49 protein-coding genes and 1 pseudogene (1 of these 50 running past the window's edge) are annotated in these 57,515 nt (G+C 72.0%); 13 read left to right on the forward strand and 37 right to left on the reverse strand.

The annotated features are described in order from the left end of the window. Both ACVWWH_RS16695 and ACVWWH_RS16700 read left to right on the forward strand, forming a co-directional pair. Positions 1-249 (forward strand): annotated as a pseudogene (locus ACVWWH_RS16695) (lipoyl synthase); the annotation flags it as partial. Positions 250-373: 124 nt separating this feature from the next. Then, entirely contained in the window at positions 374-1,114 is a 741-nt protein-coding gene (locus tag ACVWWH_RS16700; RefSeq protein ID WP_457317317.1) for a DUF4191 domain-containing protein, read from the forward strand. Positions 1,115-1,212: 98 nt separating this feature from the next. On the opposite strand, the gene ACVWWH_RS16705 is transcribed toward ACVWWH_RS16700, so the two are convergent. Further along, complete coding sequence (locus tag ACVWWH_RS16705) at positions 1,213-1,647, reverse strand: RDD family protein (RefSeq protein WP_457317318.1); 435 nt, start codon at positions 1,645-1,647, stop codon at positions 1,213-1,215. Between the two features lie 256 nt (positions 1,648-1,903). On the opposite strand from ACVWWH_RS16705, the gene glnA (ACVWWH_RS16710) reads away from it, so the two are divergent. Continuing rightward, on the forward strand, positions 1,904-3,328 hold the full coding sequence (gene glnA, locus ACVWWH_RS16710) for a type I glutamate--ammonia ligase (protein ID WP_066497455.1): 1,425 nt from the start codon (positions 1,904-1,906) through the stop codon (positions 3,326-3,328). Between the two features lie 126 nt (positions 3,329-3,454). On the opposite strand, the gene ACVWWH_RS16715 is transcribed toward glnA (ACVWWH_RS16710), so the two are convergent. The 3 genes from ACVWWH_RS16715 to glnA (ACVWWH_RS16725) are packed head-to-tail and all read right to left on the reverse strand — an operon-like array spanning position 3,455 to position 8,218. Next, the gene (locus ACVWWH_RS16715; protein WP_457317319.1) at positions 3,455-3,781 is read right to left on the reverse strand and encodes a cupin; all 327 of its coding nucleotides are present in this window, start codon (positions 3,779-3,781) and stop codon (positions 3,455-3,457) included. A 42-nt stretch (positions 3,782-3,823) separates the two neighbouring features. Next, complete coding sequence (locus ACVWWH_RS16720) at positions 3,824-6,868, reverse strand: bifunctional [glutamine synthetase] adenylyltransferase/[glutamine synthetase]-adenylyl-L-tyrosine phosphorylase (RefSeq protein WP_457317320.1); 3,045 nt, start codon at positions 6,866-6,868, stop codon at positions 3,824-3,826. A gap of 9 nt (positions 6,869-6,877) precedes the next feature. After that, positions 6,878-8,218 carry a type I glutamate--ammonia ligase gene (gene glnA / locus ACVWWH_RS16725; RefSeq protein ID WP_141305431.1) on the reverse strand — a complete coding sequence of 447 codons (1,341 nt, stop codon included), beginning with the start codon at positions 8,216-8,218 and terminating at the stop codon, positions 6,878-6,880. A gap of 77 nt (positions 8,219-8,295) precedes the next feature. Here glnA (ACVWWH_RS16725) and panB point away from each other — a divergent pair, with 77 nt between their 5' ends. Beyond that, entirely contained in the window at positions 8,296-9,180 is an 885-nt protein-coding gene (gene panB / locus ACVWWH_RS16730) for a 3-methyl-2-oxobutanoate hydroxymethyltransferase (protein ID WP_066497451.1), read from the forward strand. Positions 9,181-9,183: 3 nt separating this feature from the next. Here the strand turns inward: panB and ACVWWH_RS16735 are convergent, their stop codons facing one another. Next, on the reverse strand, positions 9,184-9,372 hold the full coding sequence (locus ACVWWH_RS16735) for an SPOR domain-containing protein (RefSeq protein WP_066497450.1): 189 nt from the start codon (positions 9,370-9,372) through the stop codon (positions 9,184-9,186). Positions 9,373-9,438: 66 nt separating this feature from the next. On the opposite strand from ACVWWH_RS16735, the gene map reads away from it, so the two are divergent. Both map and ppgK read left to right on the forward strand, forming a co-directional pair. Further along, positions 9,439-10,317 (forward strand): type I methionyl aminopeptidase, encoded by an 879-nt coding sequence (map, locus tag ACVWWH_RS16740; RefSeq protein ID WP_457317321.1) that lies wholly within the window; start codon positions 9,439-9,441, stop codon positions 10,315-10,317. Between the two features lie 42 nt (positions 10,318-10,359). Beyond that, positions 10,360-11,163: a polyphosphate--glucose phosphotransferase gene (gene ppgK / locus ACVWWH_RS16745; RefSeq protein WP_066497447.1), complete on the forward strand. Its 804-nt coding sequence runs from the start codon at positions 10,360-10,362 to the stop codon at positions 11,161-11,163. 88 nt (positions 11,164-11,251) lie between these two features. Here the strand turns inward: ppgK and nrdR are convergent, their stop codons facing one another. From nrdR to dinB, 26 genes are all read right to left on the reverse strand, one after another. Beyond that, the gene (nrdR, locus tag ACVWWH_RS16750) at positions 11,252-11,725 is read right to left on the reverse strand and encodes a transcriptional regulator NrdR (protein WP_066497446.1); all 474 of its coding nucleotides are present in this window, start codon (positions 11,723-11,725) and stop codon (positions 11,252-11,254) included. An 82-nt stretch (positions 11,726-11,807) separates the two neighbouring features. Beyond that, positions 11,808-13,190, reverse strand: a complete 1,383-nt coding sequence (gene hisD, locus ACVWWH_RS16755; protein WP_066497444.1) for a histidinol dehydrogenase — start codon at positions 13,188-13,190, stop codon at positions 11,808-11,810. Between the two features lie 42 nt (positions 13,191-13,232). Beyond that, positions 13,233-13,796, reverse strand: coding sequence for a hypothetical protein (locus ACVWWH_RS16760; RefSeq protein WP_457317322.1), 564 nt, complete (start codon positions 13,794-13,796; stop codon positions 13,233-13,235). 10 nt (positions 13,797-13,806) lie between these two features. After that, a complete protein-coding gene (gene dnaE, locus ACVWWH_RS16765; RefSeq protein WP_457317323.1) occupies positions 13,807-17,340 on the reverse strand; it encodes a DNA polymerase III subunit alpha in 3,534 nt (1,177 codons plus the stop codon). Positions 17,341-17,435: 95 nt separating this feature from the next. Beyond that, entirely contained in the window at positions 17,436-18,362 is a 927-nt protein-coding gene (locus tag ACVWWH_RS16770) for an RluA family pseudouridine synthase (protein ID WP_457317324.1), read from the reverse strand. Continuing rightward, a complete protein-coding gene (gene lspA / locus ACVWWH_RS16775) occupies positions 18,355-18,948 on the reverse strand; it encodes a signal peptidase II (protein ID WP_457317325.1) in 594 nt (197 codons plus the stop codon). The genes ACVWWH_RS16770 and lspA overlap by 8 nt, the downstream gene beginning before the upstream one ends. Positions 18,949-19,022: 74 nt before the next feature. After that, positions 19,023-19,673, reverse strand: coding sequence for a DivIVA domain-containing protein (locus tag ACVWWH_RS16780; RefSeq protein ID WP_447418738.1), 651 nt, complete (start codon positions 19,671-19,673; stop codon positions 19,023-19,025). A 133-nt stretch (positions 19,674-19,806) separates the two neighbouring features. Further along, positions 19,807-20,094: a YggT family protein gene (locus ACVWWH_RS16785; RefSeq protein ID WP_066497434.1), complete on the reverse strand. Its 288-nt coding sequence runs from the start codon at positions 20,092-20,094 to the stop codon at positions 19,807-19,809. A gap of 13 nt (positions 20,095-20,107) precedes the next feature. Then, positions 20,108-20,623 carry a cell division protein SepF gene (locus ACVWWH_RS16790; protein ID WP_066497432.1) on the reverse strand — a complete coding sequence of 172 codons (516 nt, stop codon included), beginning with the start codon at positions 20,621-20,623 and terminating at the stop codon, positions 20,108-20,110. Between the two features lie 83 nt (positions 20,624-20,706). Next, a complete protein-coding gene (locus ACVWWH_RS16795) occupies positions 20,707-21,417 on the reverse strand; it encodes a YggS family pyridoxal phosphate-dependent enzyme (RefSeq protein WP_457317326.1) in 711 nt (236 codons plus the stop codon). Next, on the reverse strand, positions 21,410-22,135 hold the full coding sequence (locus ACVWWH_RS16800) for a polyphenol oxidase family protein (RefSeq protein WP_457317327.1): 726 nt from the start codon (positions 22,133-22,135) through the stop codon (positions 21,410-21,412). The genes ACVWWH_RS16795 and ACVWWH_RS16800 overlap by 8 nt, the downstream gene beginning before the upstream one ends. Then, on the reverse strand, positions 22,132-23,364 hold the full coding sequence (gene ftsZ / locus ACVWWH_RS16805) for a cell division protein FtsZ (protein ID WP_457317328.1): 1,233 nt from the start codon (positions 23,362-23,364) through the stop codon (positions 22,132-22,134). The genes ACVWWH_RS16800 and ftsZ overlap by 4 nt, the downstream gene beginning before the upstream one ends. Before the next feature lie 237 nt (positions 23,365-23,601). Beyond that, on the reverse strand, positions 23,602-24,744 hold the full coding sequence (locus ACVWWH_RS16810; RefSeq protein ID WP_457317329.1) for a cell division protein FtsQ/DivIB: 1,143 nt from the start codon (positions 24,742-24,744) through the stop codon (positions 23,602-23,604). Then, positions 24,734-26,155: a UDP-N-acetylmuramate--L-alanine ligase gene (gene murC, locus ACVWWH_RS16815; protein ID WP_457317330.1), complete on the reverse strand. Its 1,422-nt coding sequence runs from the start codon at positions 26,153-26,155 to the stop codon at positions 24,734-24,736. The genes ACVWWH_RS16810 and murC overlap by 11 nt, the downstream gene beginning before the upstream one ends. Then, positions 26,152-27,303 carry an undecaprenyldiphospho-muramoylpentapeptide beta-N-acetylglucosaminyltransferase gene (gene murG / locus ACVWWH_RS16820; RefSeq protein ID WP_457317331.1) on the reverse strand — a complete coding sequence of 384 codons (1,152 nt, stop codon included), beginning with the start codon at positions 27,301-27,303 and terminating at the stop codon, positions 26,152-26,154. The genes murC and murG overlap by 4 nt, the downstream gene beginning before the upstream one ends. A gap of 2 nt (positions 27,304-27,305) precedes the next feature. After that, positions 27,306-28,715 carry a putative lipid II flippase FtsW gene (gene ftsW / locus ACVWWH_RS16825; RefSeq protein WP_457317332.1) on the reverse strand — a complete coding sequence of 470 codons (1,410 nt, stop codon included), beginning with the start codon at positions 28,713-28,715 and terminating at the stop codon, positions 27,306-27,308. Positions 28,716-28,718: 3 nt separating this feature from the next. Further along, positions 28,719-30,299, reverse strand: a complete 1,581-nt coding sequence (gene murD, locus ACVWWH_RS16830; RefSeq protein WP_457317333.1) for a UDP-N-acetylmuramoyl-L-alanine--D-glutamate ligase — start codon at positions 30,297-30,299, stop codon at positions 28,719-28,721. Then, on the reverse strand, positions 30,296-31,405 hold the full coding sequence (gene mraY / locus ACVWWH_RS16835; RefSeq protein WP_066497420.1) for a phospho-N-acetylmuramoyl-pentapeptide-transferase: 1,110 nt from the start codon (positions 31,403-31,405) through the stop codon (positions 30,296-30,298). The genes murD and mraY overlap by 4 nt, the downstream gene beginning before the upstream one ends. A 1-nt stretch (position 31,406) precedes the next feature. After that, entirely contained in the window at positions 31,407-32,906 is a 1,500-nt protein-coding gene (locus ACVWWH_RS16840) for a UDP-N-acetylmuramoyl-tripeptide--D-alanyl-D-alanine ligase (RefSeq protein ID WP_457317334.1), read from the reverse strand. Then, positions 32,903-34,591, reverse strand: a complete 1,689-nt coding sequence (locus ACVWWH_RS16845; protein ID WP_457317357.1) for a UDP-N-acetylmuramoyl-L-alanyl-D-glutamate--2,6-diaminopimelate ligase — start codon at positions 34,589-34,591, stop codon at positions 32,903-32,905. Before ACVWWH_RS16845 ends, ACVWWH_RS16840 begins: the two co-directional genes overlap by 4 nt. 106 nt (positions 34,592-34,697) lie before the next feature. Then, positions 34,698-36,452 carry a peptidoglycan D,D-transpeptidase FtsI family protein gene (locus ACVWWH_RS16850; protein WP_457317358.1) on the reverse strand — a complete coding sequence of 585 codons (1,755 nt, stop codon included), beginning with the start codon at positions 36,450-36,452 and terminating at the stop codon, positions 34,698-34,700. A gap of 186 nt (positions 36,453-36,638) precedes the next feature. Further along, complete coding sequence (locus ACVWWH_RS16855; RefSeq protein WP_066497418.1) at positions 36,639-37,244, reverse strand: hypothetical protein; 606 nt, start codon at positions 37,242-37,244, stop codon at positions 36,639-36,641. Next, the gene (gene rsmH, locus ACVWWH_RS16860) at positions 37,241-38,242 is read right to left on the reverse strand and encodes a 16S rRNA (cytosine(1402)-N(4))-methyltransferase RsmH (protein ID WP_457317335.1); all 1,002 of its coding nucleotides are present in this window, start codon (positions 38,240-38,242) and stop codon (positions 37,241-37,243) included. Before rsmH ends, ACVWWH_RS16855 begins: the two co-directional genes overlap by 4 nt. 159 nt (positions 38,243-38,401) lie before the next feature. Beyond that, on the reverse strand, positions 38,402-38,833 hold the full coding sequence (mraZ, locus tag ACVWWH_RS16865) for a division/cell wall cluster transcriptional repressor MraZ (RefSeq protein ID WP_066502272.1): 432 nt from the start codon (positions 38,831-38,833) through the stop codon (positions 38,402-38,404). Between the two features lie 489 nt (positions 38,834-39,322). Beyond that, positions 39,323-39,682 (reverse strand): DUF3040 domain-containing protein, encoded by a 360-nt coding sequence (locus ACVWWH_RS16870; protein ID WP_447418728.1) that lies wholly within the window; start codon positions 39,680-39,682, stop codon positions 39,323-39,325. 214 nt (positions 39,683-39,896) lie between these two features. Beyond that, positions 39,897-41,150 (reverse strand): DNA polymerase IV, encoded by a 1,254-nt coding sequence (dinB, locus tag ACVWWH_RS16875; RefSeq protein WP_457317336.1) that lies wholly within the window; start codon positions 41,148-41,150, stop codon positions 39,897-39,899. Between the two features lie 87 nt (positions 41,151-41,237). On the opposite strand from dinB, the gene ACVWWH_RS16880 reads away from it, so the two are divergent. Next, on the forward strand, positions 41,238-41,816 hold the full coding sequence (locus ACVWWH_RS16880; protein ID WP_457317337.1) for a hypothetical protein: 579 nt from the start codon (positions 41,238-41,240) through the stop codon (positions 41,814-41,816). A 19-nt stretch (positions 41,817-41,835) separates the two neighbouring features. Then, a complete protein-coding gene (locus ACVWWH_RS16885) occupies positions 41,836-42,945 on the forward strand; it encodes a polyprenyl synthetase family protein (protein WP_457317338.1) in 1,110 nt (369 codons plus the stop codon). Positions 42,946-43,027: 82 nt separating this feature from the next. Here the strand turns inward: ACVWWH_RS16885 and ACVWWH_RS16890 are convergent, their stop codons facing one another. Then, positions 43,028-43,381 (reverse strand): Rv2175c family DNA-binding protein, encoded by a 354-nt coding sequence (locus tag ACVWWH_RS16890; protein WP_066497409.1) that lies wholly within the window; start codon positions 43,379-43,381, stop codon positions 43,028-43,030. A 222-nt stretch (positions 43,382-43,603) separates the two neighbouring features. On the opposite strand from ACVWWH_RS16890, the gene ACVWWH_RS16895 reads away from it, so the two are divergent. After that, on the forward strand, positions 43,604-44,761 hold the full coding sequence (locus ACVWWH_RS16895) for a LysM peptidoglycan-binding domain-containing protein (protein WP_457317339.1): 1,158 nt from the start codon (positions 43,604-43,606) through the stop codon (positions 44,759-44,761). A gap of 76 nt (positions 44,762-44,837) precedes the next feature. Then, positions 44,838-46,814, forward strand: a complete 1,977-nt coding sequence (gene pknB / locus ACVWWH_RS16900) for a Stk1 family PASTA domain-containing Ser/Thr kinase (RefSeq protein WP_457317340.1) — start codon at positions 44,838-44,840, stop codon at positions 46,812-46,814. 51 nt (positions 46,815-46,865) lie between these two features. Here the strand turns inward: pknB and ACVWWH_RS16905 are convergent, their stop codons facing one another. Both ACVWWH_RS16905 and ACVWWH_RS16910 read right to left on the reverse strand, forming a co-directional pair. Continuing rightward, positions 46,866-48,263: a class II 3-deoxy-7-phosphoheptulonate synthase gene (locus ACVWWH_RS16905; protein ID WP_066497406.1), complete on the reverse strand. Its 1,398-nt coding sequence runs from the start codon at positions 48,261-48,263 to the stop codon at positions 46,866-46,868. A 31-nt stretch (positions 48,264-48,294) separates the two neighbouring features. Further along, entirely contained in the window at positions 48,295-49,017 is a 723-nt protein-coding gene (locus ACVWWH_RS16910) for a lysophospholipid acyltransferase family protein (RefSeq protein ID WP_066497405.1), read from the reverse strand. A 100-nt stretch (positions 49,018-49,117) separates the two neighbouring features. On the opposite strand from ACVWWH_RS16910, the gene ACVWWH_RS16915 reads away from it, so the two are divergent. Together ACVWWH_RS16915 and ACVWWH_RS16920 are read left to right on the forward strand one after the other, a co-directional pair. Then, positions 49,118-49,879 carry an alpha/beta hydrolase gene (locus ACVWWH_RS16915; RefSeq protein ID WP_066497404.1) on the forward strand — a complete coding sequence of 254 codons (762 nt, stop codon included), beginning with the start codon at positions 49,118-49,120 and terminating at the stop codon, positions 49,877-49,879. After that, complete coding sequence (locus tag ACVWWH_RS16920) at positions 49,876-50,439, forward strand: hypothetical protein (RefSeq protein WP_066497403.1); 564 nt, start codon at positions 49,876-49,878, stop codon at positions 50,437-50,439. The genes ACVWWH_RS16915 and ACVWWH_RS16920 overlap by 4 nt, the downstream gene beginning before the upstream one ends. A 10-nt stretch (positions 50,440-50,449) precedes the next feature. Here the strand turns inward: ACVWWH_RS16920 and ACVWWH_RS16925 are convergent, their stop codons facing one another. Beyond that, positions 50,450-51,484: an ROK family glucokinase gene (locus tag ACVWWH_RS16925; protein ID WP_066497402.1), complete on the reverse strand. Its 1,035-nt coding sequence runs from the start codon at positions 51,482-51,484 to the stop codon at positions 50,450-50,452. A gap of 140 nt (positions 51,485-51,624) precedes the next feature. On the opposite strand from ACVWWH_RS16925, the gene ACVWWH_RS16930 reads away from it, so the two are divergent. Next, positions 51,625-53,445 carry an AMP-dependent synthetase/ligase gene (locus tag ACVWWH_RS16930; protein ID WP_457317341.1) on the forward strand — a complete coding sequence of 607 codons (1,821 nt, stop codon included), beginning with the start codon at positions 51,625-51,627 and terminating at the stop codon, positions 53,443-53,445. An 81-nt stretch (positions 53,446-53,526) separates the two neighbouring features. On the opposite strand, the gene ACVWWH_RS16935 is transcribed toward ACVWWH_RS16930, so the two are convergent. Together ACVWWH_RS16935 and ACVWWH_RS16940 are read right to left on the reverse strand one after the other, a co-directional pair. Next, positions 53,527-54,876, reverse strand: a complete 1,350-nt coding sequence (locus ACVWWH_RS16935) for a nucleotide-binding protein (protein WP_457317342.1) — start codon at positions 54,874-54,876, stop codon at positions 53,527-53,529. Between the two features lie 153 nt (positions 54,877-55,029). Then, positions 55,030-57,515, reverse strand: partial view of a pyruvate carboxylase gene (locus tag ACVWWH_RS16940; protein WP_457317343.1) — the 3' portion only. Its footprint extends 916 nt past the window's final position; only the last 2,486 of its 3,402 coding nucleotides appear in the window; the start codon falls outside the window, past its right edge; it ends in the stop codon at positions 55,030-55,032.

A 57,515-nucleotide genomic window follows, 5' to 3' on the forward strand; every position in this document is an offset into this window, starting at 1 on the left:
CGCCACCACCCCGTGGAGCGCTGGGTCAAGCCCGAGGAGTTCGTCGAGCTGTCCCAGGAGGCCGAGGAGATCGGCTTCCTCGGCGTCATGAGCGGGCCCCTCGTGCGCTCCTCCTACCGCGCCGGCCGCCTCTGGGCCACCGCCATGCGCAAGAAGGGGCGTGAGATCCCTCCCGCCCTGGCCCACATCGAGTCCTCCGGCACCACCCGGCAGGAGGCCGCCACCCTCCTCGCAGCCCGGCAGGGCTGATCGCCGCAGCGCCCGGGGCGTCCACTCACTGCAGTGGGCGCCCCGCGGCGTCCCCACGCCCGAAGTCCGGTGGACGAACCGCGCGCGGTCATCCCGGCGTGCCGTGACTTAGAATTGAGGCACTATGGCGAAGCGCACCGACACCTCCAGCACGCCCTCGGACAAGTCCCCTCAGGGAGGATCTCCGAAGAAGGCGAAGAAGCCCAATGGCTTCCAGCAGTTCCTCCAGGTCTTCCAGATGACCCGGAAGGCCGACCCGAACGCCGTGTGGCTCATGCTGCTCGTGTTCCTCGGGGTGACGGCCGTGGGCCTGCTCATCGGGTTCCTGCTCGACAACTGGATCACCGGTCTCATCATCGGCATCCTCCTCGGCGTCCTCGGCGCCGTGTTCATCCTCAGCCGCCGGGCCGAGCGCGCCGCCTACGCCCAGATCGAGGGCCAGCCCGGTGCCGCGGGCGCGGCGCTGAACTCCCTCCGCCGCGGCTGGATCGTCGAGGAGCAGCCCGTCGCCGTGAACCCCCGCACCCAGGACGTGGTGTTCCGCGCCATCGGTCGCCCGGGCGTGGTCCTCGTCTCCGAGGGGCCGAGTGCGCGCGTCCGCGTGCTCGTCGACGGCGAGCGCAAGCGCCTGGCCCGCATCCTCCCGAACGTGCCGGTGCACGTCATCGAGACCGGGCGCGAGGAGGGCCAGACTCCGCTGCGCAACGTGGCCGGGAAGATGAACAAGCTCAAGCCGCAGCTGACCAAGACCGAAGTGGCTGCCGTGAGCAAGCGCATCGCCTCGCTCGGCACGCGCCTGCCCATCCCCAAGGGGATCGATCCCACCCGTATGCGCCCTGACCGGCGCGCGATGCGCGGCCGCTGAGCCGCACCGCATCACGGCGAAGGCCCCGGCAGCACTGCCGGGGCCTTCGCGCTGTCCGCGCCGGTCGCACCCGTTCGGGCTTGCGCCGGCGGGGCGGGTCAGAGGCGGACGACGACGGTCCCTGCCGCCTTGTCATGCACGCCGCGCTGGTCGGGGTCGAAGACCACGGCCGGGATCACCAGGCACAGCAGGAGGGTGCGCAGGGCCGCGCGCGGGACGCCGACCGGGCCCCCATCGAGCCGGCGGACCGTCAGGCCGGCCAGGCGGTGGCCGAGCCCGTGGCCCACCAGGCCGACGAGGAGCACCTGCTCCACGGCGAAGACGGCGAGGATGGTGAGCTGGCTTCCGCCCAGGAACGCGGCCGCAATGGCGTACGAGGCGGCCCAGTCGATGCACAGTCCGAGCACCCGCCGGCCGGCACGTCCCACCGAGCCCGGCCCGGTGCGGGGCATTCCGAGGCGGCGTCCGGGGAAGTCGCCCTCGGCGAGCTGGGGCCCGCTGATCCAGGATCCGAGGTCTCTGCGGTCGATCACCCGTCCATTCTAGGCTGGTGCACGGGTGCCCCGCCCGGGGCCCGTCGGCGCGGGGTCTGGCCGGGCGCCGCCGCTGCGGCTAGCGTTTACACGGGACAAGGCCCTGTAACCTCGCCGAAACAATACCGACACGGACGGGAAATCCCCCGTTCGTACTGTGGGTGCCAGTTGCGTACGAGGCGCACGGCGGACGCGCAGTGACTGCGTGCCCCGACCGCGCCGGCCCGACTGCCCCCACCCTGCCAAAGGAGTACAGATGTTCAAGTCTGCGGACGAAGTCCTCGCATTCATCAAGGACGAAGACGTCAAGTTCGTCGATATCCGCTTCACCGACCTGCCCGGCGTCCAGCAGCACTTCAACATCCCGGCCAAGACGGTCGACGCCGACTTCTTCGAGAACGGCCAGCTCTTCGACGGCTCCTCGATCCGCGGCTTCCAGGGCATCGCCGAATCGGACATGCAGCTCATCCCCGACGTGACCACCGCCTTCGTGGACCCGTTCCGCGTCGAGAAGACCCTGGCCCTGAGCTTCTCGATCGTCAACCCCCGCACCGGCGAGCCCTACCACCGCGACCCGCGCGGCGTGGCCGAGCGCGCCGAGGCCTACCTCGCCTCGACGGGCATCGCGGACACCGCGTTCTTCGCGCCCGAGGCCGAGTTCTACGTCTTCGACAACGTCCAGTTCGAGTCCTCGCCGCAGGGCTCCTTCTACAAGGTCGACTCGATCGAGGCGCCGTGGAACAACGGCCGCGAGGAAGAGGGCGGCAACCTCGGCAACAAGACCCCGTTCAAGGGCGGCTACTTCCCCGTTGCGCCGGTGGACCACCAGGCCGACCTGCGCGACGCCATGTGCCTCGCCCTCGACGCGGCCGGCCTCGAGGTCGAGCGCTCGCACCACGAGGTCGGCGCCGCAGGCCAGGCGGAGATCAACTACCGCTTCAACACCCTCGTCCGCGCGGCCGACGACCTGCAGAAGTTCAAGTACATCATCAAGAACACGGCGCTCGAGTGGGGCAAGTCGGTCACGTTCATGCCGAAGCCGATCTTCGGCGACAACGGCTCGGGCATGCACTGCCACCAGTCGCTGTGGAACGGCGGCGAGCCGCTCTTCTACGACGAGAAGGGCTACGCCAACCTCTCCGACCTTGCCCGCTGGTACATCGGCGGCCTGCTCAAGCACGCCTCCGCGGTCCTGGCCTTCACGAACCCCACCGTGAACTCCTACAAGCGCCTCGTGAAGGGCTTCGAGGCCCCGGTCAACATGGTGTACTCGCAGGGCAACCGCTCCGCCGGGATCCGCATCCCGATCACGGGCTCGAACCCGAAGGCCAAGCGCATCGAGTTCCGCGCCCCGGATCCCTCCTCCAACCCGTACCTCGCGTTCGCGGCCCAGCTCATGGCGGGCATCGACGGCATCCGCAACCGGATCGAGCCGCCCGCCCCGATCGACAAGGACCTCTACGAGCTCCCCGTCGAGGAGGCCCGCGACATCCCCAAGGCGCCGGGCTCGCTCGAGGAGGCCCTCGAGGCCCTCGAGGCGGACAACGAGTTCCTCCAGGCAGGCGGGGTCTTCACCCAGGACCTCATCGACACCTGGATCGCGTACAAGCGCGAGAAGGAGATCGCCCCGCTGTCGCTGCGCCCGAACCCCTACGAGTTCGAGCTCTACTACGGCGTCTGATCGCCCCTTCGCGGGCCTTCCCGCGCACGACGGCGCCCCTCGCCTCCCGCTGGTAGCCAGCGGCAGGCGGGGGGCGCCGTCGTCCGTTCCGCCGCCGGCTCAGACGCCGGTCCGACCTCCGGGGCGTCAGCCCGCGACGGTGGTGAGGATGCCGGCGGCGTCGCCCTCCGCGGTCACGTCGTGCCGAGGGCCGGGCAGGACGGCGAGCTGGCCTGGGCCGAGGCGCAGTTCGGCCTCTCCGGAGTGCACCACGAAGGTGCCGGAGAGGACGTGGAGCGTGGCCGCCGCGGGCTTGGCGTGGTCACCGAGGACCTGCCCGTCCAGGATGGCCAGGAGGGTGTGCCGCAGTGCCCCGTCATGGAGCAGGGCGCGGGCGCTGCGCCCGTGCGGGCTCGTGCGGGCCCGTTCGAGCTCCTCGGCTGCGGCGGCGGGGATGTCGACGAGAGTGTGCATCATCTCTTCCTTTCCTCGGTGCCCGGCACGCGCGGGCCGCGGTCAGTGTTCGGGGGCGTAGAACCGCCGCTCGAAGACCTGCCGGGCCCGGCGCGTGACGTTGAGGTAGTGCTGCTCGAGCGCGGTGGCCTGCCCGGGAGGGTACCCGCACCATCGGGCCACCGCCTCGAGGTCCCGGCGCGACGTCGGCAGCAGATCCGAGGCACGCCCGCTCCAGGCGACGTTCGCGCTGCGGACCCGGCTGGCCAGCCGCCAGGCCTCCGCGAGGAGCTCGGCCTCCCCCGGCGGGATCAGGCCGAGGTCCGAGGCAGCCGTGAGCGCCTCCATCGTGCCCGTGGTGCGCAGCTGCGGGTGGCGGCGCGCGTGCTGGAGCTGGAGCAGCTGCACGAGCCACTCGACGTCGCTGAGGCCCCCGCGCCCCAGCTTGACGTGCCGGGACGGGTCGGCGCCGCGGGGAAGCCTCTCCGCCTCGACCCGTGCCTTGATGCGCCTGATCTCGCGGACATCGGCGGCCGAGAGCTGCTCGGGGTAGCGCACCGAGTCGGCGAGCTCCATGAAGTCGGCGGCCAGGGCGTCATCGCCCGCGAGCGGGCGGGCCCGCAAGAGGGCCTGCGCCTCCCAGACGAGGGCCCAGCGGCGGTAGTACTCGGCGAACGAGTCGAGCGAGCGCACGAGGGGGCCGTTCTTCCCCTCGGGCCTGAGCTCGGCGTCCAGGGCGAGCATGCGCTCGGCGAGGACCGGCGGCTTGAGCGGCTGGGTCAGAAGGGCCGAGACGCTTCCGACGATGGCGAGCGCCTGGCGCTGCGCGGCGTCGGGGTCCGCGCCGGGGACGGGCCGGTGGACGTACATGACGTCCGCGTCGGAGCCGTAGCCGATCTCGCGGCCGCCCTGGCGCCCCATGGCGACGACGAGCACCCGGGTGAGCAGCCCGCCGTCGGCCGCCTCCGCCGCCCCCTCGGCGACCCGCAGCGCGCCGAGCACCGCCGCCTGGTCCGCGTCGGAGAGGGCGTGGCCCACCGCCTCGGTGTCGAGGATCCCGGCGCGGTCCGCGAGTGCCACGCGCAGGATCTCGCGGCGCCGGATGAGCCGCACGAGCCGCATGGCGGCGGCCGGTTCGGCGTGCCGGGAGATCTTGGACTGGATCTCCTGCCACTGCGCCTCGAGGGGAAGCGGTTCGAGGTCGGAATCGTCGCCGAGCCACTTGACGGACTCGGGCGAGACCTCGAGCAGGTCGGCGATGAGCCGGGAGTCGGCCAGGACGTGGGAGAGCCGCTCCGCCGCGGCCGCCGAGTCGCGCAGGAGGCCCAGGTACCAGTGGGTGGTGCCCAGCGCCTCGCTGACGCGGCGGAAGGCGAGCAGGCCGCCGTCGGGGTCGACGCCCTCGGCGATCCAGCCGAGCAGGACGGGGAGCAGCTGCCGCTGCAGGGCGGCCCGGCGGCTCACGCCTGCCGTGAGCGCCTCGATGTGTCGCATGGCGCCCTGCGGGTCGCGGTAGCCCAGGGCTGCCAGGCGCGCCTGGGCCGCCTCCGGAGTCAGGCGTGCCTCCTCCGCGCTCATGTGGGCCACGGTGTTGAGCAGGGGTCGGTAGAAGATCCGCTCGTGGAGCTCGCGGACGCTGCGCTTGGTGCGGTGCCACGTCTCCAGGAGCTGCTCCGGGGAGGCGCGGCCGAGGTCGAGCACGCCCTGGGTGGAGCGGGCGAGCGCGCGCAGGGCGTCCTCGGACACGGGCATGAGGTGCGTGCGGCGCAGCTTGGCCAGCTGGAGGCGGTGCTCGAGCAGGCGCAGGTAGCGGTAGGAGGAGTCGAACTCGGTCGCCGCGCTGCGCCCGATGTAGCCGCCCGCGGCGAGCGCCGCGATGGCCGAGGTGGTGTCGCGGACGCGGAGCGACTCGTCCGTGCGCCCGTGCACGAGCTGGAGCAGCTGGACCGTGAACTCGACGTCGCGCAGGCCGCCCGCACCGAGCTTGATCTGCCGGTCCGCCTCGGCCGGCGGGATGTTCTCCGTCACGCGGCGGCGCATCGCCTGGACGGACTCGACGAATCCGTCGCGTTCGGCGGAGGACCACACGAGCGGGGCCACGGCGGCCTCGTAGCGGGCGCCGAGGCCGGCGTCCCCCGCGATGCGGCGTGCCTTGAGGAGGGCCTGGAACTCCCAGCTCTCCGCCCATCGGGCGTAGTAGGCGAGGTGCGAGTCGAGCGTCCGCACGAGCGGCCCGTCGCGGCCCTCGGGCCTGAGGTTCGCGTCGACCTGCCACAGTGCCGGCTCGCGGCCTGAGGACCAGACGGCCTTGACCATGCCGGTGGCCAGCGCGGTGCCGATCCTGGCGGCCCGGGCGCCGTCGGGGCCCCCGTCCCCGCCGGCGCCGTCGGCCTCGATGACGTAGATGACGTCGACGTCGGAGATGTAGTTGAGCTCGCGCGCCCCGCACTTGCCCATCCCGATCACCGCGAGGGCGACGGCGGCGACGTCCTCGCGGCCGAAGCTCGCCTCGGCCTCGGCCCGGGCCACCGCCAGGCCCGCCTCGAGCGCGGCACCGGCCAGGTCGGAGAGCTCGGCGGCGGCTGTGGGCATGAAGTCGGTCGGGGACGCCGCGCCGAGGTCCCGCAGGGCCAGCTCGCACAGATGGCGCCGGTAGGCGATCCGCAGGGCCGCATAGGCCTCCGGCCCGGTGGTCCCGGCGACGGGGCGGCCGGAGCGCGGGTCCGCGCCCACGGAGGCCAGCATGGCCGCGCGGAGTTCGCCGGGATCGGCCCCGGAGGGCTCCGCCGAGAGCGGCCGCTCGAGCACATCGAGGTGCTCGGGGTGCCGGATGAGGAATTCCCCGAGCGCCTCAGAGGCGCCGAGCAGGCGGAAGAGGGGCTCGCTGCGGACCGGACCGTCCTCCACGAGGCGGCGCACCTCCGGGCGGCGCTCGATTAGGCGGACGAGGGCCACGAGCGCGGCATCCGGGTCCGCGGCCAGCGCCAGCCCCTCGAGCACCGCCCCGGGGTCGATCCCCTCCAGCTCGCGGGCCGCGAGGAATCGCTCGGCGCGCTCGGGGTCGGCGGACCCCAGCGCGATGAGGCGGCGCGTCAGGGACGGGGCCACGGTGCGCGCCTAGAGGATGCCGAGGTTGCGGTGCAGCTCGTAGGGGGTCACCTCGAGGCGGTACTCGTTCCAGTCCTGCCTCTTGTTGCGCAGGAAGTACTCGAAGACCTGTTCTCCGAGGATCTCGGCCATGAGCTCGGAGTCCTCCATCGCATTGACGGCGTCGTGGAGGCTCGCCGGCAGGGGCGAGTGGCCCAGCGCGCGGCGCTCGGCCGTCGTCAGGGCCGAGATGTCGTCCTCGGCGGCGGGCGGGAGCTCGTACTCCTCCTCGATGCCCTTGAGGCCCGCGCCGAGCAGCACGGCGTAGGAGAGGTAGGGGTTCGTGGCCGAGTCGATGCCGCGGTACTCGATGCGGCCGCTCTGGGCCTTCCCCGGCTTGTACAGCGGCACCCGCACGAGGGCCGAGCGGTTGTTGTGGCCCCAGCTGAGGTAGCTGGGGGCCTCTCCCCCGCCCCAGAGCCGCTTGTAGGAGTTCACGAACTGGTTCGTCACCGCGGTGAACTCGCTCGCGTGCCGCAGGATGCCCGCGATGAAGTGCCGGGCCGTCTTGGAGAGCTGGAACTCGGCGCCCGGCTCGTGGAACGCGTTGCTGTCGCCCTCGAAGAGCGAGAAGTGCGTGTGCATGCCCGAGCCAGGGTGCGCCGAGAACGGCTTGGGCATGAAGGTCGCGTAGCTGTTCTGCTGGAGCGCGACCTCCTTCACGACCGTGCGGAACGTCATGATGTTGTCCGCGGTCTGGAGCGCGTCCGCGTACCGCAGGTCGATCTCGTTCTGCCCCGGGCCGTTCTCGTGGTGCGAGAACTCGACCGAGATCCCCACCGATTCGAGCATGTTCACCACGGTGCGGCGGAAGTCCTGGGCCACGCCGCCGGGCACGTGGTCGAAGTAGCCGCCCTGGTCCACGGGAATGGGGGCGCCGTCCGGGCCGAGCCGGTCGGACTCGAGCAGGTAGAACTCGATCTCGGGGTGGGTGTAGCAGGTGAAGCCCATCTCGGCGGCCCGCGCGAGCGTCCGCTTGAGCACGTTGCGGGGATCCGCCGGCGACGGCTCGCCGTCAGGGGTGAGGATGTCGCAGAACATGCGCGACGTCGGCTCGGTCTCGCCGCGCCACGGGAGGATCTGGAACGTCGACGGGTCCGGCTGGAGCAGCATGTCCGACTCGGAGACCCGCGCGAGCCCCTCGATCGAGGAGCCGTCGAAGCCCAGGCCCTCCTCGAAGGCGCCTTCGACCTCGGCGGGCGCGAGGGCCACCGACTTGAGTGACCCGACGACGTCGGTGAACCAGAGGCGGACGAATCGGACGTCGCGCTCCTCGATGGTCCGGAGGACGAACTCCTGCTGACGGTTCATGGGATCTTCGCATCCTTACCGGTTGGGCCCTGCAACGCTTCCTCCACTCTACTGAAGCATCGACTAGTCTCATGCCTATGGCCCCCATGAGTTCCGACGCACCGCGTCACGACGAGCTGCCGGCGCCCTACGGGAGCGGGTCGGCCCCAGCGCCCCGGACGGGACGGACGCGCATCCACCATCTGGCGCAGGCCAAGGAGCGCGGCGAGCGCTTCGCGATGCTCACGGCCTACGACCAGTACACGGCCCGCATCTTCGATGAGGCCGGCATCGAGGTCCTGCTCGTGGGCGACTCCGCGGCGAACAACGTCTACGGCTACGAGACGTCCCTGCCGGTCACCGTGGACGAGCTGATCCCGCTCGCGCGCGCCGTCGCCGTCTCCGCCCCGCACGCCCTCGTCGTCGCCGACGTCCCCTTCGGCAGCTACGAGGCCTCCCCCGCCCAGGCGGTCGCGACGGGGGTCCGCTTCCTCAAGGAGGGGCTCGCGCATGCGGTGAAGCTCGAGGGCGGCGCCTACTACGCGGACACGGTGCGGGCCATGGTCCAGGCGGGGATCCCGGTCATGGCGCACATCGGCTTCACGCCCCAGAGCGAGCACGCGCTCGGCGGCTACCGGGTCCAGGGCAGGGGCGACGCCGCCGCCCGCCTCATCGAGGACGCCCGTGCACTCGAGGCGGCCGGGGCCTTCTGCGTGCTCATGGAGATGGTGCCGGCGGACGCCGCGGCCGCGGTCGACGCCGCCGTCACCGTCCCGACCATCGGGATCGGAGCCGGCAGCGCCACGACGGGGCAGGTCCTCGTGTGGCAGGACATGGCCGGTCTCCGCGGCGGCCCAGGCACCCGCATCGCCAAGTTCGTCAAGCAGTACGCGGACCTGCGGGGCACCCTGCTGGAGGCGGCACGCGCGTACCGCGAGGACGTGCGTTCGGGGTCCTTCCCGGGCCCCGAGCACTCCTTCTGACGCTCAGTCCCTGTCGCTCCAGCCGTCGCCGTCGGCGTCCGAGGGATCCCACGCGCGATTGCGCTCCTTGACCTTCTCGAGGGCCTTCTCCGCCTCCGCGCGCGTCTTGTAGGGCCCGATCAGCTGCGTCCAGTCGCTCTGGGCGTCTTCCTCGACCTCGTGCGTGCGGACGTTGTACCAGTACTCGACCATTTCCCGGCCCTTCCCGGGCCTCCGTCGATGAAGCCCCACGATGCGCTCGACTAGTACACTCACCCTATGCCTTCTACCCCTTCCGCGGCACCTCTGGGCACGCTTGTGCGCGGCACGCTGAGCCCGGTCCGGCCTGTCCCGGCCTCGATCCCGCGGCCGGAGTACGCGTGGAAGGAGGCACCCGAGAAGTACACCGGCTCGAACGTGCTCACGGCCGAGCAGATCGAGAAGGTCCGGGCCGCAGGACGGATCGCCGCGCAGGCCATCGTGGAGGTCGGCACGCACATCCGCCCCGGGGTGACGACGGACGAGCTCGACCGGGTGGGCCACGAGTTCCTCATCGACCACGGCGCCTACCCGTCGACGCTCGGCTACCGGGGCTTCCCCAAGTCGCTGTGCACGTCGGTCAACGAGGTCATCTGCCACGGGATCCCGGATTCGACCGTCCTGGCCGACGGGGACATCATCAACATTGACATCACCGCCTTCAAGGACGGCGTCCACGGGGACACGAACTTCACGTTCCTCGTCGGGGACGTGGACCAGGAGTCGAGGCTGCTCGTGGAGCGGACGCAGGAGTCCCTCCGCCGAGGCATCAAGGCCGTCGCCCCCGGCCGCGAGATCAACGTGATCGGCAGGGCCATCAGCGCCTATGCGAAGCGCTTCGGCTACGGAGTGGTCCGGGACTTCACCGGCCACGGCGTGGGCGAGGCCTTCCACTCCGGGCTCATCATCCCGCACTACGACGCCGCCCCCGCCTACGGCACCATCATGGAGCCGGGGATGGTGTTCACGATCGAGCCGATGCTGACGCTCGGCGGCATCGAGTGGGACATGTGGGAGGACGACTGGACCGTCGTCACCCGCGACCGGAAGCGCACCGCCCAGTTCGAGCACACCCTCGTCGTCACCGATTCCGGCGCCGAGGTCCTCACGGTTCCCTGAACCACCCCTCCCCCCACACGACCCGCGAGAGGCAGGCCGCGCATGGCAAAGAGCGAGAAGAAGAAGAAGTCCCGGGCAACCGCGATCGGTATCGACATCGGCGGCACGGGGATCAAGGGGGGCATCGTCGACCTGGCCAAGGGCAAGCTCGTCGGGGACCGCATCCGCGTCGACACCCCGCAGCCCTCCACGCCGGAGGCCATCGCCGCGGTCGTCGCGCAGATGGTCGACGAGCTCGGCGCCCGGGAGGGCGCGCCCGACGCCGACAGCCCGGTGGGAGTCGCCTTCCCCGCGATCATCCAGCACGGCGTGGCCCGCTCCGCCGCGAACGTGGACAAGTCGTGGATCGACTTCGAGGTGGACAAGGCCTTCACCGACAAGCTCGGCCGGCCCGTCGAGGTCGTCAACGACGCGGACGCCGCAGGGCTCGCTGAGGTGCGCTTCGGCGCGGGCAAGGGCGTGGACGGGACGGTGCTCGTCATCACCCTCGGCACGGGCATCGGGTCCGCGTTCGTGTTCGACGGGCGCCTCGTCCCCAACGCGGAGCTCGGCCACCTCGAGATCGACGGCCACGACGCGGAGACGAGGGCCTCGGCCGTCGCGCGCGAGCGGGACGGGCTCAGCTGGGAGGACTACTCCGTGCGGCTCCAGCGCTACTTCGAGCACGTCGAGTTCCTCTTCTCGCCCGAGCTGTTCATCGTGGGCGGCGGCATCTCCAAGCGCGCGGACGAGTACCTGCCGCTGCTGAAGCTGCGCACGCCGATCATCCCCGCCAAGCTCAAGAACGAGGCCGGCATTGTGGGCGCGGCACTCCAGGTGGCGATCCACCACAAGCTCGCGAAGTAGGCAGGTCCCGCTTCGGCGGACGACGGCGAGGGGCCCCGGACAGCGTGTCCGGGGCCCCTCGCCGTGGTCGCCGCCGGGCGGCCGGCCGTCAGCTCGCGGCCGACTCCGGCGTGCCCTCCCGCTCGGAGCGGAGGACGCTGATCGCGGCCTCGAAGTCGGCGAGCGACTCGAAGTCCTGGTAGACGCTCGCGAAGCGCAGGTAGGCGACCTGGTCGAGCCGCTTGAGCGGGCCGAGGATCGCCAGGCCGATCTCGTGCGCCCGGATCTCGGCGGAGCCCGCCGCGCGGATCGTCTCCTCGACCTCCTGGGCGAGGAGGGCGAGGTCGTCGTCCGTCACGGGGCGGCCCTGGCACGCCTTGCGGACGCCGTTGATGACCTTGGAGCGGCTGAACGGCTCGCCGGCGCCGGAGCGCTTGAGGACGGTCAGGCTCGTGGTCTCGAGCGTGGTGAACCGCCGGCCGCACTCGGGGCACTGCCGGCGGCGCCGGATGGCCGAGCCGTCGTCCTGGAGACGGCTGTCGACGACGCGGGAATCGGGGTTGCGGCAGAACGGGCAGTACACGCAGTCCATCCTACTGACCGCGGGCCCCGCACCACAAGGGAACACCACAACATGTAGTGTCCGGGACACTACGTGTAGGGGCTCAGGCGCCGGCGAACCTCGCATCGACGGCGTCCCCGTGGGCGGGGAGGTCCTCGGCGTCGGAGAGGCTGCGGATGTGCGCCGAGACGCCCCTGAGGGCCGCCTCGGAGTAGTCCACCACCTGGATGGCCCGCAGGAACGTCGTGACGTTCAGGCCGGAGGAGAAGGCGGCGGTGCCGGACGTCGGAAGGACATGGTTGGAGCCGGCGCAGTAGTCGCCCAGGCTCACAGGGCTGTAGTCGCCCACGAACACCGCCCCGGCATTGCGGATCCGGGCGGCGACGGCGGGCGCGTCCGCCGTCATGATCTCGAGGTGCTCGGCGGCGTACGCGTCGCACACGGCGATGCCGGCCGCGAGGTCGTCGACGAGCACGACGCCGGACTGCTCGCCGGAGAGCGCCTCGACGACGCGGTCGCGGTGCTTGGTGCGCTCGGCGAGGACCGCGAGCTGCTCGCGGACGCGCTCCGCGAGCTGTGGGGAGTCCGTGACGAGGACGCTGCCCGCGCGGGGATCGTGTTCCGCCTGGCTGATGAGGTCCGCGGCCACGAGCTCCGGGCGCGCGCCGGCGTCGGCGAGGACCGCGATCTCGGTGGGGCCGGCCTCGGCGTCGATCCCCACCACGCCCTTGACCAGCCGCTTCGCCGTGGCGACGAAGATGTTCCCGGGGCCGGTGACGACGTCGGCCGGCTCGATCGCGGGAAGCGCGCCGCGGCCGTCGTGCTCGCCTTCCGTCCCCGCGGGGATGCCGTAGGCGAAGGAGACGATGGCCTGCGCCCCGCCGATCGCGTAGACCTCGTCGATGCCGAGGAGGGCCGCGGCGGCGAGGATCGTGGGGTGGGGCAGGCCCCCGTTCTCCTTCTGCGGCGGGGAGGCGAGCGCGATCGAGCCGACGCCGGCCGCCTGGGCCGGCACCACGTTCATGACCACGCTCGAGGGGTAGACGGCGAGGCCGCCGGGGACGTAGAGGCCCACGCGGCGCACGGGCACCCACCGCTGGGTGACCGAGGCGCCGTCGGCCGGGTGCACGGTGACGTCGGCGGGGACCTGCGCGGCCGCGAACGCCCTCGCGCGCGCGATCGACTCCTCGAGGGCGGCGCGGACGGCGGGATCGAGCGTGTCGAGCGCGGCGGAGATGGCCTCGGCGGGCACCCGCGGGTGGCGCTGCTCGACCCCGTCGAACTTCGCCGCGAGCTCGGAGAGCGCCGCGAACCCGCGGGCCCGCACGTCGGCGATGATGCCGCGCACCGCCTGCTCTACGCCGGTGCCGTCTCCCGCCGTGAGGCGCGGCACCGCGGCCCGGAGCTCCGCGGGACCGAGGGCGTGTCCCCGCAGGTCGATGGTGCGGAAGGCGGGCGAGGCGGGGGTGGGGGCGGCGGAAGTCACCGCCCTAGTCTACCGGGGGCGCCCCTGCGCCCCGCGTGCCGGTCACTCGCTGGGCGGGATCCACCACAGCGTGGTGAAAGCGAGCACGGCGAGGGCGACGACGGCTGGCCAGACCGCGAGCGCGCTGAGGGCCTGCAGCCCGAAGGCCGACTCCGCGACCGAGGGGCTGACCCCGCGGGCCCCGAGCACGTGTCCGAGGCCCACGCCGGTCCCCCAGGCGGCGAGCGTGCCGAGCGTGCTCCCCGCGAGGGCGGCCAGGCCCCGATTCGGCAGGCCGCTCCGGCGGCGTCCCACCGCGAGGGCCACCGTCACCGCCAGTCCCGCGGCGAGCCCCAGCGCGCCGAACAGGAGGTCCCGCTCGTCCCAGGTCTCGTAGTCCGTCCCGGCGCCGTAGAAGAGCCCGCCGGGCGCCGCGACGACCCAGACGGTGCCCAGCACCAGGCCGCCGAGCAGCGGGTACAGGCACCAGCGCACGAGCGACATCCGCTCCCGGCGCTCGGAGCGCTGCGCGTCCTCCGCCGCCGCCCCGGGGCTCCCGGGCGCCTCGGGCGTCTGGGGGCCTTCCGGTGCCTGGGGGCCTTCCGGCGTCTGGGGGGCTTCGGGCATCCGGGGTGCCTCAGGCATCGAGGCACGCCGGGCCGAGGAGGACCTTGAGGTCTCCGAACAGCGCGGGGTTCGGGTTCACCCGCAGGTGCACGCCGAGGCGCATCACCTCGATGCTCCGCGTCCCCTGGAGCCTGAGCTGGACCTCGTTGTGGCCCGGATGCGTCTTGAGGACGTCCCCGAGCTGCGTCACCACCCGTTCGGTCGCCTTGTGGGTGGGCATGCTGATGACCACGGGGCCGCCGGCGGCGTCCGAGAGGTCCGGGACGGTGAGCTCCATGGCGTTGAGCGTCACGTTGCCGTCGTCCCGCCGCTGCAGCCTGCCCTTGACCACGACGATGAGGTCCTCGGCGAGGATCGCGGAGATCGGCCCGTAGACCTGTCCGAAGAACATGACCTCGATCGACGCCCCGAGGTCCTCGACCTCGGCGCGGGCGTAGGCGTTGCCGCTGGCCTTGGCGATGCGGCGGGACAGGGAGGTGATCATGCCCGCGATCGTCACGATCGACCCGTCCGCCGGGCCCTCGTCCGCGATGAGCGCGCTGATGCCGGTCTCGGCGTGCTGCGCGAGCACGCCCTCGAGCCCCTGGAGCGGGTGGTCGGAGACGTAGAGGCCGAGCATGTCGCGCTCGAAGGCGAGCTTGTCCTTCTTCTCCCACTCCGGCAGGTCGGGGATCTCGACGGCGAGGCCCGCCGCACCCCCGCCCTCGGCGTCGCCGAAGGCGCTGAAGAGGTCGAACTGGTTGTTCGCCTCGTTGCGCTTGAGGGTGATGACGGCGTCCACCGCCTCCTCGTGGATCATCGCGAGGGAGCGGCGGGGGTGGCCGAGCGAGTCGAACGCGCCGGCCTTGACGAGGGATTCGATGGTGCGCTTGTTGCACACCACGGCGGGGACCTTGGTGAGGAAGTCCGAGAACCCCGTGAAGGCGCCCTTCTCCTCCCGCGCGGCGACCATCGAGTGGACCACGTTCGCGCCGACGTTGCGGATGGCGCCCATGCCGAAGCGGATGTCCTTGCCCACCGGGGTGAAGTTCAGGGCGGACTCGTTCACATCGGGCGGCAGCACGGTGATGCCCATGTGGCGGCACTCGTTCAGGTACATGGCGCACTTGTCCTTGTCGTCGCCGACGCTCGTCAGCAGCGCCGCCATGTACTCCGCCGGGTAGTGCGCCTTGAGGTACGCCGTCCAGTAGGAGACGACTCCGTACGCGGCCGAGTGGGCCTTGTTGAACGCATAGTCCGAGAACGGCAGGAGGATGTCCCAGAGGGCCTTGACCGCGGCGTCGGAGTAGCCGCGCTCCGTCATGCCCCCTGAGAATCCCGCGAACTGCTTGTCCAGCTCGGACTTCTTCTTCTTGCCCATGGCGCGGCGGAGGATGTCCGCCTGTCCGAGCGAGTAGCCGGCGACCTTCTGCGCGATCGCCATGACCTGCTCCTGATAGACGATCAGGCCGAAGGTCGTGTCCAGGATCTCCCGCAGTGGCTCCTCGAGCTCGGGATGGATCGGGGTGATCTCCTGTAGCCCGTTCTTGCGCAGCGCGTAGTTGGTGTGGGCGTTGGCGCCCATGGGGCCGGGCCGGTAGAGCGCGAGGACGGCGGAGATGTCCTCGAAGTTGTCCGGGCGCATGAGCTTCAGGAGCGAGCGCATGGGGCCGCCGTCGAGCTGGAACACCCCGAGCGTGTCGCCGCGGGCGAGGAGCTCGTAGGAGGCGGCGTCGTCGAGCTCGAGCCGTTCGAGGTCGAGGTCGATGCCCTGGTTGAGCTTGATGTTGTCCAGGGCGTCCGTGATGATCGTCAGGTTCCTCAGGCCGAGGAAGTCCATCTTGATCAGGCCCAGGCCCTCGCAGGTCGGGTAGTCGAACTGGGTGATGACCTGGCCGTCCTGCTCGCGGCGCATGATCGGCACGATGTCGATCAGCGGGTGCGAGGACATGATGACGCCGGCGGCATGGACGCCCCACTGGCGCTTCAGCCCCTCGAGGCCCGTGGCCGTCTCGAAGACGCGCTGCGCGTCCGCGTCGGTGCGCAGCAGCTCGCGCATCTCCTCGGCCTCGCCGTAGCGCTTGGCCTCGGGGTTGTGGATGTCTGCGAGCGGCATGCCCTTGCCCATGACGTCCGGCGGCATGGCCTTGGTGAGCCGCTCCCCCACGGAGAACGGGTACCCGAGCACGCGGGAGGAGTCCTTGAGGGCCTGCTTCGCCTTGATCGTCCCGTACGTGACGATCATCGCCACGCGGTCGTCGCCGTACTTCTCGGTGACGTACTTGATGACCTCCGAGCGGCGGCGGTCGTCGAAGTCGACGTCGAAGTCGGGCATCGAGACGCGGTCCGGGTTGAGGAAGCGCTCGAAGATCAGACCGTGGTCCAGCGGGTTGAGGTCGGTGATGCGCATCGCGTAGGCGGCCATCGAGCCCGCACCCGAGCCGCGGCCCGGGCCGACGCGGATGCCGTTGTCCTTGGCCCAGTTGATGAAGTCCGCGACGACGAGGAAGTAGCCCGGGAAGCCCATCTGGGTGATGATGCCGATCTCGTACTCGGCCTGCTTGCGCACCGCGTCCGGGATGCCCTGGGGGAAGCGGTAGTGGAGGCCGCGCTCGACCTCCTTGACGAACCAGGACTCCTCGTTCTCCCCCTCGGGGCAGGGGAAGCGGGGCATGTAGCTGGCCTTGGTGTTGAACTCGACGTTGCACCGCTCGGCGATGAGCAGCGTGTTGTCGCAGGCCTCGGGGTGGTCGCCGAAGATCGCGCGCATCTCGTCCGGGGACTTGAGGTAGAACTCGTCCGCGTCGAACTTGAAGCGCTTGGGGTCCGCGAGGGTCGAGCCCGACTGGACGCACAGGAGTGCGGCGTGGCTCGAGGCGTCCTCGGCGTGGGTGTAGTGCAGGTCGTTGGTGGCCACGAGCGGCAGCCCGAGGTCCTTGGCCAGCCGGTACAGCTCCGCCTGGACGTTGCGCTCGATGTCGAGGCCATGGTCCATGACCTCGCAGAAGAAGTTGTCCGCGCCGAAGATGTCCCGGAACTCCGAGGCGGCCTCGCGGGCCTCCTTGTAGAGGCCGAGCCGCAGCTTCGTCTGGACCTCGCCGGACGGGCACCCGGTGGTCGCGATGATGCCCTTGCCGTAGGTCTGCAGGAGCTCGCGGTCCATGCGGGGCTTGTAGAGGTAGCCCTCGAGGGAGGCGAGCGAGGACATGCGGAACAGGTTGTGCATCCCCTGCGTGTCCTCGGCCCACATCGTCATGTGCGTGTACGCACCGGCGCCGGACACGTCGTCGCGGCCGCCCTCGCCCCACCGCACACGGGTCTTGTCCTGCCGGGCCGTGCCGGGAGTCAGGTACGCCTCGACCCCGATGACCGGCTTGATCCCGGCGTCCGTGGCCTTCTTCCAGAAGTCGAACGCGCCGAACACGAACCCGTGGTCCGTCGTGGCGAGCGCGTTCATGCCGAGCTCCTCGGCGTGGCTGAACAGGTCCCCGAGCCGAGCCGCGCCGTCGAGCATCGAGTACTCGGTGTGGTTGTGGAGGTGGACGAACGAACCGCTGGAAGTCACCGGTCCAGTCTAGGCGTCGCCAGGGGCGCCCCGGCGGAGGCACGACGGCGGTCTCCGCGCCCGCGCCCGGCCCTCGCCGTGCGCCGGGCGTCAGCTCAGACGCGGCCCTCGCGCAGGACGTCGACCGCGTACTGCAGGTCCGCGGGATACGGGCTCACGGCCTCGACGCGCTCGCCGGTCCTCGGGTGCGCGAACGCGAGCCGGTAGGCGTGCAGCCACTGGCGCGTGAGGCCGAGGTCGGCGGCGAGCCGGGGGTCCGCGCCGTAGGTCAGGTCGCCGGCGCAGGGATGGTGGAGCGCCGAGAAGTGCACGCGGATCTGGTGCGTGCGGCCGGTCTCGAGGTGGACCTCGACGAGGCTGGCCCGCCCGAACGCCTCGATCACCTCGTAGTGGGTCACCGACGGGCGGCCGTCCTCGATGACCGCGAAGCGCCAGTCGTACCCCGGGTGGCGGCCGATGGGCGCATCGATGGTGCCCTCGAGGGGATCGGGGATGCCCTGGACCACCGCGTGGTACACCTTCTCCACGGTGCGGTCCTTGAACGCCTGCTTGAGCGCGGTGTACGCGAGCTCGGTCTTGGCCACCACCATGGCCCCTGAGGTGCCCACGTCGAGCCGGTGCACGATCCCGGCGCGCTCGGGCGCGCCCGAGGTCGAGATCCTGTAGCCGGCGCCGGCGAGGCCTCCGACCACGGTCGGGCCCACCCAGCCGGGCGACGGGTGCGCGGCGACGCCCACCGGCTTGTCCACGACCACGAAGTCCTCGTCGTCGATGAGGATCTCGAGTCCGTCCACCTTCTCCACCACCACTTCCAGAGGATCCCGGGTCTCGGGCCGTTCGACGAGGAGTTCCTCGCCCACGCCCACCTTCGCCGACTTGGCCACGGGCCTGCCGGACGAGAGGACGTGTCCGCCGGCCAGGAGCGAGGCGGCCGTGGACCGCGAGACGCCAAGGAGCGCGGCGAGCACGGCATCGGCACGGCCGCCCGCGAGCTCCTCGGGGACCACGAGGAGCTCAGCCACGGTCCGGCTCCGCTCCTTCGCCGGCTGCCGTTCCCTCGGCACCCGTTTCGGGGCCCTTGCCGGAGCGCTGGCGCGTGCCGTCGGGCGAGAGGCCCGTGAGCGTGAGCAGGCAGACCAGCACGACCCCGCACACCACCGCGGAGTCCGCCACGTTGAAGATGGCGAAGTGCGGCAACGAGATGAAGTCGACCACGTGGCCCATCCCGAAGGAGGGCTCGCGGAACAGGCGGTCGGTGAGGTTGCCCAGCGCCCCTCCCAGGACGAGCCCGAGCGCGGTGCCCCACCACAGCGAGCGGACCCTGCGGGTGTAGACGATGATCCCGACGGCGACGACGGTCATGATGATCGTGAACAGCCAGGTGACGCCCTCGCCGATCGAGAAGGCCGCTCCCGAGTTGCGGATGTAGTACCACTGCAGCAGCGGCGGGAGGACGGGGATGCGCTGGCCCTCGACCATCGTGCTCGTCACCCACAGTTTGGTGAGCTGGTCGCCCGTGTAGGCAAGGGCCGCGATGAGTGCCAGGAGCACGACGGCGCGCCGTCGCCGCCGGAGCGGGACGGCGGGAGCGTCTTCAGTAGTGTCCATGCTTCTTTCCGATGGCAGCGCGAAGCCGGCGCCCGCCGAAGGCGGCCGCCGGCCTCGATGGCTCACGCGGTGGATCAGACCTCGGCGCTGTCCGAGATCTCAGCCGTGGCGACCGAGCCGCGCGACTCGAGGTCGCGCAGCTGGCCCTCGATGTAGGCCTTGAGCCGGGAGCGGTAGTCGCGCTCGAAGCCACGGAGCTGCTCGACCTTGCGCTCGAGCACCGAGCGCTGCTGCTCGAGGGCCCCGAGGGTCTTGCGGGACTTCTCCTGGGCGTCGTTCACGAGGCTGCTGGCCTCGATCTGGGCCTCGGCGATGATCTTGTCCCGCTGGTCGAGGCCGTCCTGCACGTGCTTGTCGTGCATCTGCTGCGCCATGGCGAGAAGGCCTGCAGCAGATTCGGCGACGGCCGTGCGGCCGTCCCCGGAGGGAGCCGGGGCCTGCGGTGCCGGCGCGGCGGGGGCCGGGGCGACCTCCTTGGCAGGCTCGGGCTTGGGCTCCTCGCGCACCTCGGCCGGCGCGGGCTTCTCGGCGGCCTGCGGAGCCGCGCCCTGCTTGCCGGAGAGCTCGGCGACCTTCTTGCGGAGCTCGTCGTTCTCCTGGTTGAGGCGGCGAAGCTCGATGACGATCTCATCAAGGAAGTCGTCGACTTCGTCCTGATCGTAGCCTTCGCGGAACTTGGTCGGCTGGAACCGCTTGTTGACAACGTCTTCTGGCGTCAGAGCCATCTGCTCACCTCATTGGTCTAATCGGTCAGGCAGCATCCGCCACCACGACTACCGTATCTTGAATTTGCTGGTGGGTGCTCGGCACGCCACCGCGCAGCAGCGGCGGGCACGAGCCGGGGGGCGCTGGGCGCCCCTAGGCGAGGCCCGCCACGATCGACATCGCGATCACCACCGCGATGACGAGGACGATGAACGCCAGGTCCAGGCTCATCGCCCCGAGCCGCAGGGGCCGGAACCATCGCCGCGAGAGCTTCATCGGCGGGTCCGTCACCGTGTACACGGCGCTGGCCGCGACGAGCGCCGCCCCGCGCGGCCGCCAGGACCGGGCGAACGACTGCACCCAGTCGAACACGAGCCGGGCGACGAGCGCGATGAAGAACAGCTCCAGCACAAGGTACAGGATGGCGAACAGGAAGCCCATGGCGATGCGTGGATCAGCTCTGGTTGAAGAACGAGGCCTGGTTGTCCGCGACCTTCTTGTCCTCACCGAGGACCTCGATGGTCGACGGCGAGAGCAGGAACACCTTGTTGGTGACGCGCTCGATGCTGCCGTGGAGTCCGAACACGAGGCCGGCGGAGAAGTCGACGAGCCGCTTGGCGTCTGCCTCGCCCATGTCCGTCACGTTCATGATGACCGGGATGCCCTCGCGGAAGCTCTCGCCGATGACCTTGGCGTCGTTGTACGAGCGCGGGTGCACGGTGGTGATCTGGCGGAGGCCGCCGTCTTCGCGCACGGCGGCGGCGCGCTTGATGGGAGTCACGGGAGCACGATACTCCTCGACCTCGGCCGGAGTCGCCTCGCGGGTGGCCAACGCCGTGCGGCGGTCCTCGCGCTCAGTGTGCACTGGCTGTTCCTCTTCCGTCCGTGCGTCATGGGCCTCGGTCTCGAACTGCTCTTCGCCGTCCGCCAGGCCGAGGTAGATCATCGTCTTGCGCAGAGCGCCAGCCATGCTCGACTCCTGTCCTCGGGCCGCTCTGGGTGCAAACGCCAAAGTCGGGCCACTCGGCCCAGAAGGACCCGACAGTGACGAAGCTACCCCACCGGCGGCCGGGGGCCGAGGACATCGGTGCCAATCCTGAGGTGTGTCGCACCCGCGGCCACGGCCGCCTCGAGGTCCTGGCTCATGCCCGCAGAGACCATCGTCGCGTCCGGGTAGCGCTGCCTCAGCCCTCCCGCGACGTCCGCGAGTGTGGCGAACGCCTCAGCCGGGTCCGCCCCGAGCGGAGCGACCGCCATGACGCCGGCGAGGCGGAGCCCCGGCGCGCCGTCGATGAGTGCGGCAAGCTCCGGGACATCTGCAGGGGCCGCTCCCCCGCGTCCCGCGGCCGCCGGGTCGAGGTTCACCTGGATGAGGCAGGCGAGCGGATCCTCGCGCCCCGCAGCGACGACCGCCTTCGAGAGGGCGGCCACGAGCTGGGGGCGGTCCACGGAGTGGACGGCGTCCGCATAGCGGACCACGCTCTTGGCCTTGTTGGTCTGCAGCTGGCCGATGAAGTGCCAGCGCAGGCCGAGGCCGGCGAGGCCTGCGGCCTTGGCCGCGGCCTCCTGGTCCCTGTTCTCGCCCACATCGGTCACCCCGAGCTCGGCGAGGAGGCGCACGTCGGAGGCGGGGTGGAACTTGGTGACGACGATGAGCCGCGGCTCCTCGGTCCGGCCGGCCGCGTCGCAGGCGGCACGGATGCGGCCGCGGACCCGTGCCAGCCGGGCAGCGAGCTCCTCGCGGCGCTCCCCCTGCTCAGGCATGGGTCCAGACGAGGCCGGCGATGCGCCCGACGCCGGGGGCGCGCCGGTGGGAGAAGAGTTCCTCGTGCTCGTACGTGCACGCCTCCGCCTCGCGGTGGACGGCGACGTCGGCCCGGGCGAGCTGGTCGCGTACCCCGGCGGGCAGGTCGAGGGCGGGGGTGCCCCAGCTGGTGGCGGTCGCCGTCCCGGGCACCGCGGCCTCGACCTCGTCGCGCATCTGCGCGGGGACCTCGTAGCACCGGCCGCAGATGCTGGGTCCGAGCCAGGCCTCGAGCCCGCGCGCGCCGGCCTCCCGCAGCCGGGCGACGGCCTCGGGCACCACACCGGCCACGAGGCCGGGACGGCCCGCGTGGACGGCCGCGAGGGCGGGGCGCCCGTCGTCGAACTCGCCCACGAGGACCACGGGGACGCAGTCGGCCACCATGACGGCGAGGGGGTCCCCGCGCGAGAGGAGCGCGTCCGCGGTGGGTGCGGGCTCCTCGCCGGCCCACACGGTCTCGGACCCGTGGACCTGGCTCATGTACTGGAAGGACGGGACCCCCGCTGCGGCGGCGAGGGCGTCGCGGTGGCGGCGCACGCCGTCGTCATCGCCGCCGACGTGGAAGGCGAGGTTCCCCGCCCCGGCATGCGTGAACGCGACGGTGACGCCGGGACGCACGTCCCGGCGCCACCAGAAGGGGCCTTCGGCCGGCGCGGCCGAAGCAGCGCCGCGGTTCACTTGAGGAAGTCGGGCACGTCGAGATCGTCGTTGCGGTTGCCCGAGAGGTCGGGCTCGACGACGGCAGGGAGCTCGACGTCGAACCCGCCGTCGGTGGGCATCCCCGGACGGCTCTGGCTCCACTGGCTCAGGCCGGCGTGGGCGGGCGCGGGCTGGCTCGGACGCGGCGGGACGGAGGGCTGCGATGCACCGGTGTGGCCCGCGGGCGCCGCCGGGACGGACGGAGCGGCAGAGGCCTGCGCAGCGGCCGCCTTGGTGTCCTCGAGCGACGGCGAGGTCGCGCGGACGTCGTCGAACCCGGCGGCGATGACCGTGACGCGGGCCTCGTCGCCGAGCGCATCGTCGATCACGGCGCCGAAGATGATGTTCGCCTCCGGGTGGGCGACCTCCTGGACGAGGCGGGCGGCCTCGTTGATCTCGAACAGGCCCAGGTCGCTGCCGCCCTGGATCGAGAGCAGGACGCCGTGGGCGCCGTCGATGGAGGCCTCGAGCAGGGGCGAGGCGATGGCGAGCTCGGCGGCCTTGACCGCACGGTCCTCGCCGCGGGCCGAGCCGATGCCCATGAGGGCGGAACCAGCGCCCTGCATGACCGACTTCACGTCGGCGAAGTCGAGGTTGATCAGGCCGGGAGTCGTGATGAGGTCAGTGATGCCCTGGACACCGGAGAGCAGCACCTGGTCGGCAGAGCGGAAGGCGTCGAGGACGGAGACGTTGCGGTCGCTGATGGAGAGCAGGCGGTCGTTGGGGATGACGATGAGGGTGTCGACCTCGTCGCGCAGGGCCTCGATGCCGTTCTCGGCGCTCGTGGCGCGGCGGCGGCCCTCGAACGTGAAGGGCCGGGTGACGACGCCGATGGTCAGCGCGCCGAGGCTGCGCGCGATCCGGGCCACGACGGGTGCGCCGCCGGTGCCGGTGCCGCCGCCCTCGCCCGCCGTGACGAAGACCATGTCAGCCCCGCGGAGGACCTCCTCGATCTCGTCCGCGTGGTCCTCGGCGGCCTGGCGGCCGACCTCGGGGTTGGCGCCGGCGCCGAGCCCGCGGGTGAGCTCGCGGCCGACGTCCAGCTTGACGTCCGCGTCACTCATCAGCAGCGCCTGGGCGTCCGTGTTGATGGCGATGAATTCCACGCCTCGCAGACCGACTTCGATCATGCGGTTGACTGCGTTCACGCCACCGCCGCCAATGCCGACGACCTTGATGACGGCCAAGTAGTTCTGCGGTGCTGCCACGTTGAGTGTCCCTTGTTCGAAAGCCTGCTGGTTCTGCAAGAAGCCCGGAGTCCACAACCTTAACCCTCAACTTGAAGGTTATAGTTATGTCAAGTAGCTCTTAGGAAGACGGTAGGGGGCCGCCTGAGGGCGTGCAACGACCGCCTTGGCGTGTCGCGCCACGTCCTCGCGGACGCCGGTCCATCTGACCCATTCCACTGTGCCACACGTGCCGGGGGCGCCCGGCCATCGGATCCGTCATCGTGTCACCGGATGGCGCGGGGTGCTCACGTCGAAGACCTGAGCCGGCGCCTGGCCCTTCTGCGGGCTCGCCTTCATGAGGGCGGCGAGCACCTTCGCCTTGAGCTCCCGGTCGTCCGCGTTGCCCCACACGACGCTCCGGCCGTCCGCGAGCTTGAGCTGGACCGAGTCGGGGGACTGCGCCGACGCCGTCGCGAGCTGCGCCAGCACGTCGGCCGGCAGCGCGGCGAGGACCGCCGTCACCGCCCTGAACACGGCCTGGCCCATCGGCATTGCCGAGCCGTCGATGACCGGCACGGAGTACTGGGAGGTGTCCCGCGCCTCGCCCAGGACCACCCCGTCGCCGTCGACGACGAGGAGCTTCTGGCCCTGCTTGACGAGGGCCACCGGCACCCGTTCGGTGACCTCGACCACGAGGGTCTCGGGAGGAACGGCGCGGGCGCGCACGGACTTCACTTGGACGAACTGGCCGAGCAGCCGGCCCACCTCGTCCGTGCCCACGGTCGCGAGGGGCTTCCCGCGGACCGGCCCGAGCGCGTCCTCAACCTGCTGCACGGTGAGCAGGTGCGTCCCCTGGACGGTGATCGTGCGGACCGCGACGAGCGGGGTGAACAGCAGCACGGCGAACAGGCCTGCGACGAGCGCTGCGGCGATCGCGGTGCCGAGCAGGAGCCGCCGCCGGCGCCGCCTCCGCGGCGGCTCCGGGAAGGCGAGGACATCTGCGGACTCGTCCTGCGGGCCGTCGGTGCCCTTGGTGCGGCGCAGATCGGCGAGCTGGGGCAGGTCGGAGAGCTTGGGCCGGGGGCGCTTCCGGGAGCTCGCCGCCTTCTGTTCCGCGCCAGCGGCCTTCCCGGCGGGCGCCGCCGCTTCCTGCGGCGCAGGTGCTGCGTCCCGGCCCGCGCCGCTGTCTGCGACCGGGCTCGGTTCGGCCGAGCCGAGCAGGGTGACCTTCGGCCCGCTGCGGACGGTGACCCGTGCCGACGACGGCGAGGGACCGGCGTCGTGCGCGGTGCCCGGCGAGGCGCCAGGAGCCGGGCGCTCCTGGGAGGGCACCTGCGGGGCGCCGCGGGGGCGGCCGCCGCCGGCGTCCTCCCGCCCCGGGACGCGCGGGACCCGCGGGACGCGTCCGCTAGGAGCCATGGCGCGCCTCGGGCACGGAGGGGCGGGCGCGCGCGGCGAGGGCCGCGAGGAGCGCCTGGCCCTGGGCCGTGACGTCCCCCGCGCCCACGGTGAGCACGATGTCCCCCGGCGCCGCGGCCGCGGCGAGCTCGGCGACCGCTGCCGCGGTGTCGGGGGCGTACGCGCCCGCCGGCAGGCCCACGGTGACGAGCTCGCTCGTGACGCCGGGGACCGGGTCCTCCCGGGCCGGGTAGATGTCCAGGACCCGCACCGTGTCCGCAGCGGAGAGCGCCTCGGCGAACTGCGCTCCGAACTCGCGGGTGCGGGAGAACAGGTGCGGCTGGAAGAGCACGTGGACGCGGTGGCCGCCGGCCACCGCCCGGGCGGCGGCCAGGGCCGCGCGCACCTCGGTGGGGTGATGGGCGTAGTCGTCGAAGACCCGCACTCCCCCGGCCTCCCCCTTGAGCTCGAAGCGCCGTGCCGCGCCGGCGAAGTCGGCGAGCGACGCCGAGGCCAGGGCCGGGTCGGCGCCCGCGTCGACGGCGGCGGCGAAGGCGCCGGTCGCGTTGAGCGCGTTGTGGAGTCCGGGGACGCGCAGGGGCAGCGGGTGCACCTGGCCGCCCCAGCGGACCTCGGATCCTGCGGGGTCGAAGGACAGCCGCACGTCGGCGTCCTCGCCCGTGCCGTAGAGGAGCACCCGGGGAGCGCCCTCGCGGGCCCGCAGCCGCTCCGCGACGGAGCGGGCGCCCGCGTCGTCCGCGCAGGCCAGGACGAGCCCATGGGCGGGCACGAGGGCGGCGAAGGAGTCGAAGGCGGCGTGGACGGCCTCGGCCGTGCCGTAGTGGTCGAGGTGGTCGGCCTCGACGTTGGTGATGATCTCGGTCACGGGCCGGTAGTTGAGGAAGGACTCGTCCGATTCGTCGGCCTCGGCCACGAAGACAGCGTCCCGGCCGGCCGCCCCGTTGACGCCGAGGGCGGGGACGTTGGCCCCGATCGCGAAGCTCGGGTCGAGCCCGGCGCCGCGGAGCATCCAGGTGGCCATCGAGGTGGTCGTGGTCTTCCCGTGGGTGCCGGCGATGGCGATGACCCGGTCCGAGCCCATGGCGGAGGCGAGCGCCTCGGAGCGGTGCAGCACGCGCAGCCCCCGGGCGGCGGCCTCGACGAGCTCGGGGTTGTCGGGCCGGATCGCCGACCCCCGCACGACCGTGTCCGCGTCCCCCAGGTTCCCTGCGTCGTAGCCGACGGCGACCCGCGCGCCGAGCGCGGCGAGGTCGCCCATGACGGGCAGGTCCTTCGCGTCCGAGCCGCTGACGGCGACCCCGCGTCCGAGCATCACGCGGGCGACGGCGGACATGCCGACGCCGCCGATGCCCACGAAGTGGACCCGGCCCAGCGACCCGAGCTCCGGTACAGTCTGCTCCGCAGCGCTCATGCGTGCGCTCCTTCCTGCAGTGCCGCGGCGGCTTCGAGCACCATCGCGGCCATGGTCCTGTCCGCGTCCCGGATCCCGAGCCGCGCGGCCCGGAGGGACATGTCGGCGCGCCGTGCGGGATCGGCCAGGAGGGGCAGGACCTCGCGCGCCAGCCACTCGGGGGTGAATTCGGCGTCCTTGACCAGGAGCGCGGCCCCTGCTCCGACGAGGCCGCGGGCGTTGAGGGCCTGCTCGCCGTTGCCGATGGGCAGCGGGACGAAGACTGCCGGGAGCCCCACCGCGGCGACCTCGCAGACGGTGCCGGCGCCGGACCGGCACACGATCAGGTCCGCCGCGGCGTACGCGGCCTCCATGGCGTCGACGAACTCGACCTGGTGGTAGCCCGGGGCGCTGAGCGGGGCGCCCGAGGCATCGGTGACGGCCTTGCCGCGGCCGGTGATGTGCAGCGTCTGCACCCCGGCACGGTCCAGCGCCTCGAGGGAGGCGGCCACTGTCCGGTTCAGGCTCGCCGCGCCGAGCGACCCGCCCGTGACCACGAGCGTGGTCCTGGCGGGGTCGAGGCCCAGATCAGCGCGGGCGGACGCCCGGGCGGCGGCGCGGTCCAGCCCCGAGACCTCCCGGCGCATCGGCATGCCCACGGTGCGCGCGTGGCGCAGGCGGGTGTCGGGGAACGCCTTGCCCACGCGGTGCGTGAGCAGGGCGCCGACGCGGTTGGCCAGCCCCGCCCGCGTATTCGCCTCGTGCACGACGATGGGAACGCCGAGGCGGCGCGCCGCGAGGTACATCGGTGTGCACACGTAGCCGCCGACGCCGACGAGGACGTCGGCGCCCGCTCCGCGCAGGATGGCCTCGGACTGGCGCACGGCCCGGGCGAACCGTCCGGGGAGACGGAGGAGGTCGGCGCTCGGCCGGCGCGGGAAGGGCACCCGGTCTATCACGGCAAGCTCGAAGCCCGCGTCGGGGACGATCCGGCTCTCCATGCCCGCCGCCGTGCCGACGGCCAGGACCTTCGCCGCGGGAGCGGCTTCGACGACCGCCCGCGCGATCGCCAGGAGGGGGCTGACGTGTCCGGCGGTTCCGCCGCCGGCGAGCACGACGGACGGTCCCGACGCGGGGACGGGGGTCCCGGAGGGATCCTCATGGGGCATGACTAGGTGCTGGCCTTCCGCTGGGTCTGGTGCTGCGCCGTGGTGCCGCGTGCCGGTGCGGGCCGGGGAGCCTGCGGCGGGGCCGTCCGCTTCGCCGTCGCCCTCCCTGCCGCGGCGGGGACCTTGGCCGGCTTCGGGGCCGGACGCCGGGTGGCGGCGGCCGCGGACACCGCGCCGCCGTTCCGTACGGCGGTACGGCGGGGCCTCCGGGCCCGCACGGGGCGCATGTCCTCGCGGGCCAGGGACAACACTACGCCGATCGCGCAGAGGCAGCTCACGAGGGCCGAACCGCCCGAGGAGATGAACGGCAGCGGGACACCGATCACGGGGGCGATCCCCGTGACCATGGCCATGTTGACCGCGGCCTGGCCGAGGATCCACGCCATGATCGTGCCGCCGAGGATCCGTGGGAACAGCTCCTTCTGGCGGGAGACGACGCGGAAGACGGCGACCGCGAGGACGGCGAAGAGGGCAAGGACGAGGAGGGTGCCGAAGAGCCCGAGCTCCTCGCCGAGCACCGCAAAGATGAAGTCGTTGTGCGCCTCGGGAATCCAGCTGTACTTCTGCCGGCTCTGTCCGAGGCCGACACCGAGCCAGCCGCCCGAGGCGAGGCCCTGGAGGCCGTTCTGCACCTGGTAGCCGAAGTCGCCGCCGTCCGCCTTGCAGAAGTCGGGCTCCTGCCCGACCCAGTTGTAGATGCGGCACATGCGGTTGGGGCTTGTGACGGCGAAGCCGATCGCACCGACGGCCAGCACGACCCCGGAGGTCACGAAGAGCTTGGTGGGCACCCCGGCGTAGAAGAGGGCCGCGACCACCACCAGCAGGATCACGAGCGTCGTACCGAGGTCGTGGCCCCAGATGACGAGGGCGGCGACGCCGAGGCCCGCGGGGACGACCGGGACGAGCGCGTGGCCCCAGTGGTCGAGCAGGTCCGCCTTCTTGTTCAGGATCGTGGCCATCCAGAGGGCGAGCAGGAGCTTGGCGAACTCGGAGGGCTGGAGGCTGAAGCCGGCGATGTCGATCCAGTTGCGGTTTCCGAGCACGCGGCGGCCGATGAGCTGGACCAGCACGAGCAGCACGATGGTCGCGCCGATGCCCGGCCAGGCGAGCCGCTTGAGCCACCGCACGTTGATGCGGGAGAGGACGAACATCCCGACGAGGCCCACGAGGCCGAACAGCGCCTGCTTCAGCGCCGCCGTGTAGGGGCTCTCCCCCGCCGCGATGCTCTCGACGCTCGAGGCCGAGAGCACCATCATGATGCCGATCGCCGTCAGCGCGAGGGTGGCGCCGAGGATGAGGAAGTAGCTCGTGCCGCTGCTGGCCGAGTCCGGCCGGGCGATCCGCTGCCAGAGGGCGAGGGGTGCTCGCAGGAACCGTGCGGGGGTCCGCTGCTCCTGGGCTGGGCTCGCCATCTGCTACTCCTCGGTCGTCTCTCCCCGGTCCCTGCCGGATCCGGCCTCGTCCCGGGCGAGTGCGTGCACCGCCTCGACGAAGGCCGTCCCGCGGTGGGCGTACGAGTCGAACTGGTCCATGGATGCCGCGGCGGGCGCCATCAGCACTGTGTCGCCCGGTTCCGCGTGCTCGGCGGCGAGCCGTACGGCCGAGGCCATCACGTCGCTCCCCGCCACGGCGGCGCCGGCGGACTGGTCTCCACCAGTCTGGCCCGGGTCGACGCGGTACACGGGGACATTCTGTGCGTGTCGCGCGAGGGCGCCGGCGAGCTCGGAGCTGTCGCGCCCGATCAGCACCACGCCGCGCAGCCGGGAAGCCTGATCGGCGACGAGCTGGTCGTACGCCACACCCTTGGCCAGGCCGCCGGCGATCCACACCACGTGCTCGAACGCGGACAGCGAGGCCGCCGCGGCGTGCGGATTGGTGGCCTTGGAGTCGTTGACCCAGGCCACGCCGCCGATGTCTGCGACGGGCTGGATCCGGTGGTCGCCGGGGAGGTAGGCCTGCAGGCCGGCCTTCACCGCTGCGGGCTCCACCCCGTAGGCGCGCACGAGGGCCGCGGCGGCGAGGGCATTGGCCACCATGTGCCTGGGCGCGACGGGCCCGAGGTCCGTGAGCGAGCCCAGCTCGGCGGCGTGGTCGCGGCGTTCCTCGATGAAGGCCCGGTCGACGAGCAGGCCCTCGACGACGCCGAGCATGCTCGCGGCGGGCGTGCGAGTCGTGAAGCCGACAGCCCGGCACCCCTCGACGACGTCGGCCTCCTCGACCATGCGCTCGGTCTCGATCTGCTCGGCGTTGTAGATGCAGGCCTTCTGCGTTTTCTCGTAGACCTTCGCCTTGTCGGCGAGGTATGCCTCGTAGGAGCCGTGCCAGTCGACATGGTCCTCGGCCACGTTCAGGACCACGGAGGCCACCGGCGAGAGGGAGCTGGCCCAGTGCAGCTGGAAGCTCGAGAGCTCCACGGCGAAGACGTCGTACTCGACCGGCTCCCGGATGGCATCGAGGATCGGGGTGCCGACATTGCCGACTGCGACGGCGGTCAGGCCCGCCGCGCGCAGCATCGACTCCGTCATGCCCACCGTGGTCGTCTTGCCGTTCGTGCCGGTGATCGCGAGCCAGTCCGCCGTCTTCTTGCCCCGACGGGTGCGCACGCGCCAGGCGAGCTCGACGTCGCCCCACACCGGGATGTCCCTGCGCTCCGCCTCGGCGAGCATCGCCTGGTCCGGCCGCCAGCCCGGCGACGTCACCACGAGCTCGGGCCACTCGCCGTCGACCTTCGGAAGGCGTGCCACGGCGTCCGGCCCCAGCAGGACGTCCTCGGCGCCCACGATGCGCAGCGTGTCCGCCTGGGCCTCCGCCCGCTCGGTCACGGAGGCGTCGACGACGACGACGCGCGCACCCAGCTCGATGAGGGTGTCCGCGGCGGCGAAGCCCGAGACGCCGATGCCGGCCACCACGACGCGCAGCCCGGACCAGTCGGCGTCCCATGACGTGAGGGAGGCGAGCCGCTGGGCGGCAGGGGTCGAGTTCGAGAACGATGTCACAGTCCAGCCACCCACTCTGCGTAGAAGACAGCCAGGCCACCTGCGACGCAGAGCCCGGCGAGGATCCAGAACCTGACCACCACGGTCACCTCGGCCCAGCCCTTGAGCTCGAAGTGGTGCTGCAGCGGTGCCATCTTGAACAGCCGCTTGCCCTTGGTGGCCTTGAAGTAGCCCACCTGCAGGATGACCGAGAGCGTGATGAGCATGAACAGGCCGCCGATGATGATCAGGAGCAGCTCGGTGCGGGTGAGGATCGCGAAGCCGGCGACCGCGGCGCCGATCGCGAGCGAGCCCGTGTCCCCCATGAAGATCTTGGCCGGCGACGTGTTCCACCACAGGAATCCGACCAGGGCCGCGCTCATGATGGCGGCGAGCAGCGCGAGGTCGAGCGGGTCGCGGGTCCCGTAGCACACGGACCCGATGACCCGGGCCGAGCCGCAGGCCTGGTTGCTCTGCCAGATCCCCATGATCGTGTACGCGCCGAAGACCATGATCGAGGCGCCCGCGGCGAGCCCGTCCAGGCCGTCGGTCAGGTTCACGCCGTTGCTCGCGGCGGTGACGATTAGGTTGGACCAGATCACGAACAGGATTGCGCCCAGGACCGTGCCGCCGAAGGCCAGGTCCAGCCAGGGGATGTCCCGCAGGAACGAGATGTGCGTGGACGCCGGGGTCAGGCCGCGGTGGTCCGGGAACTGCAGGACCAGGAGGGAGAACGCGATGCCCACGAGGCCCTGCCCGATGAGCTTGGCGCGCGCGCTCAGCCCCAGGCTCCGCTGCTTGGTGATCTTGATGAAGTCGTCGAGGAACCCGACGAGGCCCATGCCGACCATGAGGAACAGGAGCAGGGCCGCAGACACCGTCGGACCGGTGGCCGCCGGGTTCATGAGCCAGGTGATGAGGTGGGTGAGGTAGTACGCCACGACCGAGGCCAGCACGAACACCGCGCCGCCCATGGTCGGCGTTCCGCGCTTGGTGTGGTGGGTGGTGGGGCCGTCGTCCCGGATGAACTGGCCGTATCCCCGCCGCACGAGCAGACGGATGAAGAGCGGGGTCCCCACAAGCCCGAAGAGGAGGGCGAGACCGCCGCCGATCAGCAGTGCGATCACGTCAGCTCCGTTCCTGGATGTCCGCGGTGGCCGGCTGCTGCGGCAATGCTATCCGATCGCCCAGGGCCCCCAGGCCGACGCCGTTGGAGGACTTGACCAGGACGAGGTCGCCGGGCGCGAGTTCCTCGTCGAGCAGTGCGTACGCGGCGTCGACGTCCTCGACGAAGCTGGTCTCGTTGCCCCACGAGCCCTCGTTCACGGCCGAGACGTAGAGCGGGCGGGCCTCACGGCCGACCACCACGAGCCGGTCGATGTTCAGGCGCACCACGAGGGTGCCGACGGCGGTGTGCGCGGCGATCGACTCGTCTCCGAGCTCGAGCATGGCGCCGAGGACGGCCCACGTGCGCCGGCCGCGACCGAGGTCGGCGAGGGTCTGCAGCGCCGCGCGCATGGACTCGGGGTTGGCGTTGTAGGCATCGTTGATGACGGTGACACCGTCGGCGCGCTCGGTGCGCTGCATGCGCCAGCGGCTGCCCGGGCCCTGCGCCGAGAGGGACTCGGCGATCTCGGCGACGGGCACGCCGGCGGCGTAGGCCGCGGCGGCCGCCGCGAGCAGGTTGCCCGTGTGGTGGGCGCCGATGAGGCGGCTGGCCACGTGGACGGGCGCCTGGGCGCCCACGGAGAGCTCGAACACCGGGGAGCCCCCGGCGTCGACCGTTGCGCCGTGGGCCGCGACCACGGTCCCGCGCTGGGCGTAGGCCGCCGCCGTCTCGGGGTGGGCGGTGAAGAAGACCGGCTTCGCCTGGGTGCGGGACTCCATGGCCCGCACGCGCGGGTCGTCGAGGTTGATCACGGCGGTTCCCTCGGGAGCGAGGGCCTCGACCATCTCGCCCTTGGCCTTCGCAATGTTCTCAACGCCGCCGAACTCGCCCGCGTGCGCCGTGCCGACGATCAGCACGACCCCGATGTCGGGGCGGACTATCTGGGCGAGGTAGCGGATGTGGCCGATGCCGGTGGCGCCCATCTCGACGACGAGGTACCGGGTGGTGAAGTCCGCGCGGAAGACGGTCAGCGGCACGCCGACCTCGCCGTTGTAGGAGCCCTGCGGGGCGACCGTCGCGGCGGGGGTCGCCGAGCCGGCGGCGGTGGAACGGAAGATCCCGGCGAGCAGGTCCTTGGTCGTGGTCTTGCCGGCCGACCCGGTGATCCCGACAACGGTGAACTCCTCGCCGCGCTCGGCGCGGGCCGCGCGGATGCGGGCCACCGCGGCGGCGGCCAGGGCGCCCATGGCGAGCACCGCGTCGGGCACGACGACGCACGGGTAGGGCGCGCCGTCGTCATCGGCGACCTCGCGCTCGCACAGTGCGAGGGTCGCGCCGGCGCGGAAGGCCGCACCGACGAAGGCATGCCCGTCGGCGTGCTCGCCGGGCTTGGCCACGTAGAGGGAGCCGGGGGCCGCCTCGCGCGAGTCGGTCACGACGGTGGTGGGGACGATGGCGGGGTCTGCGAGGAGGCGCCCGCCCGTGATCTCGGCGATCTGCGCCGCTGTGAACTCAATCATTGCGCATCGGACTCTAGTGCGTCCGCGCCCGCAGACGGGAATCCCGGCCCGTCCTGCACGAGGGGGCGGCCGTGCTCGGCGAGGGCGGCGCGCAGCTCGAGGCGGTCGTCGAGGGCGAGGTTCACGCCCTTGACCTCCTGGAAGGACTCGTGCCCGCGTCCGGCGACGAGGATCACGTCCTCCGCTCCGGCGAGCGAGACCGCGTGGCGGATGGCCGCGGCGCGGGGCGCGACCTCGTCGATACGGCGGCCGAGGCCCTGCCCGGCGTCCTCGGCGCGCGCGCCGGCGATGACCTCGGCCCGGATGGCGCCGGCGTCCTCGTCGTGCGGGTCGTCGTCGGTGACGACGACGACGTCGGCGCCGCGTGTGGCCACTGCGCCCATGATGGGGCGCTTGCCCTGGTCCCGCTGGCCGGTGGCGCCGAAGACGACGATAAGGCGGCCGGCGCCCTCCGGACGGACCGCGTCGAGGGCGCGCTCGAGGGCGTCCGGATTGTGCGCGAAGTCCACGACCGCGGCAGGGGCCGTGCCGACGAGCTGCATGCGGCCGGGGACCTCGACGGTGAAGGGGTCGGTGTCGAGGGCCTTCTGGACCTCCTCGGCCGAGGCTCCGGAGGCGAGGACGAGGAGCGTCGCCAGCGCGGCGTTGGCCACGTTGAACCCGCCGGGCAGCCCCGAGCGCACCCGCAGAGCGGTGCCGTCGGCGTGGCGCAGCTCGAAGGCGGTGCCCACGCCGGACCTCCGGGCGTCCGTCACGGTCCAGTCCGCGGTGTCCGTCCCGTCCGCGGGGCCGGCGGCCTCGGTACGCAGGGTGGTGACCGGGATCGGCGCCTCGGCCGCGAGGCGGCGGCCCCACGCGTCGTCGACCGTGACGACTGCACGGTCGGCGCGCTCGGGCGTGAAGAGCCGCGCCTTCGCCGCGTAGTAGTCCTCCATCGTGCCGTGGAGGTCGAGGTGGTCCTGGGTGAGGTTGGTGAAGCCGACGACGTCGTAGCGGACCCCGTCGACGCGGCCGAACTCGATGGCGTGCGAGGAGACCTCCATGGAGGCGGCGCTCACGCCCTTCTCGCGCATCACGGCCAGCAGGGCGTGGACCTCCGGGGACTCGGGCGTGGTGAGACGGCTCGGGATCGGCTCTCCCCCGGCCGAGATCTCAATCGTCCCGATGAGCCCGGTGCGGTGGCCCAGGGCGCGCAGGAGGGCGTTGGCGAAGTAGGTCGTGGTCGTCTTGCCGTTCGTCCCGGTCACGCCGAGCAGGGCCACGCCCGCTCCGCCCCCGCCGCGCTGCGTGCCGTAGACGAGCGCCGAGGCACCGCCCACGGCCGCGCGCGGGGCGTCCACGACGAGGACGGGCACGTCGGCCGAGGTCTCCGAGAGTGCGAGCTGCTGGGCACCGTCAGGGTCGGTGACGATGGCCACCGCGCCGGCCTCGACTGCCTGGCGGGCGAAGTCGGCGCCGTGGCGCGAGGCGCCGGGGAGCGCGAAGTAGACGTCGCCCGGGACCACCGAGCGGGAGTCGAGGGTCACGCCGGTCACCGCAGGGGCGTCCTCGAGCCCGTCCTCGGGGAGGCCGAGGAGCGCGGCGATCTCGGCCAGGGGCACCGGGTCGACGCGTGCCGGGCGGATGGCCGGCTGCCTGTCCTGCTGTGTGCCCCCCGGGGAGGCACTCCTCCTGCCCGTGGGCATGGGCTGCTCGCTCACGTTCACCTTCATCGATCGGGATTCCAACTCTATAACGCCGTTTCCGGGCGCCGCCGTGGGGCAGCACCCGGAATGGACCGGCCTCACGTGCTCACTTGGCGTACTGGGGCAGTTTCGCGGGGGTCCCGGTGGACGGCGGAACGCCGTACTTGTGGAGCGTCTGGCTCATGACGGAGCGGAACACGTCCGCGTTGCCGATGCCGAAGATGTCGCCCTTGGGCCGTTGGATCACGACGGCGACGATGTAGCGCGGGTCCTCCATCGGCGCCATGCCGATCAGCGAGGAGGTCACACCGTCGTAGCCGGGCACCCCGTCCTCCCGGGGGGCCTCCGAGGTGCCGGTCTTGGCGCCGACCCGGTAGCCGTCGATAGCCGCGGGCTTGACCTCGCCCTCGGTCACGTCGCTCTCGAGCATCTGCTGGACCTGCCGCGCCGTGTCCTTGCTGACCACCTGCGACGGCGGGGCGGTCTGCGGCGACGTGGTGTGCCCGTTCTGGTCGACATAGGCGTCGATGAGGCGGGGCTGGAGCATGACGCCGTCGTTGGCGATCGCCTGGTACGCCCGCACCGTCTGCAGGGTGGACTGGGTCACGCCCTGTCCGAACAGGATCGTGTACTGCTGGCGCCCGTCCCATTCCTGAGGGGTGTGCAGGACGCCCAGCGCCTCCCCCGGGAGGCCGATGTCCACCGGCTGGCCGATGCCGAACTTGGTGAACCAGTCGTAGCGCTGCTGCGGCGAGAGGGCCTTGCCCGCCATGACCGTGCCCGTATTCATCGAGTAGCCGAGGATGCCCGCGAGTGTGCGCTGCTCCGTGCCATGGGTGAAGGCGTCGGAGAAGGTCTGGCCGTCCACCGTGTAGGTGGGCGGGATCGTGTACTGCGAGAGGGGGTTGGCCTTGCCCTCCTGGATGAGGGCGGCCATGGTGATCGTCTTCTCGACGGACCCCGGCTCGTAGGCCGCGGTGACGGCCCGCGCACCGCGGTCCTTCGCGGCGGTCTTGCCCGGGTCGTTCGGGTCGACGGAGTTGGAGTCCGCCATCGCGAGGATGTTGCCGCTCTTGGCGTCCATGACGATGGCGATGCCCCACTCGGCGCTGTACTTGTCCGTCTGGGTCTGGATGGCCTGCTGGGTGAAGTACTGGAGGTCGGAGTCGATCGTGAGCCTGACCGTCTTGCCGTCCTGCGCCGGGGTGAGCTTGTCGGTGGCCACGGGGATCCGCAGGCCGTCTGCCCCGATCTCGTACTCGCGGGACCCGTCCTGTCCCTTGAGCAGGCTGTCCTGGGTCTGCTCGAGGCCCGCGAGGGCGGTGCCGTCCGAGCCGACGAAGCCGACGAGGTTCCCGCCCACCGCGCCGTCGGGGTAGACGCGCTGGGTCACGCCCTCCGAGAGGATGCCGGGGAAGCCGATGGCCATGACGCGGGCCTCGGTGTCCGGTGTGACGTCGCGGGCCACATAGTTGAAGGGCTTGTCGCCGGTGATGGCGGCGGCCACGTCCGTGGCGGGCTTGCCCACGGCGTCGGCGAGCTGCTGGATCGCCTGGTCCCGGGTGATCGTGACGATCTTCTTGGTGCCGTCGCCCGCGTCTACGCGCTGCTCGAGCTCCGTGAAGTCCTTGGAGGACGCGATGCGCTGGTCGACGGTGATGTTGTAGCGGACCACGCTCGAGGCGAGGACGGTGCCCTTCGAGTCGACGATCTGGCCGCGCTCGGCCGGGAGCACGGTCTTCTGCAGCCGCTTGCTCAGGGCCGCCTCCGCGAGGCCGCCCACGTCCATGCCCTGGACGAGCACGAGGCGGCCGCCGATGAGCAGGAGCAGGGCGAGCATCGCGGCGAGGCCCAGGCGCAGGCGGCTCGTGGCCCGGCGTGCGCGCCGGACGGGCCCGTCGTCCGGTGTGCGGGGGCCGCCGCGGCCCTGCCTGCCCTGTCGGTCGGTGCTCTTCGCTGCCACGTGTGTCCCTACGCTTCCCGATCTCCCTGCTGCTGCGCTCGGCCGCGCCGGTCCGCCGCTGGCGCCAGACCGGTGGCCGTGGGGCTACTGGCCCGGCGTCTTCTGCGCGGGAGCCGGGATGGAGCCGCCGTGGAGGTCAACCTTCGCGGCGGGCTTGTCCGCCGGCTTGGCGGTCGGCGCGTCCTTGGTCGTCGCTGCCGGCGCAGCGGAGAGCTGGCCGGGAACGGCGGGCGTCGCGAGCACGGCGCCCTGGGGGGCACCCTTCTCCGCAGCCTTGGCGTTGCCGGTCACTGCGAGCGTCTTCAGGTCGATCTGGCCGTTGGACGTCGAGGCGACCATTCCATATTGTGCCGCCCGCGCGGCCAGATTCTGGGGAGCCTGGAAGTTCTGGACCTGCTGTGTCAGCTCCTGGTTCTGCTTCTGGAGGCTCAGCTGGTCATTGCGCAGCTGGACGAGCTGGTACTGCCCGGTGGAGACGGACACGTTGAGCACGAGCACGGCGAGGAGGGCCGCGGCGAGGACGCCGAGGCAGAAGATGGCGAACGGAGCACGACGGCGGGCGGGCGCGGAGCGGACGACCGACAGGGGCGTCCGGCGCGGCGCGGCGGACGGGGCTTCCTGCCGGGGTGCCGCCGTCGTGAGGGCGGACGTCCCGGCCACCGCCGCCGTCCGCTGTGCTGCTGCGCTCATGCTCCACTCCTTGCCCTGATGCGTTCCGCCGCGCGGAGGCGAGCCGAGGCTGCGCGGGGGTTCTCCGCGATCTCGGCTTCCGTCGGCACTTCTGTTCCCTTGGTGATGATCTTCAGCTCCGGGCGGTGCTCTTCGAGCTCCACCGGGAACCCCGGAGGCGCCGTCGAACGGCTCCTCGACTGGAGGGCGGCCTTGACGATGCGGTCCTCGAGCGAGTGGTAGCTCATGACCACGATCCGCCCGCCGAGCGTCAGGGTGCCGATGGCGGCCGGGACGGCACGCTCGAGCACGTCGAGCTCCTCGTTGACCTCGATCCGCAGCGCCTGGAACGTGCGCTTGGCGGGGTGGCCGCCGGTCCGGGCAGCCGCCGCGGGGACCACCGCGCGGATGGCCTCGACGAGCTGGCCGGTGGTCGCGAACGGCTGCTTCTCGCGCTCGGCGACGATGTTCTTCGCGATCCGGCCGGCGAACTTCTCCTCGCCCCACGAGCGGATGATCCGGGTGAGGTCCTCGACGCTGTAGGTGTTGACCACGTCCGCCGCCGTCAGGCCGCGGCTCGTGTCCATGCGCATGTCGAGCGGGGCGTCGTAGGAGTAGGCGAATCCGCGCTCGCGCTCGTCGAGCTGCATCGAGGAGACGCCGAGGTCCATCAGCACGCCGTCGGCGCCCGGCAGGCCGAGCTCCTCGAGGACTTCGGGGATCTCGTCGTAGACGGCGTGCACGAGCCGGGCGCGCGTCCCGAACGGGGCGAGCCGGGCGCCGGCGAGCGCGAGTGCCTGCTCGTCCCGGTCGATCCCGACGAGCGTCGCCGTCGGGAACCGCGTGAGGATCGCCTCGCTGTGGCCGCCCATGCCGAGCGTCGCATCGACCACCACGGGGGTGCGCCCGGCGGCGACCGCCGCCTCGACGCCGCCGGACAGCAGCGTGACGCAGCGCTCGAGCAGGACGGGGACATGGCGGTCGGACGTCGGCCTGTCCTGCTGGTCGTCACTCGCCATGGTCCACTCCTCCCGTGCGCTTGCGTCTCGTCTGGAGCGGATGCTCCGTGGTGTCCGGCTGGTCCAGATCCCCCTCCGCGCCGGTCGGCCGCCTGGCTCCGGGGAAGGTGAGCCAGGAAGCGTTGCGGGGCGGCTGGAGATCTCGGCCAGCCAGTGGGATCAGATGATCCCGGGTATGGCGTCGTCGTCGGTCTCCGAGAAGGCGGATTCCTTCTCGGACAGGTAGTCCTCCCACGCCTGGGCGTCCCAGATCTCCGCCCGGGTCCCTACGCCGATCACGGCCAGGTCCCGGTCCAGGCCCGCGTACTTGCGCAGGTTCTGGGGGATCGTCACGCGCCCCTGCTTGTCAGGCACCTCGTCGGAGGCTCCGGACAGAAAGACTCGGAGATAGTCACGCGACTGACGCGAGGAGATAGGGGCTTCCCGCATCTGCTCGTGGACCCTCTCGAATTCCTTCTGGCTGAAGACGTAGATGCAGCGCTCCTGGCCCCGGGTCAGAACCAGCCCCTCGGCCAGTTCGTCTCGGTACTTCGCCGGGAGGATGAGTCGCCCCTTCTCGTCAAGACGCGGCGAATACGTACCGAGCAACACCGGCACCACCACCCGTCTGTGCGAGGCTGAACGGCCCTATCCGCCACTTCCCTCCAACATCCCCCACTTTACTCCACGACCCTCCCCCGTCAATGCGACACGGCTCGCACCATCTGTACAAGGAACTCCCGCGGATTCATGCGGATCCTGGCCCTGGGGGCCGGGTGGAGGGAAAAGGGTGCCGGGTGGAGCCCTGAGGGCATACGCGAGCCACGGCGGCAGCCGCAGCCTCCCGCCGCGAGCGGGGCGGCCCGCTGCCGGTGGCACCCGGGGAGGGAAGTGGAGGACCGGGAGGGAAGCGGGGCGCCGGGAGGGAAGTGGAGGACCGGGAGGGAAGCGGAGCGCGGCCGGTGCGGACGCCTGCCGCGAACACGACTGTGCCCCGGAACCGAGAGGTTCCGGGGCACAGTCAGGCCGTCAGGCGGGGCGTGGCTCTGGAGTCGCTGAGGCGAGTCGGCTCAGGACCGGCGCGCGGTCCGGGCGGGAGGGTCAGCCTTCGTCCCTGCGCCGCTCTTCCCACTGGGCCTCGAGCTTGCGGAGGAACCCGCTGCCCGTCCGCTTCGAGCTGCCGGCGCGCAGGCGCCGTCCGGGGCGCCGGAGGGTCCCGTAGTAGACGCTCCCGCCCATCAGCAGGAAGCCGAGGACTCCCACGAAGATGTTCTGGATGCTCACCCCGATCAGGAGGACGAGGATGCCCGCGATGACGCCGAGGACCCCGAGCACGATGTGCTTGGTCGAGAACGTCTTGAGGGCATCGGCGCCCATGGAATCGGCGAACTTGGGGTCCTCTTCATGGAGCTGCTTCTCAAGCTGCTCCAGCATCTTCTGTTCGTGCTCCGAGAGAGGCATGGCGACTCCTTCACGCATGCAGATGATGGACGGCCTCCATCATCTGCACCAACGCATTGAACCAGCCGCGGGTTCCCCTGACCGACGAGCCGCTGCGGCCCGACCCCAGATGGACTTCCCAGCCGACTCAGTGCACCCAATATTTCGAGGTCCTTTAAGGATATGACGTCCGGGTAGGTTCCAAAAGGGACGCCCGGAGCGTCGCAGGCACCGTTCACTCCCGCGGGGTCCGGCCGTCCCGCTGGAGGCCGGGACGAGGCTCCCCGAGGAGGCGCGCCGGCTGGACCGTGCCGGAGCCGAATCGCTCCGACACCCGGTCGAGGGCTTCCTCGGCGGTCCGCCAGTTGTCCTCCGTCCGGTCGAGACTGAGCTGGCGGGGCGCCCCCGCCGACCGCGAGAGCCGTTCTCCCCGCAGCCCGAGGAGCCGGACCGCCTGGGGGCGCGGGCCGAGGGCCGCGAGGAGCTGGCGCCCCGCGCTGTAGAGGTGCTGGGCGCTGTCGGTCGGCACCGTGAGGGTGTGGGAGCGCGCGAGCGTGGAGAAGTCGGTGTACCGGAGCTTGAGCGCGACGGTGCCTGCGGCGAGCCCCTGGCCCCTCAGGCGCCCCGCGACGCGGTGGGCGAGCCGCAGGAGCTCGGCGTGCAGCGCGGCGTCGTCTGAGACATCCACGGCGAACGTCTCCTCCGCGCCGATGCTCTTCTCCTCGCGCGTGGGCGTCACGGCCCGTTCGTCGATCCCCCAGCTCAGGCGCTTGGCCTGCAGGCCGGTGGCCCCGAGCGCGCGCCGCAGCGTGGAATCGGGAGTCTGGGCGAGGTCACCGACCGTGTGGATTCCGAGGCGGCCGAGGACCTCCCGCGTCTTGCCCCCGATCCCCCACAGCGCCCCGACCGGCAAGGAGTGCAGGAACGGCACCGTATCCTCGGGGCGGATGACGAGAAGGCCGTCCGGCTTGGACCTGGTCGAGGCGATCTTGGCCACGAACTTCGTCGAGGCGACCCCGACCGACGCGGTGATGCCGAGTTCCGAGCGGATCCGGGCCTTGATCTGGGCGGCGATCTGCTCGGGCGCCGCGCCGAGGCGCCGCACCGCGCCGGAAACGTCGAGGAAGGCCTCGTCGACGCTCAGCGGTTCGACGAGATCCGTGAAGTCGGCGAAGAGCCGCATGAGCTGCCGTGACACCTCGTAGTAGAGGTGGTGCCTGGGCTCGACCACGATCGCGTCGGGGCAGCGGCGCAGCGCGATGGCCATCGGCATTGCGCTGCTGACGCCGAAGGCGCGCGCCTCGTAGCTGGCGGACAGGACCACGGAGCGCTCGGCGGGGAAACCGACGATGACGCGCCGTCCGCGCAGCTCCGGCCGCTCGCGCTGCTCGACGGCGACGAAGAAGGCGTCCATGTCCACGTGCAGGACGCCGCGGCGCCGCATCTGCCCCAGCGTCTCCTCCCCGGGGGCATCACCGTCCGTTCCCACCCGTCCATCGTAGGCGGGAGGGACACCGCACCGCCCACTAGACTGGGCGGGACCTTGCAGCGAGAACGAAAGGCAGACACCAGGCGCATGGCGAACATCACCGTCAGGATCCGACGACTCGCAGGAGCCACCGTGCTCATGGCCACCGCACTCGCAGTGGCGGGCTGCGGAGGCCAGACAGGGAGCGCGGCGCAGAGCCCGGCTCCGGCGAGCTCTTCCGCGGCCACCGCCTCGTCGTCGCCGTCCTCCACGGTGAGCGGACGCGCCACGGCGTCGGCTTCTGCGGCGAACGCCACCGTGAGCGCCATTGCGCCCGGCTTCCCGTCCCAGACGCTTCCCCTCATGCCCGGCGCCACGGCGCTCGCCACGAGCTTCGATGCCTCGGCCTCCCCCGCGGTCGCGTCCCTCGTTGCGGGCAGCAGCACGTCCTCGGCCTCCGAGATGCTCGACTACTACACGAAGACCCTCACCGGCGAGGGGTTCACCGAGGTGCCTGCCGCCAGCGCGTCGTCGAGCACATCGGCATCGATGGCTGCGGCAGGGACTCTTGTGCGGGACTTCGTGCGCTCGAACGGTTCGGAGACCGCCACCGTCACCGTCGTCACCGCGAACAAGCAGGCGGTCGCGACCGTGGGCGTCTCGGTGGCGCCGTCGTCGCTCAAGTAGTCAGCGGACAGGGGACACAGTGAACGAGCAGCGAGCGGGGGCCGCCGCCGGCGTCGAGGAGGAGCAGGCACGCTACCGGGAAGCCCTCGAGGCCGAGCTGCGCTCCTTCCTCGACCGCCAGCGGTCGGCGATGGCCGGGGTCTCGGCGGACGTCGATGCGCTCATGGACGCCATCTCAGGCCTCGTCTCGGGCGGCAAGCGCCTCCGCGCGCTGCTCGGCTACTGGGGGTGGCGCGGGGCCGGCGGGGCCGCGCTGGCCGAGGAACCGGTGCGCGCGGGCGCCGCCCTCGAGCTCTTCCAGTCAGCGGCCCTCATCCACGACGACATCATCGACCGCTCGGCCACCCGCCGCGGTGCGCCGAGCGTGCATGAGCGGTTCACGGCACTGCACGCCAGGTCGGGGTGGGCGCTCGATGCGACCCGCTTCGGCCACGCCGCCGCGATCCTCACGGGCGACCTGTGCCTGTCCTTCAGCGAGGAGGCCTTCACCGCGGTCGGGCCGGCGGCCGGGGTCGGCACTCCTGGGCGCCGGATCTTCAACACGATGCGGGCCGAGGTCATGGCCGGGCAGTACCTCGACATCCTCGAGGAGGTCGCCGGTCCGTCCCGTTCCCGGACGGAGGCTGTGGCCCGGGCGGGCACGGTGATCAGGTACAAGTCGGCGAAGTACTCCACCGAGCACCCGCTCGGCATCGGGGGGGCGCTCGCCGGAGCGGACGAGGCCCTGCTGGAGGCCTACTCCGCATTCTCGCTCCCGCTCGGCGAGGCGTTCCAGCTCCGCGACGACGTGCTCGGGGTGTTCGGGGACCCCCGCACCACCGGCAAGCCCGCCGGGGACGACCTCCGCGAGGGGAAGCGGACCATGCTCGTGGCGCTCGCGCTGGACACGGCCGACGGCGCGGCGGCGGCAGAGCTCGAACGCGGCCTCGGGCGCGGCGACCTCGATCTCGACGAAGTCGGCAGACTGCGCGACATCATCGCCTCGGCCGGCGCCCTCGAGGCCACCGAGCGGCTCATCGGGAGGCTGGCCGACGAGGCCTTCGCGGCGCTCGCGCGGCTCGACGTCGATCCCGTGGTCCGCACTGCGCTCGAGGCCCTCGGCAGGGCCGCCGTGCAGCGGGCGTCCTGAGGAAGGCGTCAGGCCCCGGGTCCGGCCGCCTGCGCGGACCGGGCCCGGGGCCTGACGCATCGCCGGACGCGGGGGGGTGCGGCTACCAGGCCAGGATCTGCGCGCGGCGCCGGATCTCGGTCTTGCGGCCCTCGCGGAGGGCGTCGATGGGGCGGCCGCGCAGCGACTCGTCCGGCGTGAAGAGCCAGGCGATCAGCTCCTCGTCGCTGAAGCCCGCATCCGCCAGGACGGCGATCGTGCCCTTGAGGCTGTCCACCACGTGGTCCCCGTCGAGGAACAGCGCTGGGACGGAGCGGATCTTGCGCTCGCCCACGCGCGCGGCGACGAGCGCGCGCTCGTCGATCAGGCCATGCACCTTGGTGACCGGCAGCCCGAGCCGCTCCGCGACGTCCGGGAGGGGCAGCCATTCAGACACCAGGTTCTCGATATCACTCACGGCACCAGCGTGCCACGCCCCGGGCCGCTCCACCTAGTCGGTGCCGGCGCCGGGCGCGGGAGCCAGCCGGTCCACCCGCTGCCTTGTACCTTCCGCCGAATCATGAGAGATTCACATCGGTCACTTAAGTAACAGCAGTCAAATAAATCACTCACGTAACATCACCGAATTTACAGCCGTCATCACACGAGTGACACCACCCCGGCTCAAGGAGGTCGACCGATGAGCACGTCCGGAACCAGCGGAAGCGCTGCAGCCAAGCCCAGCCTTCCCCTCGTCGCGGCGACGACGGCGGTCCTCCCCGCCGTGGCCCTGTCCTCGCTCGCGCTCGCTGCGCCCGCATCGGCAGCGGCCGCCGCGTCCGTCGCCCAGTCCGGCGCCCTCGCAGGCGGCGCCCCGAGCGCCGCCGCGCGGGCCGCCGTCGTGCCCGCCGCGGAGGTGCCGGCGATGGTTCCCAGCAGGCTCGCACCTGCGAAGGCAGCGCCGCCGCAGAAGTATACGGTGCGTGCCGGGGACACGGTGACGGCGATCGCCGGACGGTTCGGGCTGGAGGTCGCGGACGTCCTGGCCCTGAACCACCTCACGCCGACCACCATCATCTACCCGGGCCAGCAGCTCAGGCTCACCGGCGAGGCGGCCCCGCACGACGCCGCACGGTCCTCCGCTGGCGACACGTCGGCCCAGCCGGCCAGCTCCGGCACCTACACCATCCGCCCGGGCGACACCCTCTACGGCATCAGTGCTCGTCTGAAGGTGCCGCTCGGGAGCCTGCTGAGCGCCAACGGACTCAGCCTCACGAGCATCATCTACGCGGGGCGGACGCTCAAGCTTCCGGCCGCCAAGGCAGAGCCGGCCGCCGCCATCACGCAGGCCTCGTCCGGCGCACCCAAGCCGCTCGTGGGCGACACCTTCTTCGGCTTCAAGTACCCCGATGCCGTCGTCGCCTCCGCCAACGAGAACAAGCGCCTCCTCAATGCCGCGCCGGTGCCGAGCCGGGCGGAGATGAAGCAGATCGTCGCCGACACCGCGCGGCGGATGGGCGTCGACCCGGCGCTGGCCCTGGCCATCGCCTACCAGGAGTCGGGATTCAGCCAGCGCGCCGTCTCCCCCGCCAACGCCATCGGGACGATGCAGCTCGTGCCCACCTCCGGAGAGTGGGCCTCGGATCTCGTCGGCCGCAAGCTCAACCTCATGGACCCCCATGACAACGCCACGGCCGGGATCGCCATCATCCGCGCCCTCGTGCGGACGAGCAAGGACGAGGACACCGCGATCGCCGGCTACTACCAGGGCCAGTACTCCGTGGCGAAGCACGGCATGTACAAGGACACCAAGCAGTACGTGGCCGCCATCAAGGCGCACCAGAAGACGTTCAGCTGACCGCGGGCGCCCCGTGGCCCCTTCCGGCACGGGGTGGCTCGGGCGCCTGCCGCGGGCGAGCGCATAGGATCGTGGGGTGAACGGAAAGCTGAGCGACGGGCTCGTCGGATCGCTCGTGGGCGGCCGCTACCGCGTTGCCGCGCGCCTCGCCATGGGGGGCATGGCCACGGTCTACCTGGCAACGGACACGAACCTCGACCGGGACGTCGCCCTCAAGGTCCTCCACCCGCATCTGAGCCAGGACCCCTCCTTCGCCGAGCGCCTCGAGCAGGAGGCCAAGGCCGCGGCCCGGCTGTCGCACCCCCACGTCGTCTCGGTCCTCGACCGCGGCCACGACGGGGATGTCTTCTACCTCGTGATGGAGTACGTGCCCGGCCGCAACCTCCGCGAGCTGCTCGACGAGCACGGCCCGCTGGCGCCGCGCCAGGCCCTCGCGCTGATCGACGCCGTGGTCGACGGGCTCGCGGCCGCCCACGCCGCCGGCCTCGTCCACCGCGACATCAAGCCCGAGAACGTGCTCCTCGGGGACTCGGGGCAGATCAAGGTCGCAGACTTCGGCCTTGCGAGGGCAGTCACCACCTCGACGACCAGCGGCGTCACCATGGGCACCGTTGCGTACATCGCCCCCGAGCTCGTCCAGCGCAGCGGTGGCGACGAGCGCAGCGACCTCTACTCGGTCGGGATCATGCTCTACGAGCTCCTCACCGGACACCAGCCGTACCGGGGGGACCTGCCCGTGCAGGTCGCCATGCAGCACGCGACCCGCGACGTCCCTCCGCCGTCCGACCTCGTCCCCGGCCTCTCCCCCGAGCTCGACGAGCTCGTCCAGTGGGCCTGCGCGCGGGAACCCGAGGACCGGCCTGTCGATGCCGAGGCCCTCCTCGGCGAGATCCGGCACATCCGCACCCACCTGAGCGACGCCCAGCTCGACCTGCACTCGGCGCAGACCCAGCACATCCCCTACCCCCAGCGCGGGCACACCGAGATGCTCCCTTCCGGGCGCACGGAGGTGATCGCCGCTGCCCCCCACCCCCAGCACACGAGCGTCATCCCGGCGGGAACGGCCCCCACGGCGCGCGAGCAGCGCCGGCGCGACCGCGAGGCCGCACGCCGGTCAGCAGCCGCGGCCGCGACCCCGACGCGCACTCTGGGACCCGGACGGTCGCGCCGCCGCGGAGCGGTCTGGGCCGCGGTCATCGTCGTCCTCGCGCTCGTGGCCGCGCTGGCCGGATGGTTCTTCGGCGTGGGCCCCGGCGCCGCCGCGACCGTCCCCCCGGTCAAGGACCTCACGGTCGACCAGGCTCGGCCGCTCTTCGACCAGGCGGGGCTCTCCTTCTCCACCCAGGACGTATTCGACGACGCCGTCACGGCCGGGCTGATCGTCAACAGCACCCCGGCCCCCGGGACCCAGATCCGGAAGTTCCAGGGCGTGAGCGTCCTCGTGTCGAAGGGCCCGCAGCTCTTCCCGCTCGAGGACCTGCGGGGCAAGTCCCTCGACGACGCGAAGGCCGCCATCACGGCGGCGAAGGACACCGTCGGTGCCGTCAAGGAGGCCTACGACGACGCCGTGCCGGCGGGGATCATCCTCGCCCAGGACCCGGGACCTGGTACGTCCCTGCGCCATGGCTCCACCGTGGCGCTGACCGTGTCCAAGGGTCCCCAGCCGATCCCGGTGCCCCGCGTGGTGGGCATGCCGCAGTCCCAGGCGCTCGCGGCGCTGCGCGCCGCCGGGCTCGATCCCCAGGTCTCCTCCGACGAGGTCAACGACAGGACCGTTCCGAAGGGCGCCGTCGCGGCCCAGGACCCGGCTCCCGGCGCCACGCTGACCAAGGGCGGCGCGGTCACCCTGACGATGTCCAAGGGGCCCAAGATGGTGCACGTGCCCAGCTTCGTGGGCAAGCAGGTCGGCCAGGCCACGGACGAGCTCAAACGGCTCGGGTTCGACGTGCGCGTCGAGAACATCCTCGGCGGGTTCTTCGGCACCGTCCGCGCCCAGGACCCGGTGGACAAGGACGTGCCCGAGGGCAGCGTCGTGACCCTCACGGTCGTGTGAGGGCCGTGGCCCTCACACGACCGTGAGGGCCACCCGCTCCCGGCCTCCCGATCAGTGGCGCTTCGAGAGCGATCCGGCCACGAGGAAGGCCATCTCGAGGGACTGCATGTGGTTCAGCCTCGGGTCGCACACCGACTCGTACCGGTCTTCGAACGCCGCCTCGTCGATCGGGTCGGAGCCGCCCAGGCACTCGGCGACGTCGTCGCCCGTCATCTCCATGTGCAGGCCGCCCGGAACGGTCCCCAGCGCCCTGTGCACCTCGAAGAAGCCGCGCACCTCGTCCACGACGTCGTCGAAGCGGCGGGTCTTGTAGCCGTTGCGGCTCGTGACGGTGTTCCCGTGCATCGGATCGGTGACCCACAGGACCTGGGCGCCGGACGCGGTGACCTTCTCGACCACGGGGGGCAGCTTCTCGCGGATGTTCTGCGCCCCCATCCTGGTGATGAACGTCAGCCGGCCGGGCTCGCGCTCGGGGTCGAGCCTGTCGATGAGCCGCAGGGCGTCGTCGCCCGTCGTCGACGGACCGAGCTTGACGCCGATCGGGTTCCGCACGCGGGAGAGGTAGTCCACGTGGGCGTGGTCGAGCTCGCGGGTCCGCTCACCGATCCACAGGAAGTGCGCGGAGGTGTCGTACGGCAGGCCCGTGCGCGAGTCGATGCGCGTCAGCGCCCGCTCGTAGTCGAGCAGCAGTGCCTCATGGCTCGCGAAGAACTCGACGCGCTTGAGCGCCTCGAAGTCGGCCCCGCACGAGTCCATGAACTTGATGGCGCGGTCGATCTCGCGGGCGAGCGACTCGTAGCGGGCGTGGGCCGGATTCTCCGTGAACCCCTTGTTCCACGTGTGCACGAGGCGCAGGTCTGCGAAGCCGCCCTGGGTGAAGGCGCGGATGAGGTTCAGGGTCGACGCCGACGTGTGGTAGGCGCGGAGCATCCGCGCGGCGTCGTGCGCGCGAGACTCGGGCGTGAAGTCATAGCCGTTGACGATGTCGCCGCGGTAGGCCGGGAGGGTGACGCCGTCCCGCGTCTCCGTGTCGGAGGAACGGGGCTTGGCGAACTGGCCGGCCATGCGGCCCATCTTGATCACGGGCAGCTGGGCCCCGTAGGTCAGCACTACCGCCATCTGCAGGATGGTCTTCACGCGGGCGCTGATCCGGTCCGCGGTCGCCGCCCCGAAGGTCTCGGCGCAGTCGCCGCCCTGGAGGAGGAAGGCCTCCCCGCGGGCCGCGGCGGCGAGCCGCTCGCGCAGGACGTCCACCTCGCCGGCGAAGACGAGCGGCGGGAGGATGGACAGCTCCGCGATCGCCGCGCGGAAGACGTCCGGGTCCGACCAGGAAGGCTGCTGCGAGATCGGCAGGGAGCGCCAGTTGTCGAGGCCCGGGTAGTCGGCGGCACCGCTCTGGGCAGTGCTCGTGAATCGGGCCGCGGGCGATACGGAGAGATCAGTCACGATCCAAGGCTAAGCCACCGGCACGGCGCCGTGCTTATGCGTCGGCCGGCGGCTCTCCCGTCCGCTTCTGCGCCGCCTCCTGCGCCAGCCTGGCCTTGACGTCCGCGGCATATGCGTCGACGTACTCCTGGGCGGACAGCTGCTGGATCTGGCGCATGATCCGCGTGGTCACCTCCCGCTGGACGGCCCGGTCCTCGGCCCTGCCGTAGAACTCGGAGAAGTCCATCGGCTGGCCGATGATGATGCCGACCCGGCGGATCGAGGGGATCCGCTGGCCGATCGGCTGGACCTTCTCCGTGCCGATCATCGCGACCGGGAGCACCGGCACCTGCTTCAGCAGGGCGAGCCGGGCCACGCCGACCTTGCCCCGGTACAGGCGCCCGTCGGGACTGCGCGTCCCCTCCGGGTAGATGCCCAGCAGGCCGCCGTTCGCGAGGATCTGCGCGCCGGCCTCGAGGGAGGCTGCGGATGCCTCCCCGCCGGACCGGTCCATCGGCAGCTGGTTCGTGTAGCGGAAGAAGGCCGCGGTCAGCCAGCCCTTGAGCCCCCGGCCCGTGAAGTACTCCTGCTTCGCGAGGAACACCACCGGCCGCCGGACCATGAGGGGCAGGAAGATCGAGTCGGAGAACGAGAGGTGGTTCGAGGCGAGGATGGCCGCCCCGCGGGCCGGAACATTCGCGAGCCCCTTGGTCCACGGCCGGTACAGCAGTTTGACGAGGGGGCCGATGAAGATCTGCTTGAGGATCCAGTAGACCACGCAGGTCCTTCCGCCGTTCGAGCGCGTTCCAGGCTTCACTGTAGTGTCCCGCTCTGCGGACTCGGCGCAACAGGCCGCTGCACGGTGCATAATTCTTGCCATGGACCCTTCCACCGTCGGTGTCGCCCTGAGCCACGGCTTCACGGGCGGGCTCGGCGGGATCGCGCCGTGGGCGGATGCGCTCCGCGGCGCCGGGTTCCGCGTGGCCACGCCCCTCCTCCCCGGCCACGGGACTTCGATCGAGGACCTCGCCCGCAGGTCGTGGCACGAGTGGTACGACGCCTATGAGGCGGCCTACGTCGAGCTCGCCGAGGAATGCACGGCCGTCGTCGCTGCGGGGCTGTCGATGGGCGGGGCCCTGGCGCTGCGCCTTGCCGCGCACCGCCCTGTGGCCGCCGTCAGCGTGGTCAACCCCGGCCTCGTGATCGACGATCCGCGCTCGCACCTCTCCGGCGTGCTGCGGCACGTGATGCGGACGGTTCCGGGCATCCGCAACGACATCAAGCTCGCGGGCCAGGACGAGGGCGCCTACGAGTCGGTGCCCGTGGCCGCCGCGCACCAGCTCAAGCTCCTGTTCCGGGACACCGTCGCGTCCCTGCCGCGCGCCACCGCCCCGCTGCAGGTCTTCCGCTCGACGGTCGACAGGGTCGTCACGAGCGAGCGCAGCGTCGGCGCGATCGCCGCCCGCTACGGCGGGACGGACATCCGCATCGTCCGGCTCGCCAACAGCTACCATGTGGCCACTCTGGACCACGACGCCGAGACGATCTTCCGGGGCTCGGTCGCCTTCATCAAGGAGGCGGTCGACGCCGCGCCGTCGGCCGCCGCCTGCCGCCGCATCGACGCTGGGGGTGCGGCGTGAACGGGCGTCCCGACCCCGACCGCCACGACCCTGCGGCGGACGACGACGTCTGGCGCGACCTCGTGGCGCGCCTGGGCGGCTCCGTGGACGACCGCGACGCTGGGCCCGCTCCGACCGAGCTCTCCGCCGCGGAGCGGTCCTCGGCCCCGGGTCCGCTCCCGCCGGCGCCCGCGGCAGACCACCCGGAGGGCCGGGAAAAGGACCCGTCTTCCCCCGGGGACGACGCCGGCCCCGCCGGCTTCGCCCGGTACGACCCCCTCGGGGTCGCCGCTCCGCGCAGCCGCGGACCGGTCGGCGAGGAGCCGGAGGGGCTGCCGGGCGACTTCGTCCCCGACGAGCCGGCCCCCGTCCTGGCAGGCGCCGACCCGGTGGCGGTGCTCGCCTGGTGCAGCGCGCTCGGCGGCCCGGTGGCCCTCCTGCTGTGCGCGCTCGTGTGGCGCACCGTGCCCGGCTACGTGATCGTCCTGCTCGTCGCGGCCTTCGTGGCAGGGGTCGGCACGCTCATCATGCGCCTGCCGCGCAGCAAGGACGACGACGGGGACGACGGCGCCCGGATCTGAGCTGCGCGACTCAGCGCACCGCGCCGTGGGAGCGCAGGTGGACGCGGGAGAGGTCGGCGGCACCGATGAGGCCCGCCTCGGGGCCGAGGGCCGCGCGCACGATCCGGGCCGGCGGGCGGAAGCCGCGGCCGGTCAGGTTGCGGGCGAACGCCCTGCGGGCCGGGGCCAGCAGCAGCTCCCCCGCGTCGCAGAGACCTCCCCCGATCACGAAGGTCCCAGGGTCCAGCGCCGCGGCGAGGTTCGCGAGCCCGAGCCCGAGCCACTCGCCGACGTCCTCGATGAGCTCGCGCGAGGCCGCGTCCCCGGCCCGGGCCAGCTCGGTGACGATCGCGCCGGTGATCTGCTCGGGATCGCCGTCGACAGCGCGGAGGAGCTCCTGTGCCACCGGGGAATTGGCGCGGGCGAGCTCGCGCGCCTCGCGTCCGAGGGCGTTGCCCGAGGCGTACTGCTCCCAGCAGCCGCGGTTGCCGCATTCGCAGCGGTGGCCGCCGGGCATGATGATCTGGTGGCCGAACTCTCCCGCGACTCCGTAGCGGCCGCGTTCGAGGTGGCCGGAGACCACCATCGCGCCGCCGATCCCGGTGCCGAGCGTGATGCACACGAGCCGGCTCTCCTGGCGCCCGGCCCCGAAGCGCCACTCGGCCCACGCCGCGGCGTCGGCGTCGTTGGCGAGGTGCACGCGGCGGCGCAGGAGCGATTCGAGGTTGGCGCGGAGCGGCTCGTTGCGCCAGGCGAGGTGCGGGCTGAAGAGGACGGTCCCGCCGTCGAGGTCCATCCAGCCTGCGGCGCCGATCCCCACGGAGGCGATGCGGTGCTCGACGCTGAGCTCGTCGACGAGCTCGGCGATGACGCGCTCGACTTCGCGGGGCCGCGTGCCGGGGGTCGCCCGCCGGGCCCGCTGGAGGACGTGCCCGTCGGCGTCGACCACGCCTGCGGCGACCTTCGTGCCGCCGATGTCGATGCCGATCGCGAGGCCCCTCCTCCTCAGCCGCGGATCGCGGGGCCGGAAGGTCGGAGCCAAGCGGGGTCTGCGCACGCTGGCCATTCTACTGGCGGCCCGGGACCCCGGGCCGCTATTGTTACTCACCAGTAGCATCGTGCCGTGATCCAAGGCACATCCCGTGCAGGGGCCTTGGATATGGTTAAGCCCTCTCCCGCGCACCGGGAGGTACCGAAGGAGATATCGTGCGCGAAAAGACCGTTCCGCCCCTCGTCCCCACTCCCGTTGCCAAGAACATTGCCGACTTCGTGGTCGAGCAGGCCGAGAAGCCCTCGAACCCGGCCCTCTTCGCCCGGCGGGGGGCCTCGGGCGCGTGGGAGGACGTGACCGCCAAGGAGTTCCGCGCCGAGGTGGAGCGGATCGCGAAGGGCCTGATCGCGGAGGGCGTCGCGCCCGGCGATCGCGTGGCCATCATGGCACGCACCTGCTACGAGTGGAGCCTCGTCGACTTCGCCATCTGGTTCGCCGGCGCGGTGTCGGTGCCGATCTACGAGACCTCCTCTCCGAACCAGATCGCGTGGAACCTCGGCAACTCGGGCGCCGTTGCCGCCTTCGGCGAGACCGCCCACCATGAGGACGCCATCCGCGCGGCCATCGACTCCGACGACCTCACCGCCATGCGCCACGTCTGGCAGCTCTCCCCCGCCGGGCTCGGCGCGCTCGCCGCGGCCGGGGAGCAGGTCTCCGACGAAGAGCTCGAGGCGCGCCGCTCCGCCGCGACCCTCGAGTCGCTGGCCACCATCATCTACACCTCCGGCACGCTCGGCCGGCCGAAGGGCTGCGAGCTGACCCACGGGAACTTCGTCGCGCTGTCCGAGAACGCCGCGGCCGCACTCGGAGAGGTCGTGGTGCCTGGGGCGAAGACGATCATGTTCCTCCCGCTCGCCCACGTGTTCGCCCGCTTCATCTCCGTCCTCGCCGTCGCCGCCGGGTGCCAGGTGGCCCACACCCCGGACATCAAGAACCTCCTGGCCGACCTGCAGGGCTTCGAGCCGAACTTCATCCTCGTGGTCCCGCGCGTGTTCGAGAAGGTCTACAACTCTGCGCTGACCAAGGCCGAGGACGGCGGCAAGGGCAAGATCTTCCACCGCGCCGCGGACACCGCGATCGCCTGGTCGAAGTCCCACGCCGACGGCGGGAGCCCCTCCCTCGGCCTGCGGCTGCAGCACGCGCTCTACGACGCGCTCGTCTACCGGAAGCTGCGCGCGGCCATGGGCGGCCACGTGAAGTACGCAGTCTCGGGCGGCGGACCGCTCGGCGAGCGGCTCGGCCACTTCTTCCACGGCATCGGGCTCCGCGTCCTCGAGGGCTACGGCCTGACCGAGACCACGGCGCCGATCTGCGTCAACACGCCCTCGCTGGTCAAGATCGGCACGGTCGGGGCCCCGATCCCCGGCAATGCGGTCCGGATCGCGGACGACGGCGAGATCCTGGCCAAGGGCGTCAGCGTCATGCGCGGCTACTACCGGCTTCCCGAGCTGCAGACCGAGACGTTCACGGACGGGTGGTTCCACACCGGGGACATCGGCGAGCTCGACGCCGACGGCTACCTGCGCATCACCGGGCGCAAGAAGGACATCATCGTCACGGCCGGCGGCAAGAACGTGGCGCCGGCCCACCTCGAGGACCAGATCCGCGCGGACGCCCTCGTGTCGCAGGTCGTCGTGGTGGGCGAGAACCGCCCCTTCATCGGCGCGCTCGTGACCCTCGACGAGGAGGCCCTCCCGGGCTGGCTCGAGCGGCAGGGGCTTCCCGCCGGGCTCTCCCTCGAGGATGCCGCGTCCCACCCCGGGGTCCTCGCTCACGTGCAGTCGATCGTCGACCGCGCCAACGCGAGCGTGTCGAAGGCAGAGGCCATCAAGTCCTTCCGGGTGGTGCCGACGGACTTCACCGAGTCCTCCGGCCACCTCACGCCCTCGCTCAAGGTCAAGCGGGCCCAGGTGCTGGCCGATTTCGGCAGCTACGTCGAGGACATCTACTCGGCGCCCAAGCCGAGCGTCGTCTGAGGACGGCACCCGCCACCGGGGACGGCGGTCCCGGCCAGGGCCGGGGCCGCCGCGCTGTGATCAGTCGCCGGTGAGCTGTGATCAGTCGCCGGTGAGCTGGTCCACGACGAGGCCCGCGAGCTCGATCGCCGCCTCGCGCGTCGCGGCGCCGAGCTTGGCGAACTCGATCTGGGAGCCCTCGGCCAGATGCCGGTCGTGCGGAATGCGGACCACGTGGCCCACACGCGTGCGGAAGTGGTCCTCGATCTCGTCCACGTTCACCCGCGTGCCGTTGCCGGCGGACACGTTGACCACCACGATCGCCTTGCGCACCAGGTCGTCACGTCCGTGCGCCTCGAGCCAGGACAGCGTCTCGGAGGCGAGCCGCGCCTCGTCGACGCTTCCGCCGGAGACGAGGACGACGGCGTCGGCCTTCTCCAGCGTCCCCTGCATGACGGAGTGGACCATCCCTGTGCCGGAGTCGGTGAGGACAATCGAGTAGTAGCGTCCGAGGATGTCCGTCACGGCCCGGTAGTCCGCGTCGTTGAAGGCGTGGGCGACCATGGGGTCCGCATCCGAGGCGAGGACGTCGAGCCGTGACCCCTCGCGGGCGGTGTAATTGGACAGCTGGGCGAAGGAGTTCACCTCGAAGCGGTCCTTGACCAGCTGGCGGGCGGTATGGGAGGCGCGCCCGGGGTTCCGGTCCGAGAGGGTGCCCCGGTCGGGGTTGGCGTCCATCGCGATCACACGGTCCTCGCGCAGGTCCGCCAGCGCCATGCCCAGCAGCGTCGTCACCGTCGTCTTGCCGACGCCGCCCTTGCGGGACAGGACGGGCACGTAGCGCGTCTTCTCCCCCAGCCGCACCGCAATGCGGTGCTCGAGCGCGCGCTGCGACCGGACGGCGTCCGAGTCCCCGACGTTGACGTAGCCGAAGGTCGCGAAGTACAGCCAGCGCCGCCAGCCGCCCACCGGGGCCGCAGGGCTCTTCGCCACGAGGCGGTCGGAGGTCAGGGAGGTGGCGGACTCCGGTCCCTCGGCCCGCGTGCGGCGCTCGCTCACCGCCGGGGCCTCGCCGCCGGCGGCCGGCGCACTGTCCTGGCCGTGCGGCTCGGATCCGCGGGGCTGGTAGCCGACCTCGGCCGAGGCCGCTGACTGGCCCGGGACCGCGGCGGGGTCGTCGGGCGCGGGCGCCGGGGCCGTCGCCGCGCCGCCCGAGAGCCACCCCGCTGGGGGCGCGGAGGGTGCCGGCGGCACGGAGCCCAGATCGAGCGGCACGGAGAGGATCCCGAGCGGGCCGCGGGCGGCGGCATTCTCGGCGCCGGGCCTGGGGGCCTGCGAGTCGGCGGCGGCCTCCCCCGCGCCGTCCTCGGCCGCCGGGGCGTCCTGGGTGGAATCCGGCTCGTCCTGAGATGGACTGCGCCGCGGTGCGGGCTTCGGCGTGCTGTCGCTCATGGCTCCCGTTCGCCTCGTGGGTGGGTGAGGACGGCGGCGGCACGGACCGCCGCCGTCCTGGATCGCGCCCAGTCTAGCCGCCGCCCCGCCACGGCCCTGCGGGCAGCGACGGGGCGGCGGCACACGGGGCCGGGCGCGCGGGGCGCGCAGCGGCTACTCGGCGCCGACCACCAGCAGGAGGTCTCCGCCCTGGACCTGCTCGACTCCGGAGACCACCACGCGGGCCACCTTGCCGGCTACCGGCGAGGTGATGGCGGCCTCCATCTTCATGGCCTCGATCGTCGCGACGGAGTCGCCGGCCTGGACGAGGTCGCCTTCCCTGGCCGTGACGGTCACCGCGCCGGCGAACGGGGCGGCGACGTGGCCGGGATTGGTCGCGTCCGCCTTCTCCGCCTGCTTGACGTTGCTCTGCACGGCCCGGTCGCGGACCGAGACCGGCCGCGACTGGCCGTTCAGCGTCGCGATGACGGTGCGCATGCCCTTCTCGTCGGGCTCCGAGATGGCCTCGAGCTGCGCGATCAGCCGCACGCCCCTCTCGAGCTCGATCACGTGCTCGTGGCCGCGCTGGAGGCCGTAGAGGTAGTCACGCGTGTCGAGCACCGAGAGGTTGCCGTAGGCTTCCCGGTTCGCGAGGTAGTCCTTCGTCGGGCCGGGGAAGAGGAGCCGGTTGAGCGTGGCACGGCGCGTCGCCGAATCGCCCTGCAGCGCCGCTGAGTCCTCCGCGGAGAGCTTCTCCTCGCGCACCTTGACCGTCCGCCCCTGGAGCGCCTTGGTGCGGAACGGCTCGGGCCAGCCGCCGGGCGGGTCGCCGAGTTCGCCGCTGAGGAAGCCGATGACCGACTCCGGGATGTCGAACTTCTGCGGGTTCTCGCGGAACTCCTCGGGATCCGCGCCGAGTCCGACCAGGTGGAGGGCGAGGTCGCCGACGACCTTGGAGGACGGCGTGACCTTGACCAGCCGGCCGAGGATGCGGTCCGCGGCCGCGTACATGTCCTCGATCGCCTCGAACCGCTCGGCCAGGCCGAGGGCCATGGCCTGCTGGCGCAGGTTGGAGAGCTGGCCGCCCGGGATCTCGTGGCGGTACACGCGCCCGGTCGGACCCGGGAGGCCCGACTCGAAGGGGGCGTACACGCGGCGCACAGCCTCCCAGTACGGCTCGAGCGCGCTGACCTTCTCCAGCGAGATGCCCGTGTCGCGGGGCGTGTGCGCGAGCGCGGCCACGAGGGCGGAGGCCGGTACCTGGCTCGTGGTGCCGGCCAGGGACGCCGAGGCGACGTCGACCGCGTCGACCCCGGCCTCCACCGCCGCGAGCAGCGTCGCGAGCTGGCCGCCCGCGGTGTCGTGGGTGTGGAGGTGTACGGGCAGGTCGAAGCGCTCCCGCAGGGCGCGCACGAGCTTGGCCGCGGCGGCCGGGCGCAGGAGGCCGGCCATGTCCTTGATCGCGAGGATGTGGGCGCCGGCGTCGACGATCTTCTGCGCGAGCTCGAGGTAGTAGTCGAGCGTGTAGAGGTCCTCGGCCGGGTCGAGGAGGTCGCCGGTGTAGCACAGGACCACCTCGGCCACCGCGGTGCCCGTCTCACGGACGGCCTTGATGGCGGGCGCCATCTGGTTCACGTCGTTGAGCGCGTCGAAGATGCGGAAGATGTCGATCCCGGTGGCCGCCGCCTCCTTCACGAAGGCGGCCGTCACCTCCTCGGGGTACGGCGTGTAGCCCACGGTGTTGCGGCCGCGCAGGAGCATCTGGAGGCAGATGTTCGGGATCGCCTCGCGCAGGGCGGCCAGGCGCTGCCACGGGTCCTCGCCGAGGAAGCGGAGTGCGACGTCGTACGTCGCCCCGCCCCAGGCCTCGACCGAGAGCAGCTCGGGGGTGAGCACCGAGACCGCGGGGCCGGCCGCGACGAGGTCGCGGGTGCGCACGCGGGTTGCGAGGAGCGACTGGTGCGCGTCGCGGAAGGTCGTGTCGGTGACCGCCACCGCGTTCTGCTCGCGCAGGGCCTTGGCGAAGCCTTCGGGACCGAGCTCGAGCAGCTTCTGCCGGGACCCGGCCGGAGCGTCCGCCAGGTCGACCTTCGGCAGCTTCTCCTGCGGGGCCGCGTGGACCTTCAGCTCGCCGTTGGGCTTGTTGACCGTGACGTCCGCGAGCCACGTGAGCAGCTTCGTGCCGCGGTCCGCGGAGGAGCGGGCCTTGAGCAGCTCGGGCCGCTCGTCGATGAACGACGTCGCGACATTGCCGGCCACGAAGTCCTCGTCGTCGAGCACGGCCTGCAGGAACGGGATGTTCGTGGAGACCCCGCGGATGCGGAACTCGGCCAGGGCCCGGCGCGCACGCTTCACGGCGGTCGCGTAGTCGCGGCCGCGGCACGTGAGCTTGACGAGCATCGAGTCGAAGTGCGGGCTGATCTCTGCGCCCTGGTAGATCGTGCCGCCGTCAAGCCGCACCCCGGCGCCGCCCGCCGAGCGGTAGCCGGTGATCTTCCCGACGTCGGGGCGGAAGCCGTTGGCCGGGTCCTCGGTGGTGATGCGGCACTGGAGCGCGGCACCCTTGAGGTGGATGCGGTCCTGGGTGAGCCCGAGGTCCTCGAGCGTCTCCCCCGAGGCGATGCGCAGCTGCGCCTGGACGAGGTCGACGTCGGTGACCT

This window comes from Sinomonas sp. RB5, assembly GCF_054063535.1.

Coding starts and splice junctions, on each gene's coding strand:
- ACVWWH_RS16700 (WP_457317317.1), top strand. CDS start 374: ATGGCGAAGCGCACCGACACCTCCAGCACGCCCTCGGACAAGTCCCCT.
- glnA (WP_066497455.1), top strand. CDS start 1,904: ATGTTCAAGTCTGCGGACGAAGTCCTCGCATTCATCAAGGACGAAGAC.
- ACVWWH_RS16715 (WP_457317319.1), bottom strand. CDS start 3,781: ATGCACACTCTCGTCGACATCCCCGCCGCCGCAGCCGAGGAGCTCGAA.
- glnA (WP_141305431.1), bottom strand. CDS start 8,218: ATGAACCGTCAGCAGGAGTTCGTCCTCCGGACCATCGAGGAGCGCGAC.
- panB (WP_066497451.1), top strand. CDS start 8,296: ATGGCCCCCATGAGTTCCGACGCACCGCGTCACGACGAGCTGCCGGCG.
- ACVWWH_RS16735 (WP_066497450.1), bottom strand. CDS start 9,372: ATGGTCGAGTACTGGTACAACGTCCGCACGCACGAGGTCGAGGAAGAC.
- map (WP_457317321.1), top strand. CDS start 9,439: ATGCCTTCTACCCCTTCCGCGGCACCTCTGGGCACGCTTGTGCGCGGC.
- ppgK (WP_066497447.1), top strand. CDS start 10,360: ATGGCAAAGAGCGAGAAGAAGAAGAAGTCCCGGGCAACCGCGATCGGT.
- ACVWWH_RS16760 (WP_457317322.1), bottom strand. CDS start 13,796: ATGCCCGAAGCCCCCCAGACGCCGGAAGGCCCCCAGGCACCGGAAGGC.
- lspA (WP_457317325.1), bottom strand. CDS start 18,948: ATGGACACTACTGAAGACGCTCCCGCCGTCCCGCTCCGGCGGCGACGG.
- ACVWWH_RS16780 (WP_447418738.1), bottom strand. CDS start 19,673: ATGGCTCTGACGCCAGAAGACGTTGTCAACAAGCGGTTCCAGCCGACC.
- ACVWWH_RS16785 (WP_066497434.1), bottom strand. CDS start 20,094: ATGGGCTTCCTGTTCGCCATCCTGTACCTTGTGCTGGAGCTGTTCTTC.
- ACVWWH_RS16790 (WP_066497432.1), bottom strand. CDS start 20,623: ATGGCTGGCGCTCTGCGCAAGACGATGATCTACCTCGGCCTGGCGGAC.
- ACVWWH_RS16795 (WP_457317326.1), bottom strand. CDS start 21,417: ATGCCTGAGCAGGGGGAGCGCCGCGAGGAGCTCGCTGCCCGGCTGGCA.
- ACVWWH_RS16810 (WP_457317329.1), bottom strand. CDS start 24,744: ATGGCTCCTAGCGGACGCGTCCCGCGGGTCCCGCGCGTCCCGGGGCGG.
- murC (WP_457317330.1), bottom strand. CDS start 26,155: ATGAGCGCTGCGGAGCAGACTGTACCGGAGCTCGGGTCGCTGGGCCGG.
- murG (WP_457317331.1), bottom strand. CDS start 27,303: ATGCCCCATGAGGATCCCTCCGGGACCCCCGTCCCCGCGTCGGGACCG.
- ftsW (WP_457317332.1), bottom strand. CDS start 28,715: ATGGCGAGCCCAGCCCAGGAGCAGCGGACCCCCGCACGGTTCCTGCGA.
- ACVWWH_RS16840 (WP_457317334.1), bottom strand. CDS start 32,906: ATGATTGAGTTCACAGCGGCGCAGATCGCCGAGATCACGGGCGGGCGC.
- ACVWWH_RS16845 (WP_457317357.1), bottom strand. CDS start 34,591: ATGCCCACGGGCAGGAGGAGTGCCTCCCCGGGGGGCACACAGCAGGAC.
- ACVWWH_RS16855 (WP_066497418.1), bottom strand. CDS start 37,244: ATGAGCGCAGCAGCACAGCGGACGGCGGCGGTGGCCGGGACGTCCGCC.
- rsmH (WP_457317335.1), bottom strand. CDS start 38,242: ATGGCGAGTGACGACCAGCAGGACAGGCCGACGTCCGACCGCCATGTC.
- ACVWWH_RS16870 (WP_447418728.1), bottom strand. CDS start 39,682: ATGCCTCTCTCGGAGCACGAACAGAAGATGCTGGAGCAGCTTGAGAAG.
- ACVWWH_RS16880 (WP_457317337.1), top strand. CDS start 41,238: ATGGCGAACATCACCGTCAGGATCCGACGACTCGCAGGAGCCACCGTG.
- ACVWWH_RS16895 (WP_457317339.1), top strand. CDS start 43,604: ATGAGCACGTCCGGAACCAGCGGAAGCGCTGCAGCCAAGCCCAGCCTT.
- ACVWWH_RS16915 (WP_066497404.1), top strand. CDS start 49,118: ATGGACCCTTCCACCGTCGGTGTCGCCCTGAGCCACGGCTTCACGGGC.
- ACVWWH_RS16925 (WP_066497402.1), bottom strand. CDS start 51,484: ATGGCCAGCGTGCGCAGACCCCGCTTGGCTCCGACCTTCCGGCCCCGC.
- ACVWWH_RS16935 (WP_457317342.1), bottom strand. CDS start 54,876: ATGAGCGACAGCACGCCGAAGCCCGCACCGCGGCGCAGTCCATCTCAG.